General features: G+C 71.9%; 48 protein-coding genes, 9 tRNA genes and 1 other RNA gene (1 of these 58 cut by a window edge). 28 read left to right on the top strand and 30 right to left on the bottom strand.

Annotated elements, in window-relative coordinates:
- The 4 genes from ACFYM0_RS35580 to ACFYM0_RS35565 all read right to left on the bottom strand — a co-directional run.
- On the bottom strand, positions 1 to 933 hold the 5' portion of the coding sequence (locus ACFYM0_RS35580) for a methylaspartate mutase (RefSeq protein ID WP_388509146.1). The gene continues 384 nt to the left of window position 1, outside the view; 933 of the gene's 1,317 nt are visible here — the first part of the coding sequence; it begins with the start codon at positions 931 to 933; its stop codon lies off the left edge, out of view.
- Positions 930 to 1,382, bottom strand: a complete 453-nt coding sequence (locus tag ACFYM0_RS35575; protein ID WP_388509190.1) for a cobalamin B12-binding domain-containing protein — start codon at positions 1,380 to 1,382, stop codon at positions 930 to 932. Before ACFYM0_RS35575 ends, ACFYM0_RS35580 begins: the two co-directional genes overlap by 4 nt.
- A 128-nt stretch (positions 1,383 to 1,510) precedes the next feature.
- Positions 1,511 to 2,392, bottom strand: coding sequence for a LysR family transcriptional regulator (locus ACFYM0_RS35570; protein ID WP_388509144.1), 882 nt, complete (start codon positions 2,390 to 2,392; stop codon positions 1,511 to 1,513).
- 106 nt (positions 2,393 to 2,498) lie between these two features.
- Positions 2,499 to 2,726 (bottom strand): hypothetical protein, encoded by a 228-nt coding sequence (locus ACFYM0_RS35565; protein ID WP_388509141.1) that lies wholly within the window; start codon positions 2,724 to 2,726, stop codon positions 2,499 to 2,501.
- A 387-nt stretch (positions 2,727 to 3,113) separates the two neighbouring features.
- Between ACFYM0_RS35565 and ACFYM0_RS35560 the strand changes: the two genes are divergently transcribed.
- The gene (locus ACFYM0_RS35560) at positions 3,114 to 4,106 is read left to right on the top strand and encodes a helix-turn-helix domain-containing protein (RefSeq protein ID WP_388509138.1); all 993 of its coding nucleotides are present in this window, start codon (positions 3,114 to 3,116) and stop codon (positions 4,104 to 4,106) included.
- A 185-nt stretch (positions 4,107 to 4,291) separates the two neighbouring features.
- Here the strand turns inward: ACFYM0_RS35560 and ACFYM0_RS35555 are convergent.
- The 5 genes from ACFYM0_RS35555 to ACFYM0_RS35535 form a co-directional block, all read right to left on the bottom strand.
- Positions 4,292 to 4,364, bottom strand: a tRNA-Lys gene (locus ACFYM0_RS35555).
- A gap of 165 nt (positions 4,365 to 4,529) precedes the next feature.
- Complete coding sequence (locus tag ACFYM0_RS35550; protein ID WP_388509135.1) at positions 4,530 to 6,737, bottom strand: DEAD/DEAH box helicase; 2,208 nt, start codon at positions 6,735 to 6,737, stop codon at positions 4,530 to 4,532.
- A gap of 310 nt (positions 6,738 to 7,047) precedes the next feature.
- Positions 7,048 to 7,527 carry a hypothetical protein gene (locus ACFYM0_RS35545; protein ID WP_388509132.1) on the bottom strand — a complete coding sequence of 160 codons (480 nt, stop codon included), beginning with the start codon at positions 7,525 to 7,527 and terminating at the stop codon, positions 7,048 to 7,050.
- A 204-nt stretch (positions 7,528 to 7,731) separates the two neighbouring features.
- Positions 7,732 to 8,106 (bottom strand): fluoride efflux transporter CrcB, encoded by a 375-nt coding sequence (gene crcB, locus ACFYM0_RS35540; RefSeq protein WP_388509130.1) that lies wholly within the window; start codon positions 8,104 to 8,106, stop codon positions 7,732 to 7,734.
- Positions 8,103 to 8,588, bottom strand: coding sequence for a fluoride efflux transporter FluC (locus tag ACFYM0_RS35535; RefSeq protein ID WP_388509127.1), 486 nt, complete (start codon positions 8,586 to 8,588; stop codon positions 8,103 to 8,105). The genes crcB and ACFYM0_RS35535 overlap by 4 nt, the downstream gene beginning before the upstream one ends.
- A 152-nt stretch (positions 8,589 to 8,740) precedes the next feature.
- Between ACFYM0_RS35535 and ACFYM0_RS35530 the strand changes: the two genes are divergently transcribed.
- The 4 genes from ACFYM0_RS35530 (at position 8,741) to ACFYM0_RS35515 (ending at position 9,579) form a co-directional block, all read left to right on the top strand.
- A complete protein-coding gene (locus ACFYM0_RS35530; protein ID WP_327253633.1) occupies positions 8,741 to 9,091 on the top strand; it encodes a metallopeptidase family protein in 351 nt (116 codons plus the stop codon).
- 203 nt (positions 9,092 to 9,294) lie between these two features.
- A tRNA-Glu gene (locus ACFYM0_RS35525) sits at positions 9,295 to 9,367 on the top strand.
- 39 nt (positions 9,368 to 9,406) lie between these two features.
- Positions 9,407 to 9,480 (top strand) — tRNA-Asp (locus ACFYM0_RS35520).
- Positions 9,481 to 9,502: 22 nt separating this feature from the next.
- Positions 9,503 to 9,579: transfer RNA gene (locus tag ACFYM0_RS35515), tRNA-Phe, on the top strand.
- A gap of 42 nt (positions 9,580 to 9,621) precedes the next feature.
- On the opposite strand, the gene ACFYM0_RS35510 is transcribed toward ACFYM0_RS35515, so the two are convergent.
- The 3 genes from ACFYM0_RS35510 to ACFYM0_RS35500 form a co-directional block, all read right to left on the bottom strand.
- On the bottom strand, positions 9,622 to 10,479 hold the full coding sequence (locus ACFYM0_RS35510; protein WP_388509123.1) for a cytochrome c biogenesis CcdA family protein: 858 nt from the start codon (positions 10,477 to 10,479) through the stop codon (positions 9,622 to 9,624).
- Positions 10,476 to 11,228: a DsbA family protein gene (locus tag ACFYM0_RS35505; RefSeq protein ID WP_388509121.1), complete on the bottom strand. Its 753-nt coding sequence runs from the start codon at positions 11,226 to 11,228 to the stop codon at positions 10,476 to 10,478. Before ACFYM0_RS35505 ends, ACFYM0_RS35510 begins: the two co-directional genes overlap by 4 nt.
- Before the next feature lie 71 nt (positions 11,229 to 11,299).
- Positions 11,300 to 11,740 carry a hypothetical protein gene (locus ACFYM0_RS35500; protein WP_388509118.1) on the bottom strand — a complete coding sequence of 147 codons (441 nt, stop codon included), beginning with the start codon at positions 11,738 to 11,740 and terminating at the stop codon, positions 11,300 to 11,302.
- Positions 11,741 to 11,949: 209 nt separating this feature from the next.
- Between ACFYM0_RS35500 and hrpA the strand changes: the two genes are divergently transcribed.
- A complete protein-coding gene (gene hrpA / locus ACFYM0_RS35495) occupies positions 11,950 to 15,900 on the top strand; it encodes an ATP-dependent RNA helicase HrpA (protein ID WP_388509115.1) in 3,951 nt (1,316 codons plus the stop codon).
- A 69-nt stretch (positions 15,901 to 15,969) separates the two neighbouring features.
- Positions 15,970 to 16,043: transfer RNA gene (locus ACFYM0_RS35490), tRNA-Asp, on the top strand.
- Between the two features lie 757 nt (positions 16,044 to 16,800).
- On the opposite strand, the gene bldC is transcribed toward ACFYM0_RS35490, so the two are convergent.
- Both bldC and ACFYM0_RS35480 read right to left on the bottom strand, forming a co-directional pair.
- Positions 16,801 to 17,007, bottom strand: coding sequence for a developmental transcriptional regulator BldC (bldC, locus tag ACFYM0_RS35485; RefSeq protein ID WP_003949541.1), 207 nt, complete (start codon positions 17,005 to 17,007; stop codon positions 16,801 to 16,803).
- Between the two features lie 588 nt (positions 17,008 to 17,595).
- A complete protein-coding gene (locus ACFYM0_RS35480) occupies positions 17,596 to 18,426 on the bottom strand; it encodes a hypothetical protein (protein WP_388509187.1) in 831 nt (276 codons plus the stop codon).
- A 220-nt stretch (positions 18,427 to 18,646) separates the two neighbouring features.
- On the opposite strand from ACFYM0_RS35480, the gene ACFYM0_RS35475 reads away from it, so the two are divergent.
- On the top strand, positions 18,647 to 19,756 hold the full coding sequence (locus ACFYM0_RS35475; protein ID WP_388509112.1) for a Leu/Phe/Val dehydrogenase: 1,110 nt from the start codon (positions 18,647 to 18,649) through the stop codon (positions 19,754 to 19,756).
- A gap of 301 nt (positions 19,757 to 20,057) precedes the next feature.
- Positions 20,058 to 20,321, top strand: a complete 264-nt coding sequence (locus ACFYM0_RS35470) for a DUF3073 domain-containing protein (RefSeq protein ID WP_250751938.1) — start codon at positions 20,058 to 20,060, stop codon at positions 20,319 to 20,321.
- 151 nt (positions 20,322 to 20,472) lie between these two features.
- Here ACFYM0_RS35470 and purM read toward each other — a convergent pair whose 3' ends face one another.
- Both purM and purF read right to left on the bottom strand, forming a co-directional pair.
- Positions 20,473 to 21,543 (bottom strand): phosphoribosylformylglycinamidine cyclo-ligase, encoded by a 1,071-nt coding sequence (gene purM, locus ACFYM0_RS35465; protein WP_388509109.1) that lies wholly within the window; start codon positions 21,541 to 21,543, stop codon positions 20,473 to 20,475.
- Positions 21,544 to 21,703: 160 nt separating this feature from the next.
- Positions 21,704 to 23,221 (bottom strand): amidophosphoribosyltransferase, encoded by a 1,518-nt coding sequence (purF, locus tag ACFYM0_RS35460; protein WP_327253640.1) that lies wholly within the window; start codon positions 23,219 to 23,221, stop codon positions 21,704 to 21,706.
- A gap of 159 nt (positions 23,222 to 23,380) precedes the next feature.
- Between purF and ACFYM0_RS35455 the strand changes: the two genes are divergently transcribed.
- The 3 genes from ACFYM0_RS35455 (at position 23,381) to ACFYM0_RS35445 (ending at position 25,710) form a co-directional block, all read left to right on the top strand.
- Positions 23,381 to 23,476: a putative leader peptide gene (locus ACFYM0_RS35455; RefSeq protein ID WP_323187867.1), complete on the top strand. Its 96-nt coding sequence runs from the start codon at positions 23,381 to 23,383 to the stop codon at positions 23,474 to 23,476.
- Positions 23,477 to 23,617: 141 nt separating this feature from the next.
- Positions 23,618 to 25,051, top strand: a complete 1,434-nt coding sequence (locus ACFYM0_RS35450; protein ID WP_388509105.1) for a sulfatase-like hydrolase/transferase — start codon at positions 23,618 to 23,620, stop codon at positions 25,049 to 25,051.
- A 53-nt stretch (positions 25,052 to 25,104) separates the two neighbouring features.
- Positions 25,105 to 25,710, top strand: a complete 606-nt coding sequence (locus tag ACFYM0_RS35445) for an HIT family protein (protein ID WP_388509103.1) — start codon at positions 25,105 to 25,107, stop codon at positions 25,708 to 25,710.
- A gap of 9 nt (positions 25,711 to 25,719) precedes the next feature.
- On the opposite strand, the gene ACFYM0_RS35440 is transcribed toward ACFYM0_RS35445, so the two are convergent.
- The 6 genes from ACFYM0_RS35440 to purS form a co-directional block, all read right to left on the bottom strand.
- Positions 25,720 to 26,547, bottom strand: a complete 828-nt coding sequence (locus tag ACFYM0_RS35440) for an META domain-containing protein (protein ID WP_388509100.1) — start codon at positions 26,545 to 26,547, stop codon at positions 25,720 to 25,722.
- Positions 26,548 to 26,585: 38 nt separating this feature from the next.
- Positions 26,586 to 27,377 carry a sterol carrier family protein gene (locus tag ACFYM0_RS35435; RefSeq protein ID WP_388509097.1) on the bottom strand — a complete coding sequence of 264 codons (792 nt, stop codon included), beginning with the start codon at positions 27,375 to 27,377 and terminating at the stop codon, positions 26,586 to 26,588.
- 46 nt (positions 27,378 to 27,423) lie between these two features.
- Complete coding sequence (locus tag ACFYM0_RS35430) at positions 27,424 to 27,963, bottom strand: hypothetical protein (protein ID WP_388509094.1); 540 nt, start codon at positions 27,961 to 27,963, stop codon at positions 27,424 to 27,426.
- Between the two features lie 125 nt (positions 27,964 to 28,088).
- Positions 28,089 to 30,338, bottom strand: coding sequence for a phosphoribosylformylglycinamidine synthase subunit PurL (gene purL, locus ACFYM0_RS35425; RefSeq protein ID WP_388509091.1), 2,250 nt, complete (start codon positions 30,336 to 30,338; stop codon positions 28,089 to 28,091).
- Positions 30,335 to 31,039: a phosphoribosylformylglycinamidine synthase subunit PurQ gene (purQ, locus tag ACFYM0_RS35420; protein ID WP_388509088.1), complete on the bottom strand. Its 705-nt coding sequence runs from the start codon at positions 31,037 to 31,039 to the stop codon at positions 30,335 to 30,337. The genes purL and purQ overlap by 4 nt, the downstream gene beginning before the upstream one ends.
- A gap of 2 nt (positions 31,040 to 31,041) precedes the next feature.
- Positions 31,042 to 31,293 (bottom strand): phosphoribosylformylglycinamidine synthase subunit PurS, encoded by a 252-nt coding sequence (gene purS, locus ACFYM0_RS35415; RefSeq protein ID WP_008740952.1) that lies wholly within the window; start codon positions 31,291 to 31,293, stop codon positions 31,042 to 31,044.
- 356 nt (positions 31,294 to 31,649) lie between these two features.
- Between purS and ACFYM0_RS35410 the strand changes: the two genes are divergently transcribed.
- The 6 genes from ACFYM0_RS35410 (at position 31,650) to ACFYM0_RS35385 (ending at position 34,357) form a co-directional block, all read left to right on the top strand.
- The gene (locus ACFYM0_RS35410; protein WP_266879001.1) at positions 31,650 to 31,967 is read left to right on the top strand and encodes an Lsr2 family protein; all 318 of its coding nucleotides are present in this window, start codon (positions 31,650 to 31,652) and stop codon (positions 31,965 to 31,967) included.
- Positions 31,968 to 32,053: 86 nt separating this feature from the next.
- Positions 32,054 to 32,125, top strand: a tRNA-Gly gene (locus tag ACFYM0_RS35405).
- A 79-nt stretch (positions 32,126 to 32,204) separates the two neighbouring features.
- Positions 32,205 to 32,277 (top strand) — tRNA-Gly (locus tag ACFYM0_RS35400).
- A 130-nt stretch (positions 32,278 to 32,407) separates the two neighbouring features.
- Positions 32,408 to 33,652, top strand: coding sequence for a sensor histidine kinase (locus tag ACFYM0_RS35395; protein WP_388509084.1), 1,245 nt, complete (start codon positions 32,408 to 32,410; stop codon positions 33,650 to 33,652).
- Positions 33,649 to 34,260, top strand: coding sequence for a response regulator transcription factor (locus tag ACFYM0_RS35390; RefSeq protein WP_266907114.1), 612 nt, complete (start codon positions 33,649 to 33,651; stop codon positions 34,258 to 34,260). The genes ACFYM0_RS35395 and ACFYM0_RS35390 overlap by 4 nt, the downstream gene beginning before the upstream one ends.
- A 24-nt stretch (positions 34,261 to 34,284) precedes the next feature.
- Positions 34,285 to 34,357 (top strand) — tRNA-Gly (locus tag ACFYM0_RS35385).
- Positions 34,358 to 34,463: 106 nt separating this feature from the next.
- Here the strand turns inward: ACFYM0_RS35385 and ACFYM0_RS35380 are convergent.
- The 6 genes from ACFYM0_RS35380 to ffs all read right to left on the bottom strand — a co-directional run bounded on the left by ACFYM0_RS35380 (position 34,464) and on the right by ffs (position 42,857).
- On the bottom strand, positions 34,464 to 35,366 hold the full coding sequence (locus ACFYM0_RS35380; protein WP_388509080.1) for a phosphoribosylaminoimidazolesuccinocarboxamide synthase: 903 nt from the start codon (positions 35,364 to 35,366) through the stop codon (positions 34,464 to 34,466).
- A 77-nt stretch (positions 35,367 to 35,443) separates the two neighbouring features.
- Positions 35,444 to 36,931: a N,N-dimethylformamidase beta subunit family domain-containing protein gene (locus ACFYM0_RS35375; protein WP_388509077.1), complete on the bottom strand. Its 1,488-nt coding sequence runs from the start codon at positions 36,929 to 36,931 to the stop codon at positions 35,444 to 35,446.
- Positions 36,932 to 37,121: 190 nt separating this feature from the next.
- On the bottom strand, positions 37,122 to 38,738 hold the full coding sequence (locus tag ACFYM0_RS35370; protein ID WP_388509074.1) for a hypothetical protein: 1,617 nt from the start codon (positions 38,736 to 38,738) through the stop codon (positions 37,122 to 37,124).
- 309 nt (positions 38,739 to 39,047) lie between these two features.
- On the bottom strand, positions 39,048 to 40,301 hold the full coding sequence (purD, locus tag ACFYM0_RS35365; RefSeq protein WP_388509071.1) for a phosphoribosylamine--glycine ligase: 1,254 nt from the start codon (positions 40,299 to 40,301) through the stop codon (positions 39,048 to 39,050).
- Between the two features lie 60 nt (positions 40,302 to 40,361).
- The gene (locus tag ACFYM0_RS35360) at positions 40,362 to 42,632 is read right to left on the bottom strand and encodes a DNA polymerase III subunit gamma and tau (RefSeq protein WP_388509068.1); all 2,271 of its coding nucleotides are present in this window, start codon (positions 42,630 to 42,632) and stop codon (positions 40,362 to 40,364) included.
- Positions 42,633 to 42,758: 126 nt separating this feature from the next.
- Positions 42,759 to 42,857: signal recognition particle sRNA small type (gene ffs / locus ACFYM0_RS35355), an RNA gene on the bottom strand.
- Between the two features lie 107 nt (positions 42,858 to 42,964).
- Here ffs and ACFYM0_RS35350 point away from each other — a divergent pair.
- The 5 genes from ACFYM0_RS35350 (at position 42,965) to ACFYM0_RS35330 (ending at position 47,491) form a co-directional block, all read left to right on the top strand.
- Positions 42,965 to 43,052, top strand: a tRNA-Ser gene (locus tag ACFYM0_RS35350).
- Between the two features lie 98 nt (positions 43,053 to 43,150).
- Entirely contained in the window at positions 43,151 to 43,891 is a 741-nt protein-coding gene (locus tag ACFYM0_RS35345) for a histone deacetylase (RefSeq protein WP_388509066.1), read from the top strand.
- Between the two features lie 9 nt (positions 43,892 to 43,900).
- Positions 43,901 to 44,794, top strand: a complete 894-nt coding sequence (locus tag ACFYM0_RS35340) for an RNA polymerase sigma-70 factor (protein ID WP_388509063.1) — start codon at positions 43,901 to 43,903, stop codon at positions 44,792 to 44,794.
- Positions 44,795 to 44,865: 71 nt separating this feature from the next.
- Positions 44,866 to 45,642, top strand: a complete 777-nt coding sequence (locus ACFYM0_RS35335; RefSeq protein WP_388509060.1) for an SDR family oxidoreductase — start codon at positions 44,866 to 44,868, stop codon at positions 45,640 to 45,642.
- 148 nt (positions 45,643 to 45,790) lie between these two features.
- Positions 45,791 to 47,491, top strand: a complete 1,701-nt coding sequence (locus tag ACFYM0_RS35330; protein ID WP_388509057.1) for an aspartate:alanine exchanger family transporter — start codon at positions 45,791 to 45,793, stop codon at positions 47,489 to 47,491.
- Positions 47,492 to 47,716: 225 nt separating this feature from the next.
- Here ACFYM0_RS35330 and ACFYM0_RS35325 read toward each other — a convergent pair whose 3' ends face one another.
- The gene (locus tag ACFYM0_RS35325; RefSeq protein ID WP_388509055.1) at positions 47,717 to 48,589 is read right to left on the bottom strand and encodes a universal stress protein; all 873 of its coding nucleotides are present in this window, start codon (positions 48,587 to 48,589) and stop codon (positions 47,717 to 47,719) included.
- A 190-nt stretch (positions 48,590 to 48,779) separates the two neighbouring features.
- Between ACFYM0_RS35325 and ACFYM0_RS35320 the strand changes: the two genes are divergently transcribed.
- Positions 48,780 to 49,181, top strand: a complete 402-nt coding sequence (locus ACFYM0_RS35320; protein WP_388509052.1) for a molybdopterin-binding protein — start codon at positions 48,780 to 48,782, stop codon at positions 49,179 to 49,181.
- Positions 49,182 to 49,251: 70 nt separating this feature from the next.
- Here ACFYM0_RS35320 and ACFYM0_RS35315 read toward each other — a convergent pair whose 3' ends face one another.
- Complete coding sequence (locus ACFYM0_RS35315) at positions 49,252 to 50,751, bottom strand: helix-turn-helix domain-containing protein (protein ID WP_388509049.1); 1,500 nt, start codon at positions 50,749 to 50,751, stop codon at positions 49,252 to 49,254.
- Between the two features lie 282 nt (positions 50,752 to 51,033).
- Between ACFYM0_RS35315 and ACFYM0_RS35310 the strand changes: the two genes are divergently transcribed.
- The 4 genes from ACFYM0_RS35310 to ACFYM0_RS35295 all read left to right on the top strand — a co-directional run bounded on the left by ACFYM0_RS35310 (position 51,034) and on the right by ACFYM0_RS35295 (position 55,794).
- Positions 51,034 to 51,861, top strand: a complete 828-nt coding sequence (locus ACFYM0_RS35310) for an FAD binding domain-containing protein (RefSeq protein WP_388509046.1) — start codon at positions 51,034 to 51,036, stop codon at positions 51,859 to 51,861.
- On the top strand, positions 51,858 to 54,755 hold the full coding sequence (locus ACFYM0_RS35305) for a molybdopterin-dependent oxidoreductase (RefSeq protein WP_388509043.1): 2,898 nt from the start codon (positions 51,858 to 51,860) through the stop codon (positions 54,753 to 54,755). The genes ACFYM0_RS35310 and ACFYM0_RS35305 overlap by 4 nt, the downstream gene beginning before the upstream one ends.
- 49 nt (positions 54,756 to 54,804) lie before the next feature.
- On the top strand, positions 54,805 to 55,251 hold the full coding sequence (locus tag ACFYM0_RS35300; RefSeq protein ID WP_388509040.1) for a molybdopterin-dependent oxidoreductase: 447 nt from the start codon (positions 54,805 to 54,807) through the stop codon (positions 55,249 to 55,251).
- Between the two features lie 195 nt (positions 55,252 to 55,446).
- Positions 55,447 to 55,794, top strand: a complete 348-nt coding sequence (locus ACFYM0_RS35295) for a DoxX family protein (protein WP_388509037.1) — start codon at positions 55,447 to 55,449, stop codon at positions 55,792 to 55,794.
- Positions 55,795 to 55,960: the final 166 nt, after the last annotated feature.

The following is a 55,960-nucleotide window of genomic DNA, read 5'->3' as shown; positions in this document are numbered from 1 at the left end:
GGCGAACTCCAGTGCGTCGACGTTCTCCGCGACGGTCGGGATGCGGTGCGCCTCGGCCGGCGTCTTGACGATGAGCCGCTCGGTGCCGCTGCGCACGGCGAGCCGGGCGCTGTCCTGGAGGATCCGGAAGGAGCCGATGGGGGTGCGGGGGTAGACGCCCATGTACGTGTACAGGACGACGTGCCAGTCGACGCCGCCGAGCCGCTCGCCCGCCAGCCTGCGCAGCGCGGCGAGCGCTTCGAGGTCCTGGCCGGAGTGGGTCTGCTGGGCGTAGCTGAGCGAGATGCTGGTCAGGCCGTGCTCGGCGAAGAACAGCGCTTCGAGGACGCTGAGCGCGACCAGCAGGCTGGGCGGGCAGAGCTGGCCGAGCATGCAGCCGCCGAAGCTCTCCAGGTGCATCTGGTCGTCCTGCGCGGCGATCAGGTCGCAGCAGCGGGACCAGGCGTCGACGGCCTGGGTCAGCGGGGCGCGGCTGTAGGGGAGGCAGTACGAGACCGGGCCGCCCTCGGTGGCGTCGATGCCCGCGGCGACCATGGCCTCGAACAGCGGGTACGGCAGGGCGGAGCCGTGCCGCACCTGGACCGGGAAGTCCTTGCCCGCCACCCCGTCGAGCATGCCGATCGTGGCCTGCGGGCCGTGGGCGACCAGCGGGAACCCGTTGAGGTCGGCGCCGGTGCGCAGGGCCTCGCGGGCGGAGTCGTGGTCGTTGACGCGGGTGTAGCTGTCCAGGGTGACGGTCCCGACGGACGTGGCGTTGGCGCCGCGCGCCGCCAGCAGTCCGTCGCGCATCACGCCGAGGTCGGCGAAGCCCATGCGGGGCTGGACGACGAGGCGGCCGGCGGCCTTGGCCTCGTGGACGAAGGCCGAGAAGCGGTTGCGCCGGACCGGTTCGAGGACGGCGGTGGCCGAGGGGCGGGCGGGAGCCGTGGTCATGCCGCCGCCTCCGCACCGGTGAGGGCCAGCCGGGGCGCCGGTGCGAGACCGCGCAGGAACTCGTCGAAGCTGTTCAGCGACCCCTCTGACTCGAAGACCCCGTCGAACCCGCCCTCGGCGAGCTTCTCGATGAACTTCACGTTCTCCGCACCCCGCACGCCCAGCTTTCCGCCGATGACGACGCGCTGGTCCCGGAGATCGGGCTCGCTGCGTATCTTGCGGATCAGCCGGAGCCCGTCGAGGTGGCCGTGTCCGTTCACGGTGCTCAGTACCAGGACGTCCGGGCGAACGGCACGGCACTCGGCGATGATCACCTCGTCGGGGACGCATGCGCCCAGGTTGTGGACTTCTCCGCCGTGCTCTTCGAGCAGGAGTTGGAGAAATACGAGATTCCACATGTGCGCATCGGAAGAAACGCTGGAGACGATGAATTTCCTGACCGGACGCATGATGTCTGACATGAGTTCTCCGCAAAGCCATAAGGAGTGATCTGGAAAATCCTGTCCTGGACGGCACTTCCCGTCCAGGTCCGGACCCCCGGATTACCTGATGCCGGAAATCGCGATGTCCGATCCGGTCAGGACGCGTATTCGGCGGCCATGAAGGCCATCGTGCGCTCGACGAACAGCTGCATCTCGCGCGTCTGCCGGCGGCCGCGCCGCCAGGCGAGCTGCGTGAAGACCTCGAAGGGGGGCTCCCACGCCAGGACGGCGAACGAACCCGCGGCGATGTCGTCGGCGACCGTCATCGCGGGCAACAGGCTCACGCCGAGACCGGCACCCAGGCCCCGCTTGATGGACTCGATGTTGCCGAACTCCAGGAAGGGCACGGGCTCGCCGGAGCCGCTGTTCAGCTCGGCCTCGAACAGTTCCCGGTACGCGCATCCGGCCTCGGGTGCCAGCACCTGGACCTCGCGCAGCTGGTCGGTCTCGACCTTGGTCTCCGCGGCCAGCGGGTGGCCGGGCGCGGCCACCAGCACGAGCGGCTCCGATCCCAGGATCTCGCTGTCCACTCCGGGGTGCCGGGTCTCGGCCTCCATCAGGAAGCCCATGTCGAAGCTGCCCTGGCGCAGGGAGTGCAGCGTCTCCGCGCACAGGCTGGGGCGCAGCTGCAGCTGGAGCTGCGGATAGCGGTGGTGGAAGAACTCCAGCACCGGCGGCATCCGGTAGGAGGTGATGCTCTCCATGGTCCCGATGGTCAGGACGCCGGAGGGCTCGCCGTCACCGGCGGCCATGCCGCGCGCCTCGCCCGCGAGCGCGACCATCTGCTCGGCGTAGGGCAGGAACCGCCGGCCGGCCGCGGTGAGCTGGATCTTCCCCGCGAGGCGCTCGAAGAGTTCCGTACCGAGGGAGGTTTCCAGGCTCTTGATCTGGGCGGTCACGCTGGACTGCGCGTATTTGAGCTCGGTTGCCGCGCGCGTGAAACTGAGCAGCGTCGCGACCTTGTGGAAGGTAGTCAATTGCCTTATGTCCACGGGGACTCCCGAGATTCGAGGGCGAATGGGGCGGGCGGGGAAGGCGGAAAGGGCAGGGCGCGGGACGGGGGGAATTCCATGGCCGCCGCGGTCACTGCCAGGTCCAACTGCCCCCGCTGGGGGTCGGGGTGGGGGCCGGTTCGACGGCCGGGGTGATGACGGCGTCGGCGGCGGAATTGCCGGCGGTGACAGCGGTGACCGCGGTGACAGCGCCCTGGGCGGGGGCCGCCGAAGCTCCGAGCGCGCTCACCGGAACGGCGAGGGCAGCGCCCGAGAGGAGCGCGATGGCGGCCGCGCGGGCAAGGCTGCTGGAAAGCATGAGTGTTCCCCCGTGAGAATGAAGTGAATGTGGAATCAGCCACCGGACCGAATGGGTGCGAAACAGCCCGTCCGGATTCATTCGGTGTATCTGCTTCCGATGACCATCAGCATTCCCTGCCGCACGCCCTGGGAGAAGGGGGATCCGGTGGACGGATCCGTCCGAGGACCAACCTGTCCACCCCTCCGCACCAGGCACGACGTCCCGTACGCGACCTGTACGCGACCTGTACGCGACCTGCACGGGCACCCGTCGGGTCTCATCGGCTGAGACTCTGCGCCCGTTAAGATCCCGCTCGCGCCGAAAGGGCTTGTTCCGGATACGAACGGCTCGATATCGTCTCCGTCTTGCCGAAGGCCCATGCCTTCATAAGCAAAGGGGGAGGAAATGCTCGAGTCACTCGGGCTGGACCACAGCACGGAGTCCGTCTACCGCGCGATGCTCGGGCATCCACTCGACCGCGTGGACGAACTGGCCCTGCGGCTCGGCGTACCGCCGGCCGAGATCAGCGCCACCCAGGAGCGGCTGGCCCGGCTGGGCCTGGTCGCCGAATCGTTCGAGTCTCCGGGCCGGCTGCGCGCCGTCAGCCCCGATCTCGGGCTGGAGGCCCTGCTGGCACGCCAGTCGGCGGAGCTCGCGGCGCACCAGCACCGCATCGAGGTCTCCCGCGCCGCGGCGGCCAAGCTCATCTCCGAGTACGCCGGGCAGACGGACATCCCCGGCGCGGGAGTCGAGCAGCTCATCGGCCTCGACCGGATCCGCGAACGGCTGACCGAGCTCCAGCGCGACATCCGCCACGAGGTGATGAGCTTCGCCCCCGACGGGGCCCAGACCGAGGACGCGCTGCGCTCCTCCCGCCCCCTGGACGGCGGGCTGCTCAAGCGGGGGGTGCGGATGCGCACGCTCTACCTGGACTCCGTACGCAACAGCGCCCCCACCATCGCCCACGCGGACTTCCTGACCGAGCTGGGCGGCCAGGTGCGGACCGTCCCGGCACTGCCGACCCGGATGCTGATCGCCGACCGCTCCCTGGCCCTGCTGCCGATGGACTGCGAGGACACCAGCGCCGGTGCGGTCATCCTGACCGGCAAGGGCGCCCTGACGGCCCTGTGCGCCCTCTTCGAGACCACCTGGGACTCCGCCCAGCCGCTGGGCACGGTCCGCCCCAAGGACGTCAACGGGCTGGACGGCCAGGAAGCGATGGCCCTGCGCCTGCTCGCCCAGGGGCACACCGACGAGGCGATCGCGAAACGCCTCGGCGTCTCCCACCGCACGGCCCGCCGCATCGCGACCCAGCTGATGGAACGCCTGGGAGCGCGCAGCCGGTTCGAGGCCGGCGCCCGTGCGGTCCAGCACGGCTGGCTCCCGCCGCACGCCTGAGCGGCCGTCACGACGGAAAGCGCCCCCGGGCGGGGAGCGGACCGCACTCGCCCGGGTCGCGAGACATCGCCTTCCCCTGTCGGGTTCCTGTCGATCTGCGGCAAACACACGAGCGCCCCACCCGGCCGAAGCCGGGTGGGGCGCTCAGTAGCAGGTCAGAGGGGTCAACCCCCGCCTGCGAGCAGTAGGCCATGTCGGACTCGAACCGACAACCAACGGATTAAAAGTCCGCTGCTCTGCCAATTGAGCTAATGGCCCTCGATGTGCTCACCCCAGAGCATAGCCCGAGTGCGCGGGAGCGCCGATCGCATATCGGCCGTCCGGCCCGGGGAGTCGTCGCGTGCCGTGGGCCCGTACGCGGACAGGGCCCCTACGACGGGTTGTCGTAGGGGCCCTGTCAGGCCATCAGTTCAGCGGCCGGTCTCAGCCGTTGCGCTTCCAGCGGGGCTTGTCGTCGCGGCGGCCGAAGGAGGAGCCACCGGTCGAGCCGGAGCCGGAGGGGCGGTTGTCGTCGCGGCGGCCGTACGGACGGTCGCCACCGGCGGCCGGACGGTCGCCACCGGAGCGGAAGCCGCCACCGGTCGGACGGTCGTCGCGGCGGAAGCCGCCACCGGCGGGACGGTCGCCACCGGAGCGGAAGCCACCGCCGGCCGGACGGTCGCCACCGGAGCGGAAGCCGCCACCGGCCGGACGGTCGCCACCGGAGCGGAAGCCGCCACGGTCGCCACCGCGGTCGTCACGGTTGAAGCCACCGGACGGGCGGTCGTCGCGGCGGAAGCCACCACGGTCGCCGCCACGGTCGTCACGGTTGAAGCCACCCGAGGGGCGGTCGTCGCGACGGAAGCCGCCACCGGTCGGACGGTCGCCACCCGAGCGGAAGCCGCCACGGTCGCCACCGCGGTCACCACGGTCGTCGCGACGGAAGCCACCACGGTCGCCGCCACGGTCACCACGGTCGTCGCGACGGTTGTCACGGCGCTCGTAGTTGCCACGGTCGTCACGGCTCTGGAACGCGGGGCGCTCCTCCGCGACGGGCTCGGCCACGGCGGCCGCGACCTCGGCCTCGGCGGCCTCGACCACCTCGGCGACAGCGGCCTCCGGGTCCTCGCCGCGCTCACGCGCGGAGCGGGCGACCAGACGGTCGGCCTCCTCGCGCAGCTCGACGGCGCGGCGGGAGAGGCGCTCCAGCTGCTTGGTGAGGTCGGCGACCTCGCGCTCGGCCTGCTTCGCGGCGTTGTTCGCGGAGTCGGCCTGGACCTGGGTCAGCGAACGGGCACCGGTGATCTCGGCGACCTCGGGGTCGAAGGCGCCGACGCCCTGGACGATGTGGCGCGAGGCGTCGACGCCCGCGTCCTCCATCAGGCGGAAGATCTGGCGGCGCTGGTGCGGAAGCGCCAGCGACACGACGACACCGGACTTGCCGGCGCGGGCGGTACGGCCCGAGCGGTGCAGGTAGTCCTTGTGGTCGCCGGCCGGGTCCACATTCAGGACCAGGTCGATGCCGTCGACGTGGATGCCGCGGGCGGCGACGTCGGTCGCGACGAGCGCGTTGACGTATCCGTCCTTGAAGTCCGCGAGGACGCGGGTACGGGCACCCTGCGTCATGCCGCCGTGCAGCGCGTCGGCCTTCACGCCGGACTCGATGAGCTGCTCGGCGATGCGGTCGGCGCCCAGCTGGGTGCGGACGAAGATGATGGTGCGGCCCTTGCGGGCGGCGATGGCGGCCGTGACCGGCGCCTTGTCCTTCGGCTTCACGACGAGGACGTGGTGCGTCATGGTCGTGACGTTGCCCTGCGCGCTGTCGACCTCGTGCGTGACGGGGTTGGTCAGGTAGCGCTTGACCAGGGTGCCGATCTCGTTCTCCATGGTGGCGGAGAAGAGCATGCGCTGGCCGCCGCCGGGGATCTGGTCGAGCAGCTCGGTGACCTCGGGCAGGAAGCCCAGGTCGGCCATCTGGTCGGCCTCGTCGAGGACCGCGACCTGGACGTTCGCCAGGGAGCAGGCGCCACGGTTGATGATGTCGCGCAGACGGCCCGGGGTGGCGACGAGGACGTCGACACCGCGCTCCAGAGCGAAGATCTGGTTGCTCATGGAGGTACCGCCGCAGACGACCTTCATCTTGAGGCCGAGGACGTCGCCGTAGGGCTGGAGAGCGTCGGCGACCTGCATCGCGAGCTCACGCGTCGGCGTCAGGATGATCGCGCGGGGCTTCTTCTTCTCGGTGTGCCCGCCGGCCAGCGAGGCCAGGGTCGGCAGACCGAAGGAGAGGGTCTTGCCGGAGCCGGTGCGGCCACGGCCGAGGATGTCCTTGCCGGCCAGGGCGTCCGGGATGGTCGCGGCCTGGATCGGGAAGGGCGCGGTGACGCCGTTCTGCGCGAGCTTGCGCACGATGCCGTCCGGCAGACCGAGGTCGCCGAAGGTCAGGGTGGGCTCGGCGTCGGCGTCGTCGGCCTCGGCGTCGTCGAAGTCTTCGGTGGAGTCCTCGAAGGAGTCGGTGGACTCGTCGGACTCGTGGTTCGTCACGTCGGCCTCGAGGGCCTCGATGATCTCGTCGGTGACTACGGCCTCGAGGGCCTCGGTGACCGCGAGGGTCTCGGCGTCGACGATCTCGTTGGAGTCGTTCTCGGGCATGACGGAACGGTCAGAACTGGAAATGGACATGCGAAATGCGAAACCTTCCGGAGTCTCGGCACGCGCCCAAACTCCGTGAATTCGCAAATCGACCGCCTCAATGCGGTCAGCCACGGCTGGGGAGAGTACGCGCCACGCGGCGCTCTTCGGAGTCGGCGCCGGGCAATGGGATCAAACGATCTATAACCATACGCACCCTCCCCCGGGTCTGGCAAGTCGCTCCCCAGAAGAGGGCTCTGACCTGCACAAACACCATCCGCCCACCAGCGCTTGGCGGGCGGATCGGGCCGGGGCCGAGCCGGGAAAGGGCCTAGGGCTGGGTGCCCGGATCGCCCGACGTTTCCGGCTTCGGAGACTCCGGAACCGGTGTGGGTTCCGTCACGGGCGGCGGCGGGGAGACGGGCGGTGCGGGGCTCGGCGGCTCCGGGGTCGGGGAGGCGGGCTGGCCGCCGCCGGAGGCGCCTCCCCCGCCCGGTCCGGACCCGGAACCGCCCGTCGGGGGCTGCTGGGGGCCCTGCCCGCCCGCTCCGCCACCGGGACCGGCCGACGGCGAGGGGGCCCCGGGCGGACCGGCCGGCGCGCCCGGGCTGGGGGAGGCCCCGGCCGCGCCGGAGGTGGTCCCGGGCCCCGCGGCCTTGCCGTCCTGGTTCCCCGTACCGCCCTTCGAGCCGTGGCCGCCGCCCTGGCTCCCGGCGCTCTTCCCGGACGAGGAGCCGCCGCCGGACTTGCCGCCCTGGACGCCCGTCGACGCGGAGGGCCCGGGCTTCGCGGCGTCCTCCCCGACGCTCATGCAGCCCGCGGTCGCCGCCACCGCGAGCGCGGCGACGGCGAGACGGAGCGACCGGGGGGATCGGAGGGAAGCGGAAAACTGGCGCACGGGGCACCTCCGGAACGCTGGCGAGGGTCCGCGATGAGCGGGTCAGTGTGCCCAACTCCCTGTGCCCCGTAAGGGACACGCCCCAATGCGCCCCGAGGGGAGCCGGGTGGCGGGCCTTCAGGCGAACAGTTGTCCGGCCACCTGTCGGCCGAGCGTGACCCCACCCAGCCCGACCAGCACCGAGGCCGCCACATTGGCCGCCGCAAGGAACGTCCAGCCCCGCTCGGCAAGGCGCAGCGTCTCGTAGGAGAACGTCGAGTAGGTGCTCAGCGCCCCGCACAGCCCCGTGCCGAGCAGCAGGCTCAGCCGCGAGGAGGCGGCCCCGTCCAGCACCGCCCCGGTCAGCGCTCCCAGCACCAGGCAGGCGGCCGCGTTCACCACGAAGGTCCCCCAGGGGAAGACCGAGTCGTGCCGCGCCTGCACCGCCCGGTCGGTCAGGTACCGCAGAGGTGCCCCGACGGCCGCGCCCACCATGACGATCAGCCAGTTCATCCCCGCCCCCGCCCCGGAACGTCGCCGACCGCGCGCCGGGTGATCACTGCCGCCGCCCACACCGCGCCCAGCGCCCCGGCCACCGTGAGCCCGGCGTACGCCAGCGCGGTGCCGGCCTCACCGGCGTCGAGCAGCCGCGCGAAGTCCACGGCGTAGGTGGAGAAGGTGGTGAACCCGCCGAGCACCCCGACGCCGAGGAAGGGCCGTACGAGGGGATGCGCCGACCGGCCGCCCTCGCTGATCAGCACCATGAGGACGCCGATGAGCGCGCAGCCCGCCACGTTGATCCAGAAGGTGCCCCACGGGAAGGCTCCGGGTGCGGCCGGCCACAGCAGCCCGACCGCGTACCGCGCCGCGGCTCCCGCGGCGCCGCCCGCCGCCACGGCCGCGAGCACCCGCCCCTGCGGTTCGCCGCGGTGCGCCGGCACGGGGAGGTCGACGTCCGGGTCGATGGCCTCGGGCTTCTCCGCCGGCCGTGTCATCCGCGCTCCGCTTCGCATGTCGCCACCGGGCCATTCTCGCGCCGCGGGTCCCGGCCCGCCGGAACGGAGCCGGACCGAGCCGGGGGGAAGCCGGGGGAAAGCCGGGGAACCGGTCCGCCGCAATCGGACCCCGGCACGGGAGAATGGGCCCCGTGCTGGAGATGACGCGTGACGCGTTCGAAGAGCTGGTGGCCGAAGCGCTGGACTCGATCCCCGAGGAGCTGACCCGGGTCATGGACAACGTGGCCGTCTTCGTGGAGGACGAGCCCGCTTCCGACGACCCCGAACTGCTCGGCCTCTACGAGGGGACCCCACTCACGGAGCGCGGCGAGTGGTACGCCGGGGTCCTGCCCGACCGGATCTCGATCTACATGGGGCCGACCCTGCGGATGTGCGAGAGCACGGAGGAAGTGGTCCACGAGGTCGCCGTCACGGTGGTCCACGAGATCGCCCACCACTTCGGCATCGAGGACGAGCGGCTCCACGAACTCGGCTGGGGCTGATACCCGGGCCGCCCCCCGGGCCGCCCGCCCGAGGCGCTCCGGGCCCGCATGCGACCCGCCCCACGACCCGCCCCACGACCTGTCTGCGACCCGCCTCCGGCCCCCCTCTGACCCGCCCGCCGAAACCGTTTTGGCGATCGCCGCCGGGATCCCATATGCTTCTCACGTCCCCGACGCGCTGGAAAGTGCCCGGCGGGCCTTTAGCCCTCATCGTCTAGTGGCCCAGGACGCCGCCCTTTCAAGGCGGTAGCACGGGTTCGAATCCCGTTGGGGGTACGCATTACCGTGTGCGAGACTTGTGCTCGCACATTGCAAGGACCTGTGGAGCAGTTGGTTAGCTCGCCACCCTGTCAAGGTGGAGGTCGCGGGTTCAAGTCCCGTCAGGTTCGCTGAAGCCGGAAACGGTTTCGTGGCTGGGTAGCTCAGTTGGTACGAGCGATCGCCTGAAAAGCGATAGGTCGCCGGTTCGACCCCGGCCCCAGCCACCAGAGAATCAAGAAGGCCCCGTCCATCGGACGGGGCCTTCTTCGTCATTCCCCTTCCGTGCCCGCGCCCGTATCCGCTGCCGCCGCCCGGGCCCGTCGGCGCCACTGCGCCAGGCCCACGCCCGCGGCCGCCAGGGCCACCAGCCCGAGCAGCGCCTGGTCCGGGACCGCGTCCGCCACGGCCTGCACCCGCTGCTCCACCGCGAAGGAATCGTCCACGTCCAGCAGCCCCGGCAGGGCGCTCGCCCCGTCGTAGGCCAGGAACAGCCCGCCGAGCAGGATGAAGAACAGGCCGGAGGCGAGCGAGGTCGTGTGCAGTTCGAAGCGGCCGACCGAGAAGGCGCGGCCGCGCAGCCAGCGCCGGCGGCCCAGGTCGAAGCGCTCCCAGAGCAGTGCCAGCACGAACAGCGGTACGGCCATGCCCCCGGCGTACACCGCCAGCAGCAGGCCTCCGTAGACCGGGCTGCCGCTGACCGCCGCCACCGTCAGGACGCTGCCGAGGATGGGCCCGGCGCAGAAGCCTGCCAGCCCGTAGACCGCGCCCAGCGCGTACACCGACAGGGCGGTGGTCGGCCGGATCCTGCCCGACAGCTCCGAGATCCGCTTCGGGGCGAAGCCCAGGCCCAGGATCTGGGCGAGGCCGAGCCCGATGATCAGCCAGCCGCCGAACAGCACGAGGGCCTCGCGGTTGCCGTGGAAGAACCGCCCGGCGTACGAACCGGCGGCCCCCAGCGGTACGAGGGTGCTCGCGAGGCCCGCGTAGAAGATCCCGGTGCGCGCCAGCAGTCTGGACGTGGAGTCGATGGAGTACGCGAAGAAGGCGGGCAGGAGCAGCGCGCTGCACGGGCTGAGCAGCGCGAGGAGGCCGCCGAGCAGGGCGGCCAGGTATCCGACGTCGGTCACTTCGCGGCCGCCTGCGCCTTCGCCTCGGCGATGGCGGCGTCGAAGGCCGCCGGGGGCTGGGCGCCCGCGATGGGCTGGCCGTTGATCAGGAAGGACGGGGTGGAGGTCACGCCGATGCGGTACCCCTCCTCCTGGTCCTTCGCCAGAGCGGCGGCGGCCCGCTCGCCCGCCATGTCCGTCGTGAAGCGCTCCAGGTCCGGGACCCCGGCCTCCCGCGCCAGCTCGGTCAGCCGCTCCGCGCCGAAGCCCTTCTCCTTCGCGCCCTCGGCGTACGCGGCCGCGTGGAACTGCGCGAAGCGGTCCTGCTGCCCCGCCGCCCAGGCGGCCTTGGCGGCGGCCTCGGAGTCGGCGCCGAAGATCGGGAAGTTGCGCCACTCGATGCGCAGGGTGCCGTCCTGCACGTACTTCTTCATCAGCGCGGGCTCGGTGTCACGGGCGAACTTCCCGCAGTAGCCGCACTTGAAGTCCGAGTACTCGATCAGGACGACGGGAGCGTCGGCGCGGCCGGCGGCGAGCTTGTCCCCGGGCTCGCGGCGGGCCAGGGCCTTGAGCTGGGCGGCGGGGTCCTTGGCGGTTCCGGCCTCGGGAGCGGAAGCCGCGGACGACCGGGCGGCGGCGCCGTCCTCCGGCTTGGTGGCCTGCCAGGAGACGAGGCCGAGGGTGACGGCGGCGAGGGCGACCCCGGCGGAGATCAGCAGGGGCTTGCGGGAGGACGAGGAAGAAGGGGAGGAGGAAGGTGAAGGGGACATGCGGGTGCTCCAGAGCTGTGCGGAAGGGTGCGGGACGAGGCGGGACCGGGCGGCTGGTGCGGCCGGTCCTCCTAGACCCGCATCACGGACAGCTCCAGCGGGGACGGCGCCGACTGGCCGGGCCCGCGTACGAGGACCCGTACGGGTATCGCCCGCGGCGGGACCACCACCTCGGGCCCGGGCCGCGCGGGCGGGGCCGGGGCCTGGGCCTGGTCGGACCGGGCCCGCGCAGGCAAGGCGGGCACGCCGTCCCGGTCGCCGGATCCCGGGGCGCAGGCGGGCCCGCCCGGACCGGCGGAGGCGGCGAAGACCGCGACGGGAACGGAGGAGCCCGGCTCCGCGGGGGCCGAGGCCCGCACGGCCACCTGCCCGGAGGCTGCGGGAGCCTCGCCGACGGGGACGGCCGGGGCCACGGAGACGCCCGGGACGGCCGGAGCCACCAAGGTCGCCGGGGCCGCCGCCGCCTGGAAGGTCCCGGCCAGCAGGGCCCAGCCCAGCAGCACCACGAACACGCACCGGAGGCGGCGGTTGCGGCACATCGTGGGCGGCCTCTCACTGGGACATCGACGGGACGGCGACGGGGCGGCGCCGGGACGGCGACGGGGGACGCGTCAGGGGACACATCGGGGTAACGCTCGGGGGACTCGTCCCGAAATGGTACGGGTCAGCCCCACAAATGCGTTCGCCACCCGGCACCTACGGGTGAGATCCTCGACCAGGTATGTCTACTTCCTTCGCCGCCCTGCAGACGCTTCTCGGTGAGATCTCCCTCCGTGACGCGCACCGCCTCGGCCGCCGCCTCGAAGGCGCCCGCCGCATCCGCAAGCCCGAGGCCAAGCAGGCCGTGCTCGACGAGATCGCCGCGGAGGCCGAAACGGCCGCCGCGCGACTGGCCGGGCGCGCCTCGCGGAAGCCCGAGATCACGTATCCCGAGAACCTTCCCGTCAGCCAGAAGAAGGACGAGATCGCCGAGGCGATACGCGACCACCAGGTCGTGATCGTCGCGGGCGAGACCGGCTCCGGCAAGACCACGCAGATCCCCAAGATCTGCATGGAGCTGGGGCGCGGTGTCCGGGGCATGATCGGGCACACCCAGCCCCGCCGGATCGCCGCCCGCACGGTCGCGGAACGCATCGCGGAGGAGCTGAAGTCCGAGATCGGCCAGACCGTCGGCTGGAAGGTCCGGTTCACCGACCAGGTGGACCAGGACGCGACCTTCGTGAAGCTGATGACGGACGGCATCCTGCTCGCCGAGATCCAGACGGACCGCGAGCTGCGCGCGTACGACACGATCATCATCGACGAGGCCCACGAGCGGTCGCTGAACATCGACTTCCTGCTCGGCTACCTCGCCACGCTGCTGCCCAAGCGCCCCGACCTCAAGGTGATCATCACCTCGGCGACCATCGACCCCGAGCGCTTCTCCCGGCACTTCGGCGAGGCCCCGATCGTCGAGGTCAGCGGCCGGACGTATCCCGTGGAAGTCCGCTACCGCCCCCTCCTCGAAGACGATTCCGAGGACAGCGACCGCGACCAGATCACCGCGATCTGCGAGGCCGTGGACGAGCTCCAGGCGGAGGGGCCGGGCGACATCCTGGTCTTCCTCTCCGGCGAGCGCGAGATCCGCGACACGGCGGACGCGCTGGAGAAGCGCAAGCTCCGCCTGACCGAGGTCCTCCCCCTCTACGCGCGCCTCTCGCACGCAGAGCAGCACCGCGTCTTCCAGCAGCACACGGGTCGGCGGATCGTCCTGGCGACCAACGTCGCCGAGACCTCCCTGACCGTCCCCGGCATCAAGTACGTGATCGACCCGGGCAGCGCCCGCATCTCCCGCTACAGCCACCGCACCAAGGTGCAGCGGCTGCCCATCGAGCGGATCTCGCAGGCCAGCGCCAACCAGCGCAAGGGCCGCTGCGGCCGTACCTCGGATGGCATCTGCATCCGGCTGTACTCGGAGGACGATTTCCTGACCCGTCCGGAGTTCACGGACGCCGAGATCCTGCGCACCAACCTCGCCTCCGTCATCCTCCAGATGACCGCGGCCGGCCTCGGTGAGATCGAGAAGTTCCCCTTCATCGACCCGCCGGACCACCGCAACATCCGCGACGGCGTGCAGCTCCTCCAGGAGCTCGGCGCGCTCGAGCAGGACGAGAAGTCCGCCCAGGAGGGCAAGAGGGGGCAGCGGCTCACCCCGATGGGCCGCCAGCTCTCCCAGCTGCCCGTGGACCCGCGCCTCGCCCGCATGGTGGTGGAGGCGGACAAGAACAACTGCGTCCGCGAGGTCATGGTCATCGCGGCGGCCCTGTCCATCCAGGACCCGCGCGAGCGGCCCTCGGACAAGCAGACGCAGGCCGACCAGAACCACGCCCGGTTCAAGGACGAGACGAGCGACTTCCTCTCCTTCCTGAACATGTGGCGCTACGTCCGCGAGCAGCAGAAGGAGCGCGGCTCCTCCTCGTTCCGCCGGATGTGCAAGCAGGAGTACCTGAACTTCCTGCGGATCCGCGAATGGCAGGACATCTATTCGCAGCTGCGTACGGTCGCCAAGACCATGGGCATCCACGTCAACGAGGCCGATGCCCCGGAGACGAGCGTGCACATCTCGCTGCTCGCCGGTCTGCTGTCGCACATCGGGCTGAAGGACACCGACAAGAACGAGTACCTGGGCGCCCGGTCCGCCAAGTTCGCGATCTTCCCCGGTTCCTCGCTGTTCAAGAAGCAGCCGAAGTTCCTGATGTCGGCCGAGCTGGTGGAGACCTCCCGGCTGTGGGCCCGGGTGAACGCCAAGGTCGAGCCGGAGTGGGTGGAGCCGCTCGCGCAGCACCTGATCAAGCGCACGTACAGCGAGCCGCACTGGGAGAAGGACCAGGCGGCGGTGATGGCCTTCGAGAAGGTCACGCTGTACGGCGTGCCGATCGTCGCGCAACGGAAGATCAACTACGGCCGGATCGACGCCGAGGTCTCGCGCGACCTGTTCATTCGCAACGCCCTGGTCGAGGGTGACTGGCGGACCCACCACAAGTTCTACGCCGACAACCGCAAGCTCCTCACCGAGGTGGAGGAGCTGGAGAACCGGGCCCGGCGCCGCGACATCGTGGTCGACGACGAGACGCTCTTCGACTTCTACGACCAGCGGATCCCCGAGCACGTGGTCTCCGGGGCTCACTTCGATTCCTGGTGGAAGCACAAGAAGCGCGACGAGCCCGAACTGCTCGACTTCGAGCGCGAGATGCTCCTGACGGAGAAGGCGGCCGGAGTCACCAAGGCCGACTATCCGGACTCCTGGATGCAGGGCCGGCTGAAGTTCCGCGTGACCTACCAGTTCGAGCCGGGCGCGGACGCGGACGGCGTGACCGTCCACATCCCGCTCCAGGTGCTGAACCAGGTCACGGACGAGGGCTTCGACTGGCAGATCCCGGGTCTGCGCGAGGAGGTGGTCACGGAGCTGATCCGGTCCCTCCCGAAGCCGATCCGCCGGCACTACGTGCCCGCGCCGAACTTCGCGACCCGCTTCCTGGCCACCTCGCACCCGCTGCGGGAGCCCCTGCACGTGACGCTGGCCCGGGAGCTCCGGCGGATGGTCGGGGTCCCGGTCAGCGCCGAGGACTTCGACCTGACCCGGATCCCCGACCATCTGAAGATCACCTTCCGGATCGTCGACGAGCGCCGCAAGAACCTCGCCGAGGCCAAGGACCTGGAGGCCCTGCGGCTCCAGCTCAAGCCCAAGGCCCGCCAGGCCCTCTCGCAGGCCGCCGCGGCCACCGCCGAGCGGGAGGGCGGGGAGTCGGTGGAGAAGACCGGGCTGACGGACTGGACGATCGGCACGCTGACCAAGGTCTTCGAGACCCGCCGGGCCGGCCAGCCGGTGAAGGCGTACCCGGCGCTCGTGGACGCCGGTACGAGCGTCTCCGTACGCCTCTTCGACACCGAGGCCGAGCAGCAGCAGGCGATGCGGCTCGGCACCCGGCGCCTGATCCTGCTCAACATCACGGTGAACCCGGCGAAGTTCGCCTCGGACCACCTGAGCAACCAGCAGAAGCTGGCCCTGTCGCGCAATCCGCACGGCTCCATCCAGGCGCTCTTCGACGACTGCGCGACCGCGGCGGCCGACCACCTGATCGCGCGGCACGGCGGCCCGGCGTGGGACGAGGCGGGCTTCCGCAAGCTCTACGAGGCGGTGCGGACCGACCTGGTGGACACGACCGTACGGACGATCACGCAGGTGCAGCAGGTGCTGGCCGCCTGGCAGGCCTGTGAGCGCCGCCTGAAGACCACGGCCAGCCTCGCCCTGGTGGCCAACGTCCAGGACGTCAAGACGCAGCTCGCGGCGCTCATGCCGGCCGGCTTCGTCACGCTGACCGGACTGCGCCGGCTGCCGGACCTGATGCGCTACCTGGTGGCCATCGACCGGCGGCTCCAGCAGATGCCCACGGGCGTCCAGCGCGACACCACGCGCATGGAGAAGGTCCACGAGATGCGGGACGAGTACCTGTGGCTGCTGGAGCAGCTGCCGAAGGGCAGGCCCGTCCCGGCCGAGGTCACCGAGATCCGCTGGATGATCGAGGAACTGCGGGTCAGCTACTTCGCGCACGCGCTCGGAACGGCCTATCCGATCTCCGACAAACGCATCGTGAAGGCGGTGGACGCGGCGGCCCCGGGGCCCGCTCGGTGATCGAGTTCGACTGCACCCCCTGAGCTGCGGTACAGTCTGATTCGCAGCCGCCCAGCGGCCGCAAATCAAGGACCTGTGGAGCAGTTGGTTAGCTCGCCACCCTGTCAAGGTGGAGGTCGCGGGTTCAAGTCCCGTCAGGTTCGCAAGATCGTCAGGGCCCGCATCCTCAGGGATGCGGGCCCTGACGCGTTTCCGGGGCGCGACGGCACCGAAGTGCGGGGCGATGTACGGCCTGAGGTGCCGCCCGAGGCGCCGCCCGAGGCGCCGCCCGAGGTGTCGCCCGAGGTGTCGCCCGAGGTGTCGCCGGGTGCACCGGCCGCGGCACGGTCCCGTTGGGCCGGACGGCCCACCGGCTCGCCTCACGGCACTGATTGGGCTCAGCCATCCCAGAACCCTCACCAGGCCCTCCACGGCGCGCTGAGAGGCCCCTGGGGCCGCGCGCGGGGTCGGCGGAGAAACCCGGGCCGCCCCGCCCCGCCACCTCCGGCCGCGGCTCACACCCCCTGCGGCCCCGTCAGCCCATCGCGGCCGCCAAATCACCCGTCCGGATGATGCGCTCTGCGCGGCACGTCCCTTTACGGGGTGCATTGCCTGATCCACAAGAGTGATCATCTGTGACGGGAGTCACCCCATGTGTTTTTGAGACGCACGCTTTTATGGGACCCATACGCCCGCTCGATTTTATATGTGCCATTGCACCCACCCCGGCCGGCTCCGCACACCAGCGCGATAACCCCCTGACCAGGGCATAAAAAAAGATCGCGCTGGACCCGGCGGAGTCCAGCGCGATCGAACGACTGGTGAACCTGTTGGGGCAGGTCCGGTCGTTTCAAAGCTCTGTGGGTCTCATCGGATTGGGGGACCCGATATCGACCCGGCAATAAGTGGTGCTGCGGAACCTCAGGCCTCGCTGCGCTGCTGCGGAATTCCCGCAAGCAGTGCGCGGACCTCAGCCTCGCGGTAGCGGCGGTGTCCACCCAGGGTGCGGATGGACGTGAGCTTGCCAGCCTTGGCCCAACGGGTGACCGTCTTCGGGTCCACGCGGAACATCGTGGCAACCTCAGCCGGGGTCAGCAGCGGCTCGGCATCAGGGGTGCGAGCGGTCATGAGCGGCCTCCTCGGGAGAACCGAACCATCTCGGTTCTTTCCTCTAAATTCTGCACCTTGGCCCACGTTGCCCGAAATGGACATACGCGGGCCGAGTCGGTTATAGGACGAACGGCTTGTCCTCGGCACTACAACTACACCATCCGTCCAGCCTCGACGGCCAAACCGATGGAATTGCCCTCCGAGGTGTTCATCAGCGGCGGAAGCCGATGGACCGTCCCATAACGGACAGTCACCCCACTGTGACGATCAGTCACAGAGCGATCAGGAGTCGTCAGACCCCCCGTAGAGTGCAATACCGAGCATTCCGCCCTTAGTTGGACGGAAGGAACCCTCCCCGGACTCCTTGTCCTATTTTGGCACGAGGGTAGGGGAAGGGCGCAAGGGTGTAGAAAGTGCGGTCCGTCACGCTTGGGCCAATGGCCCGTATCGGGACGTAGGTCCCGGAACAAAGACCCAAAAGAGGGCATCACGGCCTTGAGCTGGCCGTTCCCTTCCGAGCTCGGCCGATCGGCGGATGGACAACCGCGTCCGGAGTCGCTACCGGGGTCGCGCAGGTCACTCCGGCGGGATCCGGAACCGAACGCCTCAGTTGGCGAAGAGTCTCTCCCGGACCGCCCGCCACCGCTCGGCCAGGGCCCCGTACGTCCGCGCCGCCCCGTCCCGGTCCCCGGCCCGCAGGGCCGCGAGCCCCGCCGCCAGGTCCGCCGCCGAGTGGTCGGCCTCCAGCCGGTCCGCCGGCAGGGCGTGCAGCAGCCCGCCGTAGTCCAGCTCCACCATCGAGCGGGGGTGGAACTCCTCCAGCCAGCTCCCGACCTCCACCAGCCCCTCGGCGAGCATCTCGTACCCCTCCGCCTCCCGCAGGGTCCGCAGCCCCCGCGCGAGCCGGCGCCGGGCCTGCACCATCGGCGTCCGGTAGCGCAGCCCCTCGCCCGGCACGTACTCCCGCTCCTCGTCGGACACCAGCACGAACCAGCGCAGCGGCACCTGCCAGACCCCCGTACGGATCCACGGCCGCGCATCGGGATTGCGCCCGCGCCAGGCCTCGTACTCCTCGGCGGCGCGGCGGCGGGCGGCCGCCGGCAGGGCCGCGTCGAGCACCGGGAGCGGGAACTCGGCCACCAGCTCCTGGAGCGCGATCCAGCCGCGCAGCCTCGTCCGCCAGGGGCAGACCAGCAGGACCCCGTCGACCTCGGCGGTGAAGGCGTCGGCGCTCTCGTGCGCCGGGACCCCGACCACGGGCACCCGCACCAAGTCCACGAGCGACCGTCGCAGTTCGTCCTGGGCCGTCGGGGTGGCCCCGCGCCGGGCGTAGTCGGCCCAGTGGGCGCGCTCGGGCTCCGGGAAGGCCGTCAGCGGCTCGTAGACGCGCAGGTAGGAGGCGTAGGGGACGACGGGGGCCGAGCGGGCGGACGGCAGCCTGGGATCGGTGGATTCGCTCACGCTCTCGTACTCCCCCGCACCACCCGGCGCTACTCCGGCGCTCGGTCGCCCGCCTGCCTCCCACCCTTGAGTGTCCCGATCTCCGGACCGGGAGGATCCCCGGGCCCCCGAGGTCTTACGCTGCTCCCAGCACGCCCTCCCCCACCCGCAGGGCGGGCGTCTTTCCCGCCGCATCTCTTCCATGGGAGTCACCACCGTGACCGAAATGACCGACGGCGTCCTGCACACCCTGTTCCGCAGTGAACAGGGCGGCCACGAGCAAGTCGTGCTGTGCCAGGACCGAGCCTCCGGCCTGAAGGCCGTCATCGCGATCCACTCCACCGCCCTGGGCCCGGCCCTCGGCGGTACGCGGTTCCACGCGTACGCCTCGGACGAGGAGGCCGTCCTCGACGCGCTGAACCTCTCGCGCGGCATGTCGTACAAGAACGCGCTCGCCGGCCTCGACCTCGGCGGCGGCAAGGCCGTCATCATCGGCGACCCCGACGTCCTGAAGTCCGAGGAACTGCTGCTGGCCTACGGCCGGTTCGTGGAGTCCCTCGGCGGCCGCTACGTGACCGCGTGCGACGTCGGCACCTACGTGGCCGACATGGACGTCGTGGCCCGCGAGACCCGCTGGGCGACCGGCCGCTCCCCCGAGAACGGCGGCGCCGGCGACTCCTCGGTCCTCACCGCCTTCGGCGTCTTCCAGGGCATGCGCGCCAGCGCCCAGCACCTGTGGGGCGACCCGACCCTGCGCGGCCGCAAGGTGGGCGTCGCGGGCGTCGGCAAGGTCGGCCACCACCTGGTCGAGCACCTGCTGGAGGACGGCGCCGAGGTCGTCATCACGGACGTCCGCACCGAGTCCGTGCAGGCCATCCTCGAGAAGCACGCTCACGACAAGTACGCGGGCAAGGTGACCGCCGTCGCCGACACCGAGGCGCTGATCCGCGTGGAGGGCCTGGACATCTACGCCCCCTGCGCGCTCGGCGGCGCCCTGAACGACCACTCGGTGCCCGCCCTCACCGCCAAGATCGTCTGCGGTGCGGCGAACAACCAGCTCGCCCACCCCGGCATCGAGAAGGACCTCGCGGACCGCGGGATCCTCTACGCGCCGGACTACGTGGTCAACGCGGGCGGGGTCATCCAGGTCGCCGACGAGCTGCGCGGCTTCGACTTCGACCGCTGCAAGGCCAAGGCCGCGAAGATCTTCGACACCACGCTGGAGATCTTCGCACGTGCGAAGGCGGACGGGATTCCGCCGGCCGCGGCGGCCGACCGGATCGCCGAGCAGCGGATGGCGGACGCGCGCGCCGCGCGCACCGCCTGATCCACTCACGGGGCCCTTTCGGGGCCTCTGGGGCGGCCCGCCGGGGCGCAGCGAGACGGAACTCACTGCGCTTCGGCGGGTCGTCCGTCAGGAAACGGCTAAAATCGCAGCTGACCAGCGAGGACGGGGCGCCTTGCTGGTACTGCACCGGGGCGCGTCATGCGGGCGGCGTACCGTATGGCCGCGGAAGCAGGTACCGTTAAACCCCTACGGACGGTCTCTCCACGGAGAGCCCGCTCCGAACCATGAACGCGTGTCAGACTCTGGGGCCGTCGAGCCCCGTCACCGAGGGGGTCGAGCCATGGGGCGCGGCCGGGCAAAGGCCAAGCAGACGAAGGTCGCCCGCCAGCTGAAGTACAGCAGCGGCGGGACTGACTTGTCGCGTCTGGCCAATGAGCTGGGCGCATCGCACACGGAACCGCTGCCTGTCAGCGAGCCGGTCGTCGATGACGAGCTTGATGATGACGAGGACGACCCGTACGCCAAGTACGCGGAGCGCTACAACAGCGATGACGAGGACGAGGACGAAGAGTCCGGTCCGTCCGTCTACCGTCGCGGTGCTTGACGCGCCACTCGGCGTCGGACACGCGGTGCGCTGATCCTCATCCTCAGCAGCGGCACACAGCTTCACATGTACGGAAACCCGGTCCAGGGCATCGCCCCGGGCCGGGTTTCCGTGCTGTTCGTGCTGGTGGGAGCCTTGCTCCCACCACCCGTCAGCCGGCGTAGTCGCCCGTCATCGTCGCGCCCTCGGTGAGGTCGCCGCGGTCGAGGATCTCTCCCGCGACCCAGGCTTCGACGCCCCGGTCGGACAGGGCGGTCAGGGCCACGTCCACCGACTCCTGCGGGACCACGGCCATCATGCCGACGCCCATGTTCAGGGTCTTCTCCAGCTCCAGGCGCTCCACCTGCCCGGCCTTGCCGACCAGGTCGAAGATCGCACCGGGGGTCCAGGTCGAGCGGTCGACCGTGGCGTGCAGGTGGTCCGGGATCACCCGGGCGAGGTTGGCCGCGAGGCCGCCGCCCGTGATGTGGGAGTAGGCGTGCACGTCGGCCGCACGGGTGAGGGCCATGCAGTCCAGCGAGTAGATCTTTGTGGGCTCCAGCAGCTCCTCGCCGAGGGTCCGGCCGAGCTCCTCGACGTGGCTCTCCAGGGCCATTCCGGCCCGGTCGAAGAGGACATGGCGGACCAGCGAGTACCCGTTCGAGTGAAGACCGGAGGATGCCATCGCGATGACGGCGTCGCCCGTACGGATGCGATCGGCGCCCAGCAGGCGGTCGTACTCCACGACGCCCGTGCCGGCGCCCGCCACGTCGAAGTCGTCCGGACCCAGCAGGCCGGGGTGTTCGGCGGTCTCGCCGCCGACCAGGGCGCAGCCGGCCAGGACGCAGCCCTCGGCGATGCCCTTGACGATGGCCGCGACACGCTCGGGGTGGACCTTGCCCACGCAGATGTAGTCGGTCATGAAGAGCGGCTCGGCGCCGCAGACGACGATGTCGTCCATGACCATCGCCACGAGGTCGTGGCCGATGGTGTCGTACACGCCCATGCGGCGGGCGATGTCCACCTTGGTGCCGACGCCGTCGGTGGCGGAGGCGAGCAGGGGGCGCTCGTAGCGCTTGAGGGCGGAGGCGTCGAAGAGGCCGGCGAAACCGCCGAGGCCGCCGAGGACCTCGGGGCGCTGCGTCTTCTTCACCCACTCCTTCATCAGCTCGACGGCGCGGTCTCCCGCGTCGATGTCCACGCCCGCGGCTGCGTAGCTGGCACCGGTGGTCTTCTCTGTCATGACAGGAGAGAGCTTTCGTGTCGTTGCTGCGTGTGGTGCGAGGCCCTGGAAAAGCCTGAAAGAGAAGGCCCCGCGCAGGTTGAGCAGGATGAGGGGGAAGGAGAGGGGCCCCGGTCCGCGGGCTCGTGGGAGCCCGCGGACCGCGGCGTTGCCTCGGGCTCTACGGGCGCCGGAGTGCGTCGGCGGCGTCGGTGCCGCCGGCCAGCTCCGACTCCAGGAGCTGCTTGCCCAGGAGCTGCGGGTCGGGCAGTTCCATGGGGTACACGCCGTCGAAGCAGGCACGGCAGAGGTTGGGCTTCTGGATGGTCGTCGCCTCGATCATCGAGTCGAGCGAGATGTACGAGAGCGAGTCCGCGCCCAGCGACGTGGCGATCTCGTCGACCGTCATGCCGTTGGCGATCAGCTCGGCCCGGGTGGCGAAGTCGATGCCGAAGAAGCACGGCCACTTCACCGGCGGTGAGGAGATCCGGATGTGGACCTCCGCCGCGCCGGCCTCGCGGAGCATCTTGACCAGGGCGCGCTGGGTGTTGCCGCGGACGATCGAGTCGTCGACGACCACCAGGCGCTTGCCCCGGATGACTTCCTTGAGGGGGTTGAGCTTGAGGCGGATGCCGAGCTGGCGGATCGTCTGCGAGGGCTGGATGAAGGTCCGGCCCACGTAGGCGTTCTTGACCAGGCCGACGCCGTACGGGATCCCGCTGGCCTCCGCGTAGCCGACCGCGGCCGGCGTGCCCGATTCCGGTGTCGATATCACCAGGTCGGCATCGGCCGGGGCTTCCTTGGCCAGACGCCGTCCCATCTCGACACGCGAGAGGTAGACGTTCCGGCCGGCGATGTCGGTGTCCGGGCGCGCCAGGTAGACGTACTCGAAGACACAGCCCTTGGGCTTTGCTTCCGCGAAACGAGAGGTCCGCAGACCGTTCTCGTCGATCGCGATGAGCTCGCCCGGCTCGACCTCGCGGACGAAGCTGGCGCCGCAGATGTCGAGGGCGGCGGTCTCGCTCGCCACCACCCAGCCGCGCTCCAGGCGGCCGAGGACCAGCGGGCGGATGCCCTGCGGGTCACGGGCGGTGTAGAGCGTTCCCTCGTCCATGAAGACGAGCGAGAAGGCGCCCTTCACCTTCGGGAGGACCTTGGTGGCCGACTCCTCGATGGTCAGGGGCTTGCCGTCGTCGTCCGTCTGGCCGGCCAGCAGGGCGGTGACCAGGTCGGTGTCGTTGGTGGCCGCCACCTGGGTGGCGCGGCCGTCCTGACGCGGGAGGTCGGCGACCATCTCGGCGAGCTCGGCGGTGTTCACCAAGTTGCCGTTGTGACCCAGGGCAATGGAGCCGTGGGCGGTCGCACGGAAGGTCGGCTGAGCGTTCTCCCAGACGGAGGCGCCAGTGGTCGAGTAGCGGGCGTGACCGACCGCGATATGACCCTGGAGCGAGCCGAGAGAGGTTTCGTCGAAGACCTGGGAAACGAGGCCCATGTCCTTGAAGACGAGGATCTGGGAACCGTTGCTCACAGCGATGCCCGCGGACTCTTGTCCGCGGTGCTGCAATGCATACAGTCCGAAGTAGGTGAGCTTGGCGACCTCTTCACCCGGAGCCCAGACACCGAAGACGCCGCAAGCGTCCTGGGGGCCCTTTTCGCCGGGGAGCAGGTCGTGGTTGAGTCGTCCATCACCACGAGGCACGCCCCCGAGTGTAGGCGAGATCGACCACTGGTCCGAATTGGGGATGCCCGGGAAATGTCACAGCACGCAGGGTGACGGAACCTGTTCGGAGCCCGTCCGTCTCAATATCCGGATTGCCCTGGTTGACAGTCACCTGTGGTTTCGTACAGGCTCCGCCACATGCAGCCTCTCGGTGACCGCACCGTCACCCTCGTCGCGCGCCGACACGTGGACCTCGTCCGTGTCGCCAGCGCCATCTGTCGCTGTTCTGCGTAGTCACACGGCGCTTTTCTCTTTCCTTTTTTCTCCTTTCCCCGCCGCTTTCCGTTCGCGTCCGCTCCGCCGTGCCCTGCGCCGTCCCGCGCTGCCCGGAGCAGGGTCCGCCGGAGGGCGGGCGGGCCCTGCTCTGGAGTACCCGTGACCTCGAACGAACCCAACCTGTCCCGGCGCGCCTTCGGCGGCGCCGTCGGCGCGACCGCTGCCGCGGCGGCGGTGGGGCTGGGCGTCGCCGCCCCGGCCCAGGCCGCACCCGCCGAAGCCCGGCACGCGGGCCCGCAGGAGCGGGAGTTCAGGGCCGAGCGGGGACGCCGTTCCCGCCGCCCGAACATCCTGTTCATCCTCGGGGACGACCTCGGCTGGGCCGACCTGTCCTCCTACGGCTCCCCGCACATCAAGACCCCGAACCTGGACCGGCTCGCCCGCCAGGGCGTCCGCTTCACCGACGCCTACTCCGGCTCCGCGACCTGCTCCCCGACCCGCTTCAGCCTCTACACCGGCCGCTACCCGGGCCGCACCAGGGGCGGGCTCGCCGAGCCCATCGCCGACAAGTCGGCGGGACTGGAGCCGACCCACCCGACCCTCGCCTCGCTGCTGCGCGACTCCGGCTACGCGACGGCGCTGATAGGCAAGTGGCACTGCGGCTACCTGCCCGACTACAGCCCGACCAAGTCCGGCTGGGACGAGTTCTTCGGCAACTTCGGCGGAGCCCTGGAGTACTACTCCAAGCTGGGCCTGGGCGGGGAGTACGACCTCTACGAGGGCGACGCCGAGTACAAGGACCTGCGCTACTACACGCGGATCCTGACCGAGCGCGCCGGCGAGTACGTCTCCCGCGACCACGGGGACAAGCCGTGGCTGCTGAACCTCAACTTCACCACCCCGCACTGGCCGTGGATCGCCGACGGGGACACCGAGGCGAGCGCCGAGGTGACGCGCCGGATCAAAGCCGGTGACGGGCGGGCCCTGTGGCACCAGGACGGCGGGTCCGTCGAGAAGTACAAGCAGATGGTGGAGGACCTCGACCGCTCGGTCGGCGAGGTGCTGAAGGCGCTCAAGCGCTCCGGCCAGGAGGAGGACACCCTGGTCTTCTTCTCCAGCGACAACGGCGGCGAGCGGTTCTCCTACAACTGGCCGCTCTCCGGCAACAAGGCCTCCCTCCAGGAGGGCGGCATCCGCGTCCCGAACATCGTGCGCTGGCCCGCCCGGCTCGACGGCGGCCAGGTCAGCCACGTGCCGGTCTTCACCCCGGACTGGACGGCCACCCTGCTGGAACTGGCGGGCGCCCGCGCCAACCCGGCGTACCCGCTGGACGGGGTCAGCCTGGCCGGATACCTGCTGCGCGGCGAGAAGGCCGCCGAGCGGAACCTGTTCTGGCGGGTGCGCGGCGAGCGGGCGCTGCGCCGCGGCGACTGGAAGTACTACCGCGGCAAGACGGGCCGCGACCAGCTCTTCAACCTGGCCGGGGACATCCGCGAACAGGCCGACAAGGCGGCGCTGGAGCCGGCCCGGCTGGCCGAACTGCGGGCGGCCTGGGAGAAGACGGACGCGGGGCTCCTGCCGTACCCGGGCTGACCGCCCGTCCCGGGCCGGTGACGTGGTCCACAGCCTGTGGAAAGCTGCGGATCATGAGCGATGCGATACCCGAACCCAGTGCGTACGTACGTGGTTTGCCGGTCGGCGAGCGGATCCCCTTCCCCGCCGACGGCATCCCGTTCTGGGAGATCTTCCCGTACGAGGGGGACCTGCGGATCAAGGTGCTGGAGGAGCCGGTACTGCCCGAGCCGCCCCGCAACGGTGAGGCCGGGCCGGACACCTGCCGCTCCTGCGCCCGACCGGACTCGAGCTTCCTCTGGACGGACGAGCACTGGCGGCTGCACGGCGAGCACGGCGCGCTGCCGGCGGCGGTGATGCTGGTGCCGCGCGGCCACCACGACCTGCTGGACCTGCCGTCCGAGCGGGCGGCCGAGCTCGGCGCGATGCTCCAGCGGGTGGAGCGGGCGATCCGGACACTGGACGGGATCGCCCGCGTCCATGTGAACAAGTGGGGGGACAGCGGCGCCCACCTGCACCTCTTCCTGATGGCCCGCCCCGAGGGGATGCTGCAGCTGCGCGGCTCCTGCCTGCCGCTGTGGGACGACGTGCTGCCGAAGCTCCCGGCCGAGGTGTGGGCCGAGTCCGCGCGCCTGATCGCCGGGGCGATGGCGAAGGAGGGCGGGACCGCGCACGTCTGAGAGCGGAGGTCACTCGACGGCCGAGGCCGCCTTCGCGGTGACGGCGGTGCCCGAACCGGTCGCGGTGAGGGTGAGGGCGTCGCCCTGGACCTTCCAGTCGAGCGGGCCGCTGCCGAACAGCTCGGTGAGGGCCCGCTCCACCTCTCCGGGTCCGCCCTCGCAGGCCATCCGGGTGGTGGTCAGGGGACCGACGGTGAGCCGGTTCCCCTCGACGGCGGCCGACGCGTTGAAGCGGTTGCAGCCGAGGTTGCCGCTCACGGTCCCGTCCGCGGCCACGGTGAAGCGGGCCCGGCCCTCGGCACCCGCCGGGACCGAGGAGGCCGTCTCCCCCTTGATCAGGGAGTCGACGGTCCACTGCGTGGCGACGAGCGGGGCGGCGGGCGCCGGGGGCTTCGAGGTCAGGGCGATCACGCTCCCGTCCGGGCCCTTCAGCGTGACCTTCTCCTGGCCCCGTTCCACGGTCAGCCGGCCCTGGAACAGCTTGGCGAAGGCCGTCTCGAACGGCAGGTCGGGGCAGGCCATCTCGGTGTGGGCGCCCGGCGACACGGTCATGGTGGCCGCCGAGTCGAAGACCACCGCGGCGGTGAAGCCGTTGCAGCCGTAGTTGCCGGTGGCTTCGGCCTCGTGGCCCTTGCCCGGCTCCACGGACAGCCTGGCGGCGGCGGGAGCGCTCAGCACCTTGCCGTCGACGGTCAGGCTCTCGACCGACCAGGATCCGGAGAACCCGCGGCCGGGGCTCGTCCCCGGCGTCCCGCCGCCGTCACCGCAGGCGGTGGCGGTGACGGACAGCGCGAGTACGGCGACCAGGGCGGCGGGGAAGAGCGGCAGCGTACGCATGCCGGTGGGACGCGGCCGGCCGCGAACCGGTTCCCGGGTCAGCTCATCAGGGGGAGCAGCGCCGAGAGGTCCGCACGCTCGCCGCTGGCCCGGACCTGGGCCCCCTCCAGTGCTTCGGCCCAGCTCGTACGGCCGGTGGCGAGCCGGATCCAGGTCAGCGGGTCGGTCTCCACCACGTTCGGCGGGGTGCCGCGGGTGTGCCGGGGCCCCTCGACGCACTGCACCACCGCGAACGGCGGGACACGGAACTCCACCGCCCCGCCCGGAGCCTTGAGCGCGAGGGCGTCGGCGAGCAGCCGGGTGCAGGCCGCCAGGGCCTGGCGGTCCACGGGAACGTCCAGTCCGGTGGCGCGGCGCAGGTCGTCGGTGTGGACGACGAGCTCGACCGTGCGGGTGACCAGGAAGTCGGCCAGGGTCATGGCCCCGATCCACAGGTCGAGCACGCGGCCGCCGGGGTTCGCGTCGAGCGCCTCGGCCAGGCGGGCTCCGGCCCTGTCGTAGAGCTCCGTGAGCGGTGCGCCCTCCAGGGTCTCCTTGGCGGCTTCCGCGATCTTCCCGGCGAGCGAGGCCGTCGCGAACGGCCACTCGGCTGCGGGCAGTTCGGCGACGGCGGCGGGCGGCCGGGCGAGGCTGCCCGCCAGCGAGTCGGCGATCCACGCGATGTGCGCGGCCAGCTCCGCGACGGACCAGTCCCCGACCCCGCTGGGCCCGGCGAGCTGCCCTGCGTCCAACTCCCGTACGGCGTCCCGGACATGCCCGAACTGCGCGAGGACGGCCGTACGGGTCCTCGCGTGGTCGTAGGTGCGCGGCTTCTTCTTGGCGGGCGGCATGGGGCCGACTTTACGCCGCCCCCGGCGCCCCGGGCTCCGACCGGCGTCAGGCCTTCGGGGCCGCGGGCAGCGTGGTCTCGCAGCCCGCCTTCGCCGCGGCGCGCAGGGCGGCCTCGCGGGCCAGCCCCGACAGCAGGGCGAGCCCCCTGCCGCCCCGGCCGTCGCCCTCTCCGGCGGCGGTCGCCCGCAGGGCGGTCACTCCGCCGGACCCGGCCGGGTCGGCGCACCGCGCGACCGCCGTGACGCTGAAGGCGTCGTGGTCGAACCGGCTCCCGCCCGGTTCGGCGTCCTTGGAGACCACCACCGTGACGGAGACCCAGTCGTCCATCTGCTCCTGGCCCTCGAACGTCCCCGCGCGCCGCAGGATGCACGCGTTCTCAGCCGTGGCGCCCGCCTCCACCCTGGGCATGCCGAACCCCATCACCGCATCCGGGTCGACCAGTCCCCGGCAGTTCTCGATGATCTCCGCCCGGCTCCGTGCGCGGTCCCCCGTGTTGTCGTAGAGGAGCCAGCCGCCCACCCCCGCGGCGGCCACGCTCACCGGTATCCCGACCCCCAGCAGCCATCGTCCCCAACTCTTTTCCATTCAGGCCCCGTTCCCCCGCGGGCCCCGCCACCGTCATCGGCGTCGCGGGCTCCTTGCCGGAACGGACGAGCCCCCGCCCGGAACGGTTCCGGACGGGGGCTGCGCGGTTCGTGCAGAACGGCCGATCAGGCGAGCAGCGCCGGGATCATGGTCTCGTGCGCGGTGCGGAGCTCGGTCAGGGGGAGGGTGAACTCGCCCTGGATCTCGATCTCCTCGCCGTCGACCACACCGATCCGGGTCGCCGGCAGGCCCCGCGCACCGCACATGTCGGTGAAGCGGAGCTCCTCGCTGCGCGGGACGGCCACGATGGCCCGGCCCGCGGACTCCGAGAACAGGAAGGTGAAGGCGTCCAGCGCCTCCGGCACCACGATCCGGGCACCGTTGCCGCCGCGCAGGCAGGACTCGGTGAGCGCCTGGATCACGCCGCCGTCGGACAGGTCGTGCGCGGCGTCGATCATGCCGTCGCGCGAGGCCGAGATCAGGATCTCCGCGAGGAGCTTCTCGCGGCCCAGGTCCACCTTGGGCGGCATGCCGCCGAGGTGCTGGTGGACGACCTCGGACCAGGCCGAACCGCCGAACTCCTCGGCGGTGTCGCCGAGCAGGTACAGCAGCTGGCCGGCTTCCGCGAACGCCATCGGCGTACGGCGGTTGACGTCGTCGATCACACCGAGAACCGCCACGACCGGGGTCGGGTGGATCGCGATGTCGCCCGTCTGGTTGTAGAGGGAGACGTTGCCGCCGGTCACCGGGGTGCCCAGCTCCAGACAGCCGTCCGCGAGACCGCGGCAGGCCTCCGCGAACTGCCACATGACGTCCGGGTCCTCGGGGGAGCCGAAGTTCAGGCAGTCGGAGATCGCGAGGGGCTTGGCACCGGTCGCGGCCACGTTGCGGTAGGACTCGGCCAGCGCGAGCTGCGCGCCCGTGTAGGGGTCGAGCTTCGCGTAGCGGCCGTTGCCGTCCGTGGACATGGCGACGCCGAGGTTGGTCTCCTCGTCGATGCGGACCATGCCGGCGTCCTCGGGCTGCGAGAGCACCGTGTTGCCCTGGACGAAGCGGTCGTACTGGTCGGTGATCCAGGACTTCGAGGCCTGGTTCGGCGACGAGACCAGGGCCAGGACCTGCGCGCGCAGCTCCTCGGAGGTCTGCGGGCGGGGCAGCTTGCCCGCGTCGTCGGCCTGGAGCGCGTCCTGCCAGGAGGGGCGGGCGTACGGACGGTTGTAGACCGGGCCCTCGTGGGCGACGGTGCCCGGGGGCACGTCCACGATGAGCTCGCCGTGCCAGTAGATCTCCAGGTGGTCGCCCTCGGTCACCTCACCGATGACGGTGGCGATGACGTCCCACTTCTCGCAGATCTCCATGAAGCGGTCCACGTACTGCGGTTCGACGATCGCGCACATGCGCTCCTGCGACTCGCTCATGAGGATTTCCTCGGGCGAGAGCGTCGCGTCGCGCAGCGGGACGGTGTCGAGGTCGACGCGCATGCCGCCGCTGCCGGCGGAGGCCAGCTCGCTCGTGGCGCAGGAGAGCCCGGCGCCGCCGAGGTCCTGGATGCCCGCGACCAGCTTCTCCTTGAAGATCTCCAGGGTGCACTCGATGAGGAGCTTCTCCTGGAAGGGGTCGCCGACCTGGACCGCCGGACGCTTGGTCGGCTTCGTGTCGTCGAAGGTCTCCGAGGCGAGGACGGAGACGCCGCCGATGCCGTCGCCGCCCGTGCGGGCGCCGTAGAGGATGACCTTGTTGCCGGGGCCGGAGGCCTTGGCGAGGTGGATGTCCTCGTGCTTCATGACGCCGATGCAGCCGGCGTTGACGAGGGGGTTGCCCTGGTAGCAGGCGTCGAAGACGACTTCGCCGCCGATGTTCGGCAGGCCGAGGCAGTTGCCGTAGCCGCCGATGCCCGCGACGACGCCCGGCAGGACGCGCTTGGTGTCGGGGTGGTCGGCCGCGCCGAAGCGCAGCGGGTCGACGACGGCGACGGGGCGGGCGCCCATGGCGAGGATGTCGCGGACGATGCCGCCGATGCCGGTGGCCGCGCCCTGGTAGGGCTCGATGTAGCTCGGGTGGTTGTGCGACTCGACCTTGAAGGTGACCGCGTAACCCTGGCCGACGTCGACGACTCCGGCGTTCTCGCCGATGCCCACGAGCATGGCGTCGTTCTGCGGGACCTTCTCGCCGAACTGCTTCAGGTGGACCTTGCTGCTCTTGTACGAGCAGTGCTCGGACCACATGACGGAGTACATGGCGAGCTCGGCGCCGGTGGGACGGCGGTCGAGGATCTCGCGGATCCGGGCGTACTCGTCCTCCTTGAGGCCGAGTTCCTTCCAGGGCTGGGAGGCGTCCGGGGTCTCGGTGGCGTTCTTGACGGTGTCGAGGCTCATGCGCTGACCAGCTTCTTCAGGACCGAGGTGAAGAACGGGAGGCCGTCGGTGCGGCCCGTCCCGATCAGCGGCTCGACCGCGTGCTCGGGGTGCGGCATGAGGCCGACGACGTTGCCCGCGGCGTTGGTGATGCCGGCGATGTCGCGCAGCGAGCCGTTGGGGTTACCGCATCCATCAGCGGCTTCGCCGCGGACCACGTACCGGAAGGCCACTCGGCCTTCGGCCTCCAGTTCGTCCAGCACCCGCTCGTCGGCCACGTAGCGGCCGTCCATGTTCTTGAGCGGTACGGAGATCTCCTCGCCGGCGGTGTAGTCGCCGGTCCAGGCGGTCTCCGCGTTCTCCACCCGCAGCTTCTGGTCGCGGCAGATGAAGTGCAGGTGGTTGTTGCGGAGCATCGCCCCCGGCAGCAGGTGGGCCTCGGTGAGGATCTGGAAGCCGTTGCAGATGCCGAGGACGGGCATGCCGCCCTTGGCCTGCTCGATGATGCTCTCCATCACCGGCGAGAAGCGGGAGATGGCTCCGGCGCGCAGGTAGTCCCCGTAGGAGAAGCCGCCCGCGAGGACGACCGCGTCGACCTGGTGGAGGTCCTTGTCGCGGTGCCAGAGCGATACGGGCTCGGCTCCCGCGAGGCGCACGGCGCGCAGCGAGTCACGGTCGTCGAGCGTTCCGGGGAACGTGACGACTCCGATGCGAGTGGTCACCGTCAGGCCTCGACCTTCACGGTGAAGTCTTCGATGACGGTGTTGGCGAGGAAGGTTTCGGCCATCTTGTGGATGCGGTCGAGGGCGGCCTGGTCGACCGGTCCCTCCACCTCCAGTTCGAAGCGCTTCCCCTGGCGGACGTCGGCGATCCCTTCGAAGCCCAGGCGCGGCAGTGCACGCTGCACCGCCTGGCCCTGGGGGTCGAGGATCTCCGGCTTGAGCATGACGTCGACTACGACGCGTGCCACTGGCACTCCCGATGAGGTGGTTGGTGCGAAGGCGGTTCCCTCAGCGTACCCGGCGGAAATTTCTACGCGGGTAGATTTCTCTCTTGTACGATCCTCCACGCCGTTTCGGCTTCACCAACGCTTCGCAAAATCCGCCGGAAAACCACGCACCCGGCATTGCGGCGGGACACGCGGAGATAATTAACTGGGCTTCGCAATGCAATGAGAATCGGGGTACAAAGGATTCCTCCGTTGCGCCGGCATTTTTCGGTGCACGGAGACGCCAGAAAGATGCATTCCTCCGAAACATCCACACAGGCGACATCACCGCTCCGTCCGCGCACGTCAGCGGGGAGCGGCGTCGCACGAAGGGACCGATATCCGTGGCGCAGCGCGTAGTAGTCACGATCTCCGACGACATCGATGGCGGAGATGCATCGGAAACGGTGGTCTTCGGACTGGACGGTAAGTCGTACGAGATCGACCTCAATGTGGCCAACGCAAAGAAACTGCGGAAGAGCCTCGCCCCGTTCGTGGCGGCCGGCCGCCGGCAGGCCCGCTCCGGGAAGACCTTCAAGCACACCTCCATCGCCCCCGACCCGGCGGTCGTCCGGGCCTGGGCCCGCTCCAACCAGCTCGACGTCCCGCCGCGCGGCCGGATCCCGAAGAAGGTCTACGAGGAGTACAACGCGGCTCACTGAGAGCCGATTTGCCATCCACCCCTACCGGTCCGCTAGTGTGTGGATCACGCCGAGGGGCGAGGCCGCAGGTCAGACCCCGAAGTCGTGCGGGTGTAGTTCAGTAGCAGAACATCCCCCTTCCAGGGGGAAGGCGCAGTGTGCGATCCCTGTCACCCGCTCTGCTCGCTTTACCGACCACGGTTGTGGATCAGGTAGAGTGATGCACGCATCGCACGGCAGTTTTGTCGTGGGAAGCATGCGGACGTAGCTCAGTTGGTAGAGCACCACCTTGCCAAGGTGGATGTCGCGCGTTCGAGTCGCGTCGTCCGCTCAGTGTATGAAGGTCCCGGTCATTGACCGGGGCCTTTGTCGTATGTCCGCCCGTCGCGATTATCGGCGGGCCCGGAGATCCATGACACCTGTCATGGCCTCCGCGGCCCGCAGGCCGCGAGACTGGGGCCATGAAACTCAGCGGCTGGTGGAAGAACCGCAGCAGCGCGGGGAAGGTCGAGCTGTACACGCGCTGGTCGTTCCACTTCTTCGTGGTCCTCGAGATCGTGTCGATCGGGCTGGCCGTACTGGGCTCGACGGGCGGAAAGGGCTCGCCGGTGGTCCCGGTCGTGCTCTTCCTGATGGTGTGCGCGCACTCCCTGCTCGTCGGCTTCCTCTCCTCCCGGTCGCTCGACTGGATCCTGGGCCGGCGCGAGCGGCCGGTGCGGCTCGCGGTCACCGTCACCGCCCTGACCGCAGCCGCCACCCTGGGTGTCCTCGGCCTACGGGTTGCCGGGCTCACCGGCGACCCGGCGACGGCCCCGACCCTCGTCGCCGGAATGACCTGCTACGCCAGCGGCACGCTCGTCCTGTGCCTGCGCAAGGTCCGGCAGATGCGCTACGTGGCACCGGCCGCGGCCGCCTACGTGGGCCTGGCGTTCCTCGCCTTCGGCGTCCCGGCCGCCGAGGCCGCGGGGCTCGCCGTCGGGGTGCTGCTGACCAGTGCCCTGATCAGCGCGGCCTGCGGGTTCTCCGGCTGGCTGCTCGACACCGTGTGCGAGCTGGACCGGGCCCGCGAGGTCCAGGCCCAGCTCGCGGTGGCCGAGGAGCGGCTGCGGTTCGGCCGGGACCTGCACGACGTGATGGGCCGCAACCTGGCGGTGATCGCCCTCAAGAGCGAGCTGGCCGTACAGCTCGCGCGGCGCGAACGCCCCGAAGCGGTCGACCAGATGATCGAGGTACAGCGGATCGCCCGGGAGTCCCAGAAGGAGGTCCGCGACGTGGTCCGCGGCTATCGGGAGGCGAACCTCGCGGTGGAGCTGGAGGGTGCCCGCGGAGTGCTGCACGCGGCCGGGATGGACTGCCTGGTCGAGTACGAACAGGGCCGCGAACTGCCCGCCGAGGCCCAGTCGGCCCTCGGCTGGGTGGTGCGCGAGGCGACCACCAACGTGCTGCGGCACGGCGACGCCCGCAGCTGCGTGATCCGGCTGACGGCGGGACCCTCGGGCGCGCTCACGCTGGTGGTGGAGAACGACGGGGCCCCCAAGGCCCCGGCCGGGCCGCCGGGCTCGGGCCTCGCGGGCCTGCGCGAACGGCTCGCGGTGCTGGACGGCACGCTGGAGGCCGGCCCGGTGGCCGGCGGGCGGTTCCGGCTGCGGGCGCAGATTCCCGGCCCGCCGGCCGGGCCGATCCGAGAACTGGAGGCGCGGGCATGAGCCCCGTACGCGTACTGCTGGCCGACGACGAGCACCTGATCCGGGGCGCGCTCGCCGCGCTGCTGGGGCTGGAGGACGATCTGCTGGTCGTCGCCGAGGCCGCTTCGGGGCCGGAGGCGCTCGCGATGGCGCGGGCCCACCGGCCGGACGTGGCGGTGCTGGACCTGCAGATGCCCGGGGCCGACGGTGTGAGCGTGGCCACATCCCTGCGGGCCGAACTCCCCGACTGCAAGACCATGATCGTGACCAGCCACGGCCGGCCCGGGCATCTGAAGCGGGCCCTCGCCGCGGGCGTACGGGCCTTCGCGCCGAAGACCGTCTCGGCGCAGCGGCTGGCCGAGCTGATCCGGACCGTGCACGCCGGAGGCCGTTATGTGGACCCGGAGTTGGCGGCCGACGCGATCAGCGCGGGCGACTCGCCGCTGACGGCCCGCGAGGCCGAGGTACTGGAACTGGCGGGGGACGGGGCGCCGATCGCGGAGATCGCGGAGCGGGCCTCGCTGTCCCCGGGGACGGTACGGAACTACCTGTCCTCGGCGGCGACGAAGCTGGGGGCCGAGAACCGGCACACGGCAGTGCGTCTCGCCCGGGCCCGGGGTTGGGTATAGTAGTTCTCGCGCCAAGGCGCACCTGCGGACATAGCTCAGTTGGTAGAGCACCACCTTGCCAAGGTGGATGTCGCGCGTTCGAGTCGCGTTGTCCGCTCAGCAGTGAAGAAGCCCCGGTCCTCGGACCGGGGCTTCTTTCGTTTCCGGGGTCCCGCCCGGAAGGAAGGGGCCCCGTTTCCGGGGCCCCTTCGCCGCGTGTGGGCTCAGACCCAGGTCAGGCCGGTGAGCCGCTCGTAGGCCTCCACGTACCGGGAGCGGGTCTGCTCCACGACCTCCTGCGGGAGGGCGGGCGGCGGGAGTTCGCCCTTGGAGTCCCAGCCGGAGGCCGGGGAGGACAGCCAGTCGCGGACGTACTGCTTGTCGAAGGACGGCTGGCTGTGGCCCGGCTCCCACAGGTCGGCCGGCCAGAAGCGGGAGGAGTCCGGGGTCAGCACCTCGTCGGCGGCGACCAGGTTGCCGTCCTTGTCGAAGCCGAACTCGAACTTGGTGTCCGCCAGGATGATCCCGCGGTCGCGGGCGATGTCCCGGGCCCGGCCGTAGACGGCGAGGGTGGTCTGGCGCAGCAGGGCGGCCGTTTCGGCGCCCTGGGTGCGCGCGACCTCCTCGTAGGAGACGTTCTCGTCGTGCTCGCCGACCTCGGCCTTGGCGGCCGGGGTGAAGATCGGGCCGGGCAGCTCGGAGCCGTCGACCAGTCCCTCGGGCAGGCCCAGTCCGCAGACCGTACGGGTCTTCTCGTACTCGGCGAGGCCCGAGCCGGTCAGGTAGCCGCGGGCCACGCATTCGACGGGGACCATGTCGAGGTTCCGGCAGACCAGGGCGCGGCCGGCCCAGTCGGCGGGGGCGCCGGCGGGCAGCTCGGTGCTGATGACGTGGTTCGGGACGAGGTCCGCGAGCTGGTCGAACCACCACAGGGAGAGCTGCGTCAGGATCCGGCCCTTGTCCGGGATCTCGGTGGGCAGCACCCAGTCGGCGGCGGAGATGCGGTCGCTGGCGACCATGACCAGGTTCCCGTCCTCGTCGCGGTAGAGGTCGCGGACCTTGCCGGTGTGGAGGTGGACCAGGCCGGGCACCTGGACCGGCTCGGGCTTTTCGACGAATCCGGGCACGGAGTCTCCCTGTGGTTCTGTACGAGCGCGCGGCCCATTCTCCCGCACCTGCCCACCACCGCGGACAACGGGTCCGGTCAGTCCCTCTTGCAGATGCGGTCGAGGAGATTGGCGGTGGCCCGCTGGACCCGCTCGTCCACGTGCCCGGGGCGGTCGAGGGCCGGGGACCAGGCGAAGGTTCCGGACGCGAAGACCAGCGCGCCGCTGGGGGCCCGGTAGAGGGAGGTCTCCTGGTGGCGGCGGTGGCCGTCACCGTCCTCGTACGGGGAGTGCGCGAGCAGGATCCGGCTCTGGTGCTCGGGGAGCTGCGTGCGCGGGAAGTACCGGTCGGCCTCGCCCGCGACCAGGCCGGGCAGCTCGTCGTTCTCGGCGGCTCCGGTGGAGTCCCAGAGCCAGTGCGTGGCATTGCGCACGATGAGCGGCGCGGGCTCGGGGACCCGTCCCGCGTACTGGATGCCGAGCAGCTGCTGCTCCGGGCGGTCCACCTCGCGCCAGAGGCTGGGGCGGCCCGGGCCCCGGCGTTTTCGGCAGGTGAGGAGCCGGTCGTCGATCCCGGAGGGCGAGGGCGAGAGCTCGACCTGCCAGTACATGGTGTTGGCGGAGAGGAAGACGAGCGAGGTGCCGTGGTCGCGGGCGCGCTCGACGGTGCGGCGCATGGGGCCGGACCAGTACTCGTCGTGGCCGGGGAAGACCAGGCCGCGGTAGCGGGTGGGGTCGACGCGGCCGGCGTGCAGGTCACGGGCGTCGGCGTAGGCCAGGTCGTAGCCGTAGCGCTCGGCCCAGCGGATGAAGTCGTAGGCGTGGCCCACGTGCAGGGGCAGGCCCGCGCCGGCGTAGGGGCGGTCGAAGGAGACGGTGATGGCGGCGTCGCGCTCGCCGAGCAGCCGGCCCTCCTCGTCCCAGGCGTGGTAGAGGCTCGCGCCCGTTCTGCCGTCCTCCGGGTAGAGGTTGTAGGCCTGCCAGGTGATGTCGGGCAGCAGGAGCAGGAGATCGGCCGGGTGGTCGTCGCGCACCGTGAACGGGATGTGCGAGCGGTACCCGTCGGCGGTCGTCAGGACCGCCACATAGGCGCCGACGCTCCAGTACGAGGGGACCTGGAGGCGCCAGGAGAGCCACCAGTGGTGGCAGGAGACGGTGCGGTCCGCGGCCAGGGGTGCGGGCTGGACGATGCCGGAGAGGCGGGGGCTGGTGGTGATCTTGGAGGCGCCGTCGCCGCCGTAGTGGCCGATGCGGTAGACGTCCACGGAGAACTGCTGGGGCGGATCCACGGTGATGTGGAAGTCGATGGCCTCACCGGGCGCGACGGCTCCGGTGGAGCTGAACCCCTTGATCTGCCGGTGCACGTCGTCGGCGGTGCGGGGGCCGCCCGCGCCACGGGCGCGGGGGATCTGCTGACCCGGCCCCGCGGCCACGGTCGGGTCCACGTACCAGGGCACGACCTGCCCGTTGTCGTCGTAGTAGAGCTCGCTCCCCCGGAACCACGGCAGGGGGCCCTGGCCGAAGGGATCGGTCACCGCGTGCGCGAGCGCACCTGACTCCCAACGCCGGATCTGCTCCGCACCCATACCGCTGCTCCCCTCCCTCGCTCCCCCGAACGCCGCGACCGGTCCCCAGCACATCACATAACGCACGCACTCCGTCACCGTTCGTCGCGAAAAGTTCAACGGGGACCGCTGTGGCACCCGGCCCTGGGGCTCGGGGGGCCCGAGAGGCCGGAGGGCCCGGGGCCCGGAGGCCACGGCCCGGGGCCCGGGGCTAGACCAGGCGGACCGGCTTCTCGGGGCGTACGCCGACCTCCGCGAGCCAGTCCCGGAGCGGACCGGGATCGCGATCCTCCACGAGCGACAGCACCCGCCCGGCCAGATCGGCCCGCCGCACCCCGGCGACCAGCAGGACGGGCCCGTCCAGCCAGTCCAGGCCGGGCTCTCCCCCGGCGGAGTCGACGGCGGCGCAGCACACCAGCGCCACGACGTGGTCCGCCAGCAGGTCCCGCCCGCTGCGCGGAGCCTCCAGCGGGAACAGCGGCAGTGCGTCGGCCCCCCGGCCCGCGGCGGCCGCCGCCGGGGCGGGCACCGCCTCCCGGGCCAGGTCACCGCTCAGCCTGCCCGCCAGGGCGTCGGCGTCGGCGGCCGCGAGGTGGGTCAGCACCCGCTCCACCGTGGAGGCGGCGGGCACCGACGAAGCCGACAGCGCGTCCAGAGCGGCCAGCAGGCGGGCAGCCTCCGTGCGCCATTTGCGGTCGACGACCTCCTCCGGATAGGCCGCCCAGTCCACCGGCGACCAGTCCGGGCCGGCCTCGGCCGGTCCGCCGTGGAAGAGGCGCGCGGCCAGCAGCGAGGCTGCCTCGTCCACCGCACCCGGCTGGTCCAGCAGATCGCACGCCGGGCGCTCGCCCAGCCGCGAGGTGAACCCGTCGGCCAACCGGTCGCGGCGGGACAGCTCGGTCAGCGCGGAGACGACGCCCGCGTCCAGGTGCGCGGGCCAGCGGCCCATCCGCCAGGCGGGCAGCGCGACGCGGGTCAGCAGCCGGTCCCAGCCGGCGTACGCCAGCCCGACCTGCTCCTGGGCGGCGATGCGCAGCGCGTAATCCACACCCTGTGCACGGTCCGAGGCGGCCGCGGCGACCCCGCGCTCCATCTCGGCGGCGTCCACCCTGCACAGCCGCAGCAGCAGCCGGGCGGGGGCGGCGATCCAGCCGAGGAAGCGCCGGCCGCCCACGTCCACGGCGGCGTCGAGGCCCCGTACGAATCCGCGCGCGTCGGCTATGTCCGGGTGCGCGGAGGGACCCGTACCCGCGACGACGGGCGCGAGGACGGCCCGCAGCTCGGCGACCCTCATCCACCACAGGAACGGCGAGCCGATCACCAGCACCGGGGCGGCGCCGGGCTCGCACTCCGGGCCACCGGCTCCGGCGGCCCCACCCGATATGTGCGTGCGGCCGCGGGCACGGCGGTGCGCCGCGTGCGTACGGTCCTCCAGCCAGCTGTCGCAGTCGGGCGTCAGGGCTATCGCGGAGGGCGCCGGAACGTCCATCCGGTCCGCCAGGTCCCGCACGAGCCGGTAGAGGTCGGGGGCGGCGGACTCCGACAGGGGCACGGTCGGGGTCATGGCGGGGCTCGCCCGCAGCACGACGGCGGCGAAGATCCCGCCGACGAGCAGGACGAACGCGGCGACGGCGCACACGGCGAGGGTCACGGCGGGCCAGGGGTCACCGGCGAGCCGGCCCGTCGTACGGGCGCTCACCAGCACCACGGCCAGCGCGGCGGGCAGCAGCCCGACGGCCAGTGCCCTGCTGCGCACACGCAGCACGGCCAAGGCACGGGAACGCGCGGACGGCGTACCCACTTCAGCGATCGAACCGGTTCCGGACACGGCCGGACCTCACCCCCTCTGCCACGCGGCGGCGTTGCTCACTCCCCCACTGTGACACCAGCCACTGACATCGCAATGCCGGTGGGCCATGTGCCGGAATGAGAGCCGGAATGCTTGCGCCGCACCATAGTTGGGGCGGAGGCGGCCGTCAGGCAGACCGGGGGACGATCACCCGATGGAATGGCTTTGGGTAAAGCTGGGTGCGTTCGAACGCGGCCGGATGCACTCGCACGCGAGCATGCGCGCGGGCCCGGCCGCACCGAGTGCGCACCGGGCCCGCTTCCGTGAAATCCCGCTGAACGCCGCCGGTCAGCGCTGTTCCGCCGCCTTCGCCGCGATGTCCGTGCGGTACTGCGAGCCGTCGAGCCCGATCCGCGCGACCGCCTTATACGCCCTGTCCCGGGCCTCCGCCAGATCGGAACCGGTCGCCGTCACCGACAGCACGCGTCCGCCCGCGCTGACGACCGCGTCGCCCTCGCTGCGGGTCCCGGCGTGCAGGACGTACGCGTGCGGGGCGTCCAGCTCCGCGACCTCGGCCAGGCCCGTGATGGGGTCCCCGGTACGCGGGGTCTCCGGGTAGTTGTGGGAGGCGATGACCACCGTCACGGCCGCGTCCTCGCGCCAGCTGAGCGGGGGCAGGGAGTCCAGGGTGCCGTTGGCGGAGCCCAGCAGCACGCTCGCGAGCGGGGTGCGCAGCCGGGCCAGGACCACCTGGGTCTCGGGGTCGCCGAAGCGGGCGTTGAACTCGATGACCCGGGTCCCGCGCGAGGTGATCGCGAGGCCCGCGTAGAGCAGCCCGGAGAAGGGGGTGCCGCGGTGGCGCAGCTCGTCCACGGTGGGCTGCAGGACGGAGGCCATGACCTCGTCGACGAGCTTCGGGTCGGCCCAGGGGAGCGGGGAGTACGCGCCCATGCCGCCGGTGTTGGGTCCGGCGTCGCCGTCGAGCGCGCGCTTGAAGTCCTGCGCGGGCTGGAGCGGCAGCACGGTGACGCCGTCGGTGATGGCGAAGAGGGAGACCTCGGGGCCGTCGAGGAACTCCTCGATGACCACCCGGTCGCAGCCCAGCGCGTGGGCGCGGGCGGCTGCCCGGTCGTCGGTGACCACGACGCCCTTGCCGGCGGCGAGGCCGTCGTCCTTGACCACGTACGGGGCGCCGAAGGCGTCGAGGGCCTCGTCCACCTCTTCCGGGGTGGTGCACACGTAACTGCGTGCCGTCGGGACGCCGGCGGCGGCCATCACGTCCTTGGCGAAGGCCTTGGAACCCTCCAGCTGCGCGGCTTCGCCGGACGGGCCGAAGACGGGGATGCCGACCGCGCGCACGGCGTCGGCGACCCCGGCGACGAGCGGGGCCTCCGGGCCGACGACGACCAGGTCGGCGCGGAGCTCGGTGGCGAGGCGGGCGACGGCTTCGCCGTCGAGCGGGTCGACGGGGCGGAGCTCGGCCACCTCGGCGATGCCGGCGTTGCCGGGAGCGCAGTACAGCGCGTTGACGTCGGAATCGAGGGACAGAGAGCGGCACAGGGCATGTTCGCGGGCGCCGCCGCCGATGACGAGGACCTTCACGCCATGAAGACTAGCCCGCGTTCCCGGGTGTCCTTCGTGCGGGCACCCAAGTCGGACCCCCTAGTCGTTCGTATATTCCTCTACAACGGTGGCCCCGAGCTCGCGCACGATCAGATCGTGTCCGCTCAGTGCGGTGTCGACGAGGTCGGGGTCGTCGGCCTCCGCGATGTCGTCCTCGGGTGCGACCGGCGGCGGCGCCTGATGGGCCGGCGGCTGGTGCTGCTGGGACTGTTGGGACTGCTGCTGTTGGTACGACTGCTGCGGCTGCTGGGACTGCTGCGGGGCCTGCGGCTGCTGCTGGTACGACTGCTGCTGGGGCTGCTGCGACTGCTGCGGGGTCTGCTGGGCCGGCGGCTGGCTGTAGGCGGGCGCGGCCGGAGCGCCGTAGGAGGACGCGGATACGGGGGCCATGGGCTGGGCGCCCCCGCCGACCACGGCCTCGATCTTCCAGGTGACCTGGAACTGCTCGGCGAGCACCGCCTTGAGGACGTCCTCGCTGCCGCTGCTCGCGAAGTTGTCGCGGGCCCCGGCGTTGGGGAATCCGAGCTGGAGGGTGGTGCCGTCGAAGCCGGCGACCTGGGCGTTCTGGCTGAGCAGGATCCAGGTGAAGCGGCGGCGGTTCTTGACGGCGTCCAGGACGGCCGGCCACATGGCCTGGATCTGCCCGGCGCCGGCGGCCATGCCGGGGGCCGGGGCGGCGGGCGCCGCCGGGGCGGAGGCCTGGGGGGCCTGGGCGGGGGCCGCCGGCGGAGCCGTGGGGGCTGCCGGGGCGCCCGGGGTGGCCGCGCCGGGCCAGGCCCCCGCGGCGGGGGCGGCGGGCGCCGCCTGCGCGGGAGCGGGAGCCGCCGGGGCGCCGGGGGTGGCGGCGCCGGGCCAGGCACCGGGGGCGCCGCTGCCGGGCTGCGCGGCGCCGGGCCAGGCGCCGGGGGCGGAGGCCGGGGCCGCGGGGGCCGCGGGCTCGGGCGGAGCCACCGGGGCCGGAGCGGGGGCCTGCTGCACCGGTGCGTGGTGCACGGGGGTCTGGTGCACGGGGGTCTGGTGCACGGGGGCCTGGTGCGTCGGAGCCTGCTGCACGGGGGGCCGTACGGTCGCGGGGGCCATGGCGTGGGCCTCCGGCCCGGGGACGTAGCCCATGGCGGGGGCCGGGGCGAAGGCGGCGGCGGCGGAGGCCGCACCTCCGCGCTCCAGCCGGTCGAGCCGCGCCTGCACGGAACGCTCGTCGTCGAAGGCGGCGGGCAGCAGCACGCGGGCGCAGATCAGCTCCAGCTGCAGCCGGGGCGAGGTGGCTCCGCGCATCTCGGTGAGCCCCGTGTTGACCAGATCGGCGGCCCGGGACAGCTCGGCGGCCCCGAAGACGGAGGCCTGGGCCTGCATCCGCTCGACCACGTCGTTCGGGGCGTCGATGAGCCCCTTCTCCCGGGCGTCGGGCACGGCGGCCAGGATCACCAGGTCGCGCAGCCGCTCCAGCAGGTCGGCGACGAAGCGGCGCGGGTCGTTGCCGCCCTCCACCACCCGGTCGACGATCTCGAAGGCGGCGGCCCCGTCCCCGGCGGCGAAGGCGTCCACGACGGCGTCGAGGAGCGTGCCGTCGGTGTACCCGAGGAGCGAGGTGGCCATGGCGTACGTCACACCCTGCTCGGTGGCGCCGGCCAGGAGCTGGTCCATGACGGACATGGAGTCACGGACGGATCCGGCTCCGGCGCGCACGACGAGCGGCAGCACGCCCTCCTCGACGTGGGCGCCCTCGCGGCCGCAGACCTCGCCGAGGTAGTCCCGCAGGGTGCCGGGGGGCACGAGCCGGAAGGGGTAGTGGTGCGTCCGGGACCGGATGGTGCCGATGACCTTCTCGGGCTCGGTCGTGGCGAAGATGAACTTGAGGTGCTCCGGCGGCTCCTCGACCACCTTCAGCAGGGCGTTGAAGCCCGCCGGGGTGACCATGTGCGCCTCGTCGATGATGTAGATCTTGTACCGGCTGGAGGCGGGCCCGAAGAAGGCCTTCTCGCGCAGGTCACGGGCATCGTCCACACCACCGTGCGAGGCCGCGTCGATCTCGATGACGTCGATGGATCCCGGCCCGTTGCGCGCGAGGTCCTTGCAGGACTGGCACTCCCCGCAGGGGGTGGGCGTGGGGCCTTGCTCACAGTTCAGGCAGCGGGCGAGGATCCGCGCGCTGGTGGTCTTGCCGCAGCCTCGCGGCCCACTGAACAGGTACGCGTGATTGACCCGGTTGTTGCGCAGCGCCTGCATCAGCGGGTCAGTGACATGCTCCTGACCGATGACCTCGGCGAACGACTCGGGGCGGTAGCGGCGGTACAGCGCAAGGGACGACACGTCTACGAGGTTATCCGGGCCCACCGACAACGGCGGCCCGCAGACCCGCCCGGTCCACCGTGGTCCGCGCGCGGTCCTGCATCAGCGGACGTGCTCAGCGGCCCGGCCGGCCCGACCCGTCCCGGAACGCAAAGCGCCCCCCACGCACCCGCCAGAGCCCACTTACCCTTGCTGCCTTCCGGCCCTGGGGGAGTTGGGTGAGATAGCGCCACGTGAGGGGCTGGCCCCACCCTAGCGGATGGAGGGCCCCGGAATCGAGCCGGACCCCGGCCGGAGCTCCACGCGACGATCACGTTCGCGAGCACCCCTCAACGTCTTGTATTGTTTGCCGCGGAGGATTCGCCTAGTGGCCTAGGGCGCACGCTTGGAAAGCGTGTTGGGGGCAACCCCTCACGAGTTCGAATCTCGTATCCTCCGCCATTGCTCTCACCGGGCAATACGTTGAAGAGCCCCACCGCTTGCGGTGGGGCTCTTTGCGTTGGCCCGTCTCCCACGGGCGAGGAACAGCGAGGAACAGCATGATCGTCCACACCGCCGTTCCGCTCGGCGCCGGGGCTCCGCCGGTTCGCGGGAGGGTCTGGTACGCCTCGTACGGCTCCAACATGCACACGGACCGGCTGGCCGCCTACATCGCCGGCGGGACACCGGCCGGCGCGACGCGCTCGTATCCCGGCTGCCGCGACCGCCGGGCGCCGGAGCGGTCGATCGCCGTCCGGCTCGACGGATGCCTCTACTTCGCCACCGAGTCCCCGGTGTGGCAGGGCGGCAGGGGCTTCTACGATCCGTCGGCACCGGGCCGCCTGCTGGGGCGCGCCCACCTCCTGACCGTGAGCCAGGTGTCGGACATCGCCGCACAGGAGATGTACCGGGAACCGGGGACGGACCTCGACCTCTCCCGGGTGCTGCGCGACGGCCGCGACGCCTCGGGCGGCGGCCGGTACGAGACCTTGATCTGCCCGGGGACGGTCGAAGGCATCCCCGTGCTGACGTTCACCGCCCCGTGGTCCCTCCGGGACGTCGAGCCGGTCATGCCGTCCGCCGCGTACCTGCGGCACCTGGCGGGGGGACTGCTGGAGTCGGGGCCGTGGCGGGAACAGGAGATCGCCGCCTACCTGTCCGCCTGCCCGGGCGCGGCCGGCAACTGGACCCCGCGACAGGTGCTCGACCTGCTCGCGGAGCGGCCGGCCGGGGAGCGGCCAGCCGAGGGGCGGCCTGCCGGGGGGCGGCCTGGCGCGGGGCGGCCGGAGGCCCGCGCTTAGCGTGGGGCCATGGACACGGCACAGGAGTTCGAGGCGCACCGGCCACGGCTGTTCTCGCTGGCGTACCGGATGCTCGGCTCGGCTGCCGAGGCCGAGGACGCGGTGCAGGACGCGTACCTGCGCTGGCACGGCGTCGAGCCCGGCCAGGTGGCCGCGCCGGGCCCGTGGCTGGCCAAGGTGCTCACCAACCTGTGCCTGAACCGGCTCACCTCCGCCCGGGTCCGGCGCGAGGAGTACTTCGGGCCCTGGATCCCCGAGCCGGTGGGGACCGGCGCCGGTGCGCTGGGGCCGATGGAGACGGCGGAGCAGCGGGACTCGGTGTCCTTCGCCGTGCTGACGATGATGGAGCGGCTGTCGCCGCCCGAGCGGGCCGCCGTGGTGCTGCGCGACGCCTTCGACTACAGCCACCGGGACATCGCCGGCGTACTCGACTGCTCGGAGGCGAACGCCCGCCAGCTCTACCGCCGGGCCAAGCAGCACCTGGCCGACGGCCGGCCGCGGTTCACCACCTCGCGGGAGCAGGACGACGAGCTGCTCGCCCGGTTCCTGGCCGCCGCGTCCGGGGGTGCGATGGCGCAGCTGGAGCAGCTGCTCTCCGAGCAGGTCGTCGTCTGGTCGGACGGCGGCGGCAAGGCGAGTGCGTCGAGCCGGCCGGTGGCCGGGCGGGACAACGCGGCCCGCTTCCTCCTCGGTCTCTTCTCCCGGTGGGTCAACGGCGCGCAGATCGGGTTCACCGAGACGAACGGCGTGCCGGCGGTGGTCAGCTGGGCGGACGGCGAGCTGACCGCGTTCGGGGCGCTGGAGCTCGGCGAGGGCGGGATCACCGGCGTCCGGCTCGTCCTGAACCCGGACAAACTCGCCTTCCTCGCGACTCAGCTCCGAGAGTTGTCACAGAACGGCTGACCCGTCGGTTCTTCATCGGTGACGGCAACACCAACGCCCACGGCGACCGTGGCTTCGGAAGGCTGGGACCGATGAAGAACGACACGATCATGGTGACCGGAGCGACGGGCATGCTCGGCCGCGAGGTGCTGGAGCGGGTCCGCCGCACCGGCCGCCCGGTCCGTGCGCTCACGCGCGGGACCGCGCTGCCGGACGACGCCGGGGTGGACTGGTACACCGGCGACCTGACCACCGGCGCCGGACTCGACGAGGCGCTCGCGGGCGTCCGTACGGTCATCCACTGCGCGAGCGACATCCGGCACTTCAAGAACGACGTCCCGGGCTTGCGGCACCTGCTGGAAGCCGGGAAGCGGGCCGGCGTCGAGCACGTCGTCAACATCTCGATCGTCGGCGTCGACCGGATCCCCTACCCCTACTTCCGGGTCAAGCTGGAGTGCGAGCGGCTGCTCGCCTCCTCGGACACCGGCTGGACCAACCTGCGGGCCACCCAGTTCCCCGCACTGCTCGACCTCGCCTTCGGGGCCCTGTCCAAGCTCCCGGTGGTCCTCGTGCCCTCCGGCACCGACTGCCAGCCGGCCGATGCGGGCGAGGTCGCGGACCGGCTGGTCGAGCTGGCCCTCGGCGCCCCGGCCGGCCGGGTGCCCGACTTCGCCGGCCCGACCGTGTACCCGGCCACCCGCCTCGCCAAGGACTGGCTGCACGCCACGGGCAAGCGCCGCGCCGTCCTGCCCGTCCGGATCCCCGGCAGGATCGGGGCCGCCTGGCGCGCCGGCCACCTGACCACCCCGGGCCACGCGCTCGGCCGGCGCACCTGGGAGGAGTACCTCGCCAAGCGGGTCGCCCGCTGACGCCGTGCCCGGCCGGTCGCACCCGGCCCGGTCGCACCCGGCGGAGGGCGCCGGTGGAGGGCGCCGGTGGAGGGAACCTCGGACCGGCTGGACGTGCGGGCTGACACACCCGCACATACCGTTTCCCCAGACGGCCGAGGAGGTGCGGATGGACTGGCTCCGGGAGGAGATCTTCCAGCCCTACCCCGAGCTGCTCATCTTCCTGACCATCGCCGTCGGCTTCCTGCTCGGCCGCATCCGGTACAAGTCCATCGCGCTGGGGGCCGTCACCGGATGCCTCGTCGCCGGCCTGGTCATCGGCTCCCAGGCCAAGGTCGAGATCGACGGTCCGATCAAGTCCGTCTTCTTCCTGATGTTCCTCTTCGCCCTGGGCTACGACGTCGGCCCGCAGTTCTTCCGCGCCCTGCGCAAGGACGGCCTCCCCCAAGTCGTCCTGGCCCTCATCGTCTGCGTCACCGGACTCGCCACCGCCTGGGCCTTCGCCGCCCTCGCCGGTTACGGGCCCGGCCTGTCCGCCGGTCTGCTCGGCGGCGGCCTCACCCAGTCCGCCGTCATCGGCGTCGGCTCCGACGCCATCTCCCACCTGCCCGGCGTCGACGCGGCCGAGGCGCGGGACCAGTCCCATCTGATCGCCGTCGCCTACGCGGTCACGTACCCCCTCGGCACGGTCCTCCCCGCGCTGCTCCTCGCCGGGATCCTGCCCCGGCTGCTGCGCCGGGACCTCGCGGAGGAGAGCGCCGTGCTCGCCGCCGACCTGGAGGCCGCCGAGGACGATCCCGACGCCGGGGAGGGCTACTACAAGCACGTGCTGCGCGCGTACGCCGTCGACGTGGCGGCCTTCGCCGGGCGCACGATCGGGGACTTCGAGGCGGAGCAGAAGGCCGCCGGCCGGCGGCTCTACATCACCCGGCTGCGCCGCGCCGGGGAGATCCTGGAGCACTCCGCGGGCACCCGCGTCGAGATCGGGGACGTCCTGGCCGTGAGCGCGGTCCGCGGCGACCTCGTCGCGTACGACGCGCGCACGCACATCGGAATGGAGACGGACGACTTCGAGCTGCTCGCCTACCGCACCGAATCCCTGCACGTGGTCATCACCGACCGGAACCTGAGCGGCCGCACCATCCGCACCCTGCGCCACGAGGAGTTCATGCCGGGCGTCTTCGTCGACGAGCACTGGCGGGCCGGCGCCGACCTGCGGGTCCGCCTCGACAGCACCGTGGAGCGGGGCGACACCCTGGTCCTCACGGGGCCGCGCAGCCGGGTGGAGGCGGCCGCGGCGGAGCTGGGCAAGCCGGTGCCGACCAGCTTCGCGACGGACATGGTGTGGATCGCGCTCGGGCTCTTCCTCGGCGGCTGCCTCGGCATCCCGGCGCTGCACGCGGCCGGCGCGCCGCTGTCGCTGTCCACCTCCACCGGGGCGCTGCTGATGGGCCTGGTCTTCGGCTGGATCCGGAGCAAGTACCCCACCTACGGGAACCTGCCGTCGGCCGCCCAGTGGCTGATGGGCACGCTCGGCCTGTGCGTGTTCGTCACGGTCGTCGGACTCAACGCGGGCCCGAGCTTCGTCCCGGGCCTGCGCGAAGCCGGCTGGCCGCTGCTGCTGTGGGGCGCCGCCGTGACGAGCGTGCCGCTGCTGGCCGGATTCGCCTACGGGCACTTCGTGCAGCGGCTGCCCCTCCCGATCCTGCTCGGCGCCCTGGCCGGAGCCCAGACCACGACGGCCGCCCTCGGCGCCCTGACGGAACGCGCCCGCAGCCAGATCCCGGCCCTGGGGACGACGGTCCCGTACGCCCTGGGCAACGTACTGCTGACGATGTGGGGGTCGGTGATCGTGCTGCTGCGGCGGTGAGTGCCGACCCGGCGGGGCGGCACCGCAGTGCCGGCGCCGTGGACCTCGTAGTCGCCGCGACCGCGGAACTGCGGGAGCTGACCCTCCTGCACCGCGACCGCGACTTCGAGTGCATCGCGGCCGTCACCGGCCAGGCCCTCCAGTGGTACGGCCCGGCGGCCGAGAAGCAGGGAGGGCGGACCGCCCCGACGGTTCGGGGGCCAGGCGAGATCCGAAAGAGGCGGCTTAGCCGTGGGGGATCAGGGCCACCGGGCTGTGGGCGTGGTGGGCCACCGCGTGGTCCGTGGGGCCCATGCCGTGGAGGGGACGGTGGTGGCGGCGGCCCACGACCAGGAGGTCGGCCTCGGCCGACTCGTCGAGCAGGAGCCGGGCCGGGTCGCCGGGGCGGGTCACGCACTCGGCCGTCACCAGCGGGTGGCGCGCGCCGGCCGCGGACACCGCCGCTTCGAGCGGCTCCGGGCCAGCCGGGCCCGATCGCACCGCGTGCACCGCGCGCAGCGGGAGCGCGTGGCGGGACGCCCAGGCGTACGCGAACTCGAGCACCGCGGCGTAGTCGCCCGCCGGGTCCACCCCGACGACGACCCCGTGTCCGTGCGGCGCACGCTCGGCGGGCTCCCGCACCAGGACCACGGGGACCTCGGCGCGCCCCGCGACGTGCAGCGCCGTGGAGCCGAGGCGGGGGACCACGTGGCGGTCCTCGCCGCTCGCGCCGAGCACGATCAGCCCGGCGCCCGACCGGGCGGCCGCCCGCGGGATCTCGTTGCCGGGTCCGCCCTCGGCGGTGGCCGCCTCGACGGTCAGGCCCTGGTGTGTGGTGCGGAGTTCCTCGACGAGCGCCGACAGTGCGGTCCTCGCCGCGCGCTCGCTCTCGCCAAGCACGGGCTGGAACTCCACGGAGATCGGCTGGACGGTCGGCCAGGCCTGGCCCACGTGGAGCAGCCGGAGCGGCGCCCCGGCCGCCAGGGCCTCACGTGCGGCCCACCGGGCGGCGGCGACGCTCCGGGCGGACCCGTCGAACCCTACGAGGACGGGGAGGGCCGGGAGGACGGGGGAGGTGGGCGGGGCGGGCTGGTCGGACGGGACGGACGGGACGGACATCGGCGGCACCCTTCGTTCACATGCCGCGGCCAGTTCCTGGTCGCTCCTACGACGCTACGCCAACCGCCGCATTTACCCCTCTTCACGGCTGTTCGTGGCTTCCAGACCCTTCCAGCCCTTACGAAGAACCCTCTCCGGGACCCTGCGGAGACGGCCACATCCGGGACCGGTCAGGCCCTAGGCTGCGCGCGTGCCCTCGTACTCGATCGGGCAGGCCGCCGGTCTGCTGTGTGTGAGCCCCGAGACCGTCCGCCGCTGGGCCGACGGGGGGCGGCTGCCCGCACGCCGGTCGCCCGACGGGGCACGGACCGTCGACGGGGTCGCCCTCGCCGCCTTCGCCAAGGAACGGGCCGAAGGCCTGCATCCGGTGCCGCGGACGGCCGCCGCCACCTCCGTGCGCAACTCCTTCGCGGGGATCGTCACCGCAGTCCGGCTCGACGAGGTCGCGGCCCGGGTGGAGGTCCAGTCGGGCCCGTACCGCCTCGTCTCCGTGGTGACCCGGGAGTCGGTCGAGGAGCTCGGCATCGCGGTCGGAGTCACCGTGACGGCCCGGGTGAAGTCCACGGACGTCCACATCGACCTGGCCTTTTAGCGCGCCCGCGAAGGGCGGGGCCGGGCTGCACGAGGGCAGCTCGGGCCACGCAGGATCCGAAAGAGACCGCCTAGCAGCGCAGCGCCGCGTACAGGTCCAGCTTGTGGTCGAGGCGCGAGAGGTCGCGGCCGGTCAGGGCCTCCACCCGCTCGATCCGGTAGTGGACCGTGTTCACGTGCAGGTGCAGCGCTTCCGCCGTACGCGTCCACGAGCAGTTGTTCGCGAGGAACACCTCCAGGGTTTCCCGCAGCATGCCGTCCCCGAGCGAGCCCAGCGTCCGCGTCCCGAACACCCCGCGCACCTCCGGCGGGACCCCCGAGAGCAGTTCGGTCAGGGTGTCCAGCTGCTCCACCCCGCGGACCGCGACCACCGCGTCGGCCGCCGTCAGCGCGAAGCGCGCCTGGCACAGCGACGCGCGTAGCCCGTCGGCCGAAGCGGTCCGCGCTCCCACGCCGAGCCGCAGATCGGCCCCCGGGTCGGCGCACGCCCGGAGCAGCGGCCACACGGTGCGCAGCCGGTCGGTGAGATCGGCGGTGCCGCCCGTGCCGGTGGAATCGTCTCCGTCCGGGCCCTCGTACAGCACCGCCCCGCCCGGCCCCGCCGCCCAGCGGAGCCCCGTCAGGTGCCCCTCCAGGTGCCCCTCCAGGTGCCCCAGAGCCTCCGCCAGCGCGTCCCCGTCGGTCGCCGCCAGCACTCGGTACGGGCCCCCCGCGGGCAGCCCGGCCGCCTGGAGCGCGGCGCCGAGGAGGTCCGGTTCGGCCTCGGCCGCCACCAGGGCGAGCAGGTCCCGTCCGGCGTCCCGTCGCGCGGCCGCCCGGCGGGTCAGGCCGTCGCGGTACTGCGCGAACACCTCGGCGATCTCGTGGAGCACCCGCGGCGGCGCCGCGTCCGCGTCCGGGACGTGCAGCAGCCAGGCGTCGTAGGGGGAGCCCTCGGCCTCGACGCCGAGCGAGACCCCGCCCTTCGCGGCGGAGGCGGCCCGCTGCGCCGGGATCGCGGGCGCGGACGGGGTACGGGCCACCGTGCGGCCGCTGGCGGTCAGCAGGTAGCAGGGCAGCCGGCCCAGGTGCGCGCACGCCCGGTCCAGCAGCTCCGCCGGCCCGGCCCCGCCCTCCAGGAGCCGGCTGAGCTCGCTGCGCACGTTCTCGGGGAGCGCGAAGTGCCGGGTGGGGCGCCGGCTGAGGTCCCCCCACTGGCGCAGGTACACCGCCTCGGTGACGGCCCGGAAGCTGGTCTGCGCGGGCACCGCCACCAGCGGCATCCGGTGGGCCCGGCAGGCGGTGACGAGCTCCTCGGGCACCCCTCCGTGGGTCTCCTCGCCCGCCAGCAGCGCCCGGGCTCCGGCGCCGGCGAGTGCGGCGACGAACCGGTCGGTCCTGGCGGCGGCCGACGCCCCCGGACGCCACCACACGAGGCCGCTGAGCACGAGCTCTCCGGGGCCCAGGAACCGGCTCGGGTCCTCCAGGTCGGTAGCGGTCACCCCGCTGACCTCCTGGCCGAGAAGGGCCTGTTCGCCCCAGAGCAGGGTGAGGCCGAGGTTGTCGGACTGGAGCAGGTCGAGGACGTGCATGGCGGGGACTCCTTGCGGCGGGTGGCAGCCCACAATCGCGAGGCGAATATGAGAATTGCCATGGTAAATGCAAGGAGAACCGTTCGGACAGCCTCTTGGATGATTCACCAGGCATGCCCCGTCGGCCCTGTCGTTTTTCCGTGGCGGGGACCAGTCGTCCCCGCCCCCGGCGCGTTGTTTCACTGACGGGACGACGGAAAACGGCGAAAAACGACGGTCGGACGACCGCGACAAGACGACGGCAAGACGACGGCAAGACGGCGACGGAAAGGATGGCGGGAAATGGACCTCAACACGGTGCTCGACGTACGCGACGCACGCCGCCGCGAACCCTGGCGTCCGGGTGACGCCTGGCTCGGCGGCGGCACGTACCTCTTCTCCGAGCCGCAGCCCCATATCCGCCGACTCGTCGACCTCTCCCGGATGGGCTGGCCGCCCCTGTCATGGCAGCCCGACGGGTCCCTCGACATCGCCGCCACGTGCACCATCACCGAGCTGTCCCGCTTCGGCCGGACCCTGCCCACCACGGCCGCGCCGCTCTTCGAACAGTGCTGCCGGGCCTTCCTCGCCAGCTTCAAGATCTGGAACATGGCGACCGTCGGCGGCAACCTCTGCAACGGCCTCCCCGCCGGCCCGATGATCTCCCTCACCGCCGCCCTCGACGGAACCGCCCTCCTCCAGGGCCAGGACGGCGCCACCCGCCGCCTGCCCGTCACCGACTTCATTCGCGGAGCCGGCGTGAAGGACCTGCGCGACGGCGAACTGCTGCGCTCGGTGCGGCTGCCCGCCCGCGCCCTGGACTCCCGTACGGCCTTCCGGCAGGCCTCCCTCTACGGCCTCGGCCGCTCCGGCGCCCTGGTCATCGGCGCCCACGACCCCCAGGACGGCTCCCTCGCCGTCACGGTCTCGGCCGCCACCACCCGGCCCTTCCGCTTCTGGTTCGCACTGCCGCCCACGGCGGCCGAGCTGCGCCGGGCGATCGACGACACCGTCCGGCCCGACGAGTGGTTCGACGACATCCACGGACTGCCCGCCTGGCGGCGGCACATGGCGCTGCTCCTCGCCGAGGAGATCCGCCGCGAGCTCGACCCCGAGGAGGTTTCCCGATGAGCTACGAGATCGAGATCAACAAACGGCGCTTCGAGGACGAGCCCCGCTCCGGCCAGTGCCTGCGCACCTACCTCCGCGAGCGCGGCTGGTTCGGCGTGAAGAAGGGCTGCGACCAGGGGGACTGCGGCGCCTGCACGGTCCACGTCGACGGGCAGCCCGTCCACAGCTGCCTCTACCCGGCCGTCCGCGCCGAGGGCCGCTCCGTCACCACCGTCGAGGGACTGTGCCCGCCCGGCGGCGAACTCCACCCCGCCCAGCAGCAGTTCCTCGACGCCCAGGGCTTCCAGTGCGGCTTCTGCACCGCCGGATTCCTGATGACCACGTCCGCCCTCCAGGCCGAGCGGGGCACCGCCCACGACGACGGAAAGCTCGAGGACCTCCCCCGCGCCTTCAAGGGCAACATCTGCCGCTGTACGGGCTACCGCGCCATCGAGGACGCCGTACGCGGCGTGAAGCACGTCGAAACCCCGGAAGCGGGGCAGGCCGTCGGCAAGAGCCTCGGCGCCCCCGCCGGCCCCCAGGTCGTCACCGGCACCGCCCGCTACACCTTCGACATCGACGTCCCCGGCCTGCTCCACATGAAGCTGCTGCGCTCCCCGCACCCGCACGCCCGCATCGTCTCCATCGACACCACCGACGCCCTCCAGGTCCCGGGCGTCCACGCGGTCCTCACCCACCACGACGCCCCCGACCACCTGTACTCGAGCGCCCGTCACGAGCACCCGACCGAGGACCCGATGGACACCCGGGTCCTGGACGACGTGGTCCGCTTCGTCGGCCAGCGCGTGGCCGCCGTGGTCGCCGACTCCGAGCAGGCCGCCGAGGAGGCGTGCCGCCGCGTGGTGGTCACGTACGAGGAACTGCCGTACGTCATCGACCCGGAGGAGGCCATGCTCCCGGGCGCCCCCGTCCTCCACCCCAAGGGGCCCGAGTCGGGCATCTTCCGCGCCGGGAACAACGTGTGCGGCGAGGTCCACAACACCCTCGGCGACATGGAGAAGGGGTACGCGGAGGCCGACGTCGTCCTTGAGGAGACCTTCCAGACCCAGCGCGTGCAGCACGCCAGCCTGGAGACCCACGGCAGCGTCGCGTACTTCGAGCCCAAGGAGGAGGGGGACGGCGAGCGCATCACCGTCCGCTCCTCCACCCAGGCGCCCTTCCTGACCCGGCGGGCGCTGTGCGCCCTCTACGACCTGAACGAGGACGAGGTCCGTGTCGTCGCGGGCCGCGTGGGCGGCGGGTTCGGCGGCAAGCAGGAGATGCTCACCGAGGACATCGTGGTCCTCGCGGCCCTGAAACTGCGGCGCCCGGTGAAACTCGAATTCACCCGGGCCGAGCAGTTCTACGGAGCCACCACCCGCCACCCCTTCAAGATCACCATCAAGATCGGCGCCAAGGCCGACGGCGCCCTCACCGCGCTGCGCATCCGGGTCGTCGCCAACACCGGCGCCTACGGGAACCACGGCCCGGCCGTGATGTTCCACAGCGTCGGCGAGTCCTTCGCGGTCTACAAGGCCCCGAACAAGGAGGTCGAGGCCTACTCCGTCTACACCAACGGCGTGCCCGCCGGCGCCTTCCGCGGCTACGGCCTGGGCCAGGTCCTGTTCGCCCTCGAATCGGTCATGGACGAGCTCGCCGTCCGGCTCGGCATGGATCCGCTCGTCCTGCGCGAGAAGAACGTCATCGGCCCCGGCGACCACATGGTCACCCCGATCGGCCACGAGGAGGACCTCTTCATCGCCTCGTACGGCATGAAGCAGTGCATGGACGTCGTCCGCAAGGCCATCGCCGAGGACCGCAGCCACGAGGACGTCCCCGAGGGCTGGCTCACCGGTCAGGGCACGGCGGTCGCGATGATCGCGACCGGACCGCCGGGCGGCCACTACGCCGACGCCCGGATCAGCCTGCTGCGCGACGGGACGTACGACATCGCGGTGGGCACGGCGGAGTTCGGGAACGGCACCACCACCGTCCACAAGCAGATCACCGCCGGGGCCCTGAACACCGCGGTCGACCGGATCACGGTCCGCCAGTCCGACACCGACGTCGTCCGCCACGACACCGGCGCCTTCGGGTCGGCCGGCACGGTGGTGGCGGGCAAGGCGGTCATGCTGGCCGCCGACTCCCTCGCCGAGCGCCTCACCACCTTCGCCGCCCGCCACACGGGCGCGGCCCGGCACCTGTGCAAGCTGTCCGCCGAAGCCTTCGACTGCGCGGGCCGCGTGGTCACCCTCAAGGAGCTGTACGAGGCCGCGTACGACAAGGGCAAGCTCGACGAGATCGCCGCCGACGGCCACTGGGGCGGCTCCCCGCGCTCGGTGGCCTTCAACGCCCAGTGGTTCCGGATCGCCGTCGACCCGGAGACCGGCGAGATGAAGATCCTCCGCTCCGTCCACGCGGCGGACGCGGGCAAGGTCATGAACCCGATGCAGTGCCGCGGCCAGGTCGAGGGCGGCGTGGCCCAGGCCCTGGGAGCCACCCTGTTCGAGACCGTACGGGTGGACGAGCGCGGGGAGGTCACCACGGCCGCCTTCCGCCGCTACCGCCTCCCGCAGTACGCGGACGTCCCGCGCACCGAGGTCCATTTCATGGAGACCTCGGACGCGATCGGCCCGCTCGGCGCCAAGTCGATGTCCGAGAGCCCCTTCAACCCGGTGGCCCCCGCCTTCGCCAACGCGCTCCGTGACGCGACCGGGCTCCGCTTCACGGAGCTGCCGGTGACGCGGGACGTGGTCTGGCAGCGGATACACGAGGCGGGCGGGACATCTGCCGGCCCGCTCGGCCCGCTCGGCCCCCTCCCGGGGCGGCAGCTCGGCGGAGGACCAGAATCTGCCAGGATATGCCAGGAAGAAGTGACGATTTCCTGCACAGGTGCGGCTCATATCAAGCCCTGAACCTCGCAGACGAGGTTCCGGTGGACACCGGACCGGGCATGAGTGAGCCATGGCCAAACTCATGCTGCACGGAGACCTGGACCACCCGGCGACGCTCAGCGTCGCGGACCTGCGGGACTGGGCACAGCACCGGGCCGCGGTCACGTTCGACTGCGCGACCAACGGTCCGCAACACCACGTCTTCGAGGGCCCGTTGCTCCGGGAGGTCATCTCCTCCGCCGGCCCGGCCTTCGACGCGCGCCGCCGCAAGGACCGTTCGCGGTTCCTGCTCGCCGTGACCGGCGGGGACGGACACCATTCGATGCTGTCCTGGGCCGAGTTGGACGCCGACTTCGGCGCGAGCCCGGTGCTGCTGGCGACCCGCCTCGACGGTGAGGACCTCGACGAGGCGGGTGCGCAGCTGGTGGTCCCTTCGGACCGGTGCGGAGCGCGCTACGTCAGCGCCGTCACGCACGTGTGGTTCGGTGCTCTGTCGCCGCCGAGCCTGGGCCTGTAGACCCAGGTGGTTCTGTTCGGACGGTGCGGGGAGAGAGGACCGCGCAAGATCGACGCTCCCGGGCGGCCGGCCTCCGCGCCGGAAAAAGAATCTTCGGAGTTCCTGTCACACCTGGGCGGTGGCGCGGGTCAGTGCGGTGGGGAAGAAAAACCCCCGTCCGGACCGCCGGACGCACCGCCTGCCGAGGAGCCCCTCATGGACATCGCCGCCACCATCGTCGCCGTACTCGCCGCCGCCATGTCGGGCTTCTCGGGGTATTCGCTCCTGCGCCGCGCCCCCTGGGTCGTCGAGGCCATGGAGCAGTACGAGGTCCCCCGGGCCTGGTGGACCCCGCTCGGCGCGGCCAAGGCCGCGGGAGCCCTGGGCCTGCTCGTCGGCCTCTTCGTCCCGGCCGTCGGCGTCGCCGCGGGCGTCGGCCTGGTCCTCTACTACACCGGCGCCGTGATCACCGTGCTCCGGGCACGGGCCTACACGCACGCCCCCTTCCCGGTGATCTACATGGCCCCGGTCGTGGCCGCCTTCGCCCTCGGCTTCGCCGCCTAGGGCGCACGAGGGTGCCGGGGGGGGCGGGGTGGCGGGGTGGGGGGGGGGGGGGGGGGGCCCCCCCCCCCCCCCCCCCCAACAACCCCCCCCCCCCCCCCCCGGGGGCCAGGGCCCCCACCCCCCCCCCCCCCCCCCCCCCCCCCCCGCGCCCGCCGCCCCGCGCCCC

Origin of the sequence: Streptomyces sp. NPDC006487 (assembly GCF_042870555.1) — a bacterium.
Lineage (GTDB): Bacteria > Actinomycetota > Actinomycetes > Streptomycetales > Streptomycetaceae > Streptomyces.
The sequence above is the reverse complement of the archived record's forward strand: the minus strand, read 5'-3'. Positions and strand labels throughout refer to the sequence as shown.

Bases quoted from the DNA above. Each gene is read 5' to 3' on its own strand.
- bldC (WP_003949541.1), bottom strand. From the start codon at position 17,007: ATGACCGCTCGCACCCCTGATGCCGAGCCGCTGCTGACCCCGGCTGAG.
- ACFYM0_RS35340 (WP_388509063.1), top strand. From the start codon at position 43,901: ATGGACACGGCACAGGAGTTCGAGGCGCACCGGCCACGGCTGTTCTCG.
- purM (WP_388509109.1), bottom strand. From the start codon at position 21,543: ATGACAGAGAAGACCACCGGTGCCAGCTACGCAGCCGCGGGCGTGGAC.
- ACFYM0_RS35445 (WP_388509103.1), top strand. From the start codon at position 25,105: ATGAGCGATGCGATACCCGAACCCAGTGCGTACGTACGTGGTTTGCCG.
- ACFYM0_RS35375 (WP_388509077.1), bottom strand. From the start codon at position 36,931: ATGGGTGCGGAGCAGATCCGGCGTTGGGAGTCAGGTGCGCTCGCGCAC.
- ACFYM0_RS35310 (WP_388509046.1), top strand. From the start codon at position 51,034: ATGGACCTCAACACGGTGCTCGACGTACGCGACGCACGCCGCCGCGAA.
- ACFYM0_RS35560 (WP_388509138.1), top strand. From the start codon at position 3,114: ATGCTCGAGTCACTCGGGCTGGACCACAGCACGGAGTCCGTCTACCGC.
- ACFYM0_RS35455 (WP_323187867.1), top strand. From the start codon at position 23,381: ATGCAGCCTCTCGGTGACCGCACCGTCACCCTCGTCGCGCGCCGACAC.
- ACFYM0_RS35335 (WP_388509060.1), top strand. From the start codon at position 44,866: ATGAAGAACGACACGATCATGGTGACCGGAGCGACGGGCATGCTCGGC.
- ACFYM0_RS35395 (WP_388509084.1), top strand. From the start codon at position 32,408: ATGAAACTCAGCGGCTGGTGGAAGAACCGCAGCAGCGCGGGGAAGGTC.
- ACFYM0_RS35295 (WP_388509037.1), top strand. From the start codon at position 55,447: ATGGACATCGCCGCCACCATCGTCGCCGTACTCGCCGCCGCCATGTCG.
- ACFYM0_RS35345 (WP_388509066.1), top strand. From the start codon at position 43,151: ATGATCGTCCACACCGCCGTTCCGCTCGGCGCCGGGGCTCCGCCGGTT.
- ACFYM0_RS35575 (WP_388509190.1), bottom strand. From the start codon at position 1,382: ATGCGTCCGGTCAGGAAATTCATCGTCTCCAGCGTTTCTTCCGATGCG.
- hrpA (WP_388509115.1), top strand. From the start codon at position 11,950: ATGTCTACTTCCTTCGCCGCCCTGCAGACGCTTCTCGGTGAGATCTCC.
- ACFYM0_RS35505 (WP_388509121.1), bottom strand. From the start codon at position 11,228: ATGTCCCCTTCACCTTCCTCCTCCCCTTCTTCCTCGTCCTCCCGCAAG.
- ACFYM0_RS35325 (WP_388509055.1), bottom strand. From the start codon at position 48,589: ATGTCCGTCCCGTCCGTCCCGTCCGACCAGCCCGCCCCGCCCACCTCC.
- ACFYM0_RS35430 (WP_388509094.1), bottom strand. From the start codon at position 27,963: ATGGAAAAGAGTTGGGGACGATGGCTGCTGGGGGTCGGGATACCGGTG.
- ACFYM0_RS35470 (WP_250751938.1), top strand. From the start codon at position 20,058: ATGGGGCGCGGCCGGGCAAAGGCCAAGCAGACGAAGGTCGCCCGCCAG.
- ACFYM0_RS35330 (WP_388509057.1), top strand. From the start codon at position 45,791: ATGGACTGGCTCCGGGAGGAGATCTTCCAGCCCTACCCCGAGCTGCTC.
- ACFYM0_RS35300 (WP_388509040.1), top strand. From the start codon at position 54,805: ATGGCCAAACTCATGCTGCACGGAGACCTGGACCACCCGGCGACGCTC.
- ACFYM0_RS35435 (WP_388509097.1), bottom strand. From the start codon at position 27,377: ATGCCGCCCGCCAAGAAGAAGCCGCGCACCTACGACCACGCGAGGACC.
- purL (WP_388509091.1), bottom strand. From the start codon at position 30,338: ATGAGCCTCGACACCGTCAAGAACGCCACCGAGACCCCGGACGCCTCC.
- ACFYM0_RS35440 (WP_388509100.1), bottom strand. From the start codon at position 26,547: ATGCGTACGCTGCCGCTCTTCCCCGCCGCCCTGGTCGCCGTACTCGCG.
- crcB (WP_388509130.1), bottom strand. From the start codon at position 8,106: ATGAACTGGCTGATCGTCATGGTGGGCGCGGCCGTCGGGGCACCTCTG.
- ACFYM0_RS35315 (WP_388509049.1), bottom strand. From the start codon at position 50,751: ATGCACGTCCTCGACCTGCTCCAGTCCGACAACCTCGGCCTCACCCTG.
- ACFYM0_RS35565 (WP_388509141.1), bottom strand. From the start codon at position 2,726: ATGCTTTCCAGCAGCCTTGCCCGCGCGGCCGCCATCGCGCTCCTCTCG.
- ACFYM0_RS35545 (WP_388509132.1), bottom strand. From the start codon at position 7,527: ATGAGCGTCGGGGAGGACGCCGCGAAGCCCGGGCCCTCCGCGTCGACG.
- ACFYM0_RS35535 (WP_388509127.1), bottom strand. From the start codon at position 8,588: ATGACACGGCCGGCGGAGAAGCCCGAGGCCATCGACCCGGACGTCGAC.
- ACFYM0_RS35550 (WP_388509135.1), bottom strand. From the start codon at position 6,737: ATGCCCGAGAACGACTCCAACGAGATCGTCGACGCCGAGACCCTCGCG.
- ACFYM0_RS35305 (WP_388509043.1), top strand. From the start codon at position 51,858: ATGAGCTACGAGATCGAGATCAACAAACGGCGCTTCGAGGACGAGCCC.
- ACFYM0_RS35390 (WP_266907114.1), top strand. From the start codon at position 33,649: ATGAGCCCCGTACGCGTACTGCTGGCCGACGACGAGCACCTGATCCGG.